We start from the raw sequence: 44,455 nt of genomic DNA, 5'->3' as shown, positions 1-44,455 counted from the left end.
AAGGCAACACCACTCGTGCCGCTGATGGCACCTTGAAGGCGATCTAATCATGGCAAGAGCAGCAATCAACGTACTCGGGGCCACCGGCGCGACCTATGACTTTGTTACAAACGGTGCGGGCGTGATCGAGTCATCGCGCGAGTCGGTTGGCGTTTATCACATCGCCGGGTGCCAGGGCATGGTGCCGTTTCCACCGGTAGACGAGGGTTGGGGCTACACAGTCAACCAGGTGGACTCGCGGGCCGACGTGGACATTCAGTTCACCGATGGCGTGCTGGTGGTGACGGTGACCAAGGACGACAAGCCGTATGACCTGAAGCACATGATCACTTTGCACATCCTGGTGCCTGACGCCCCACCGGTAGAGATGCCGCAGGTAACTCAACTTGAGGAAGATCCCGTCGCTCCTGAATCCTGACCGAAGCCCGAACAACACGGCCGCCATTGAGCGGTTTTTTTTCGCCTGGAGAAAAGCATGCCGATCACCGAAACCCGCGGGGTGCGCAACCGCAACCCCGGCAACATCGACTACAACCCAGCCAACCAGTGGCAAGGCCAGCTCAAGCCAGATCCGCAGATCGAGAAGCGGTTCGCCCGGTTCGATACGCCCGAGAACGGCATCCGCGCCCTGGGCAAGGTGCTGCTGACCTATCAGCGAAAGCATGGCTTGAAGACGGTAAAGGCGATCATCAGTCGCTGGGCGCCGGCTGTAGAGAACGACACCGCAGCCTACGTGCGTGCCGTCGAGGCGAACACCGGCACCCGCCCTGGCGCCGAGGTTGACCTAACGCAGCCGGTGGTGATGTCCGGCTTCGTCAAGGCGATCATCCACCACGAAAATGCCGGGTTTGCCTATCCGGATGCGGTACTGGCGGAAGGCGTGCGGCGGGCGCTGGCATGACGCCGGTGCAGAAACTGGCGAGTCTGGTGCTGCTGATCCTGGTGTTGATGGCCGGCGCCGTGGGCGTGACCTGGCAGGTGCAGGACTGGCGAATGGGAGAGAAGCTTGCCGAGCAGGCTGGCCTGCACAAGGATGATTTGGCCGCGATCAGCAATGCCGCAGCGGCCCAGGCCCGCGCCGAACAGGACAAGCGCCTGGCCATCGAAAAAGAACTCGCGGCCCAAGACCAACAACACACTCGAGAACTATCCGATGCTCAACGCAACCAGGCTCTTTTGCGCGACCGCCTTGCCACTGCTGATGTGCGGCTGTCAGTCCTCCTTGCCGACGATCCAGCCAGTGGCTGCAACGTGCCTGCCGCCGCCGGCGCCGTCAGCGTGGTTCATGCAGCCCGTCGAGCCCAACTTGACCCAGCGCATGCGCAACGAATTATCGCCATCACCGACGCTGGGGATAACGGACTGATCGCCCTGCGCGCGGGTCAGGCATATCTCAGGGCGATAGCCGATTAAATTAAATGGCAGGGCTTACGGTAGGTTTGGTATTTAAATTCTGAAACGACCGACCATCTGATTAAGTGATATTGCAAGTCTCGAAAGCTCGTTACTTGCTAGAAGGGTCTGATGGGTTCCTTCGCTACTCTGAACGCTGAGTTCTCGAATGCTTATGAGGGCTCTATCTACCTCTCTTGCTACATGAGCCTGCTCTTCCGATGCGGTCGCGATCTGCTGATTCCGATCATCGATCAGCTGAACAGCTGATGTGATAGCTTTGAGCGACTGGCCAGCCTCATCAGCCGTTTGCCTAGTGCTATGCGCCTCATGGGTGCTACTAATCATCGATTCTACAGCTTGCGCACTACCTGCCTGAATGCTTGAAATCATTTGTTCGATTTCCTGAGTTGCAGTTTGGGTTCGATGAGCAAGAGCTCTAACTTCATCCGCAACCACTGCGAATCCTCTTCCTTGTTCACCTGCTCTAGCAGCTTCAATAGCGGCGTTTAGCGCTAGGAGATTGGTTTGCTCCGCGATTGCTCGAATTACACTTAAAACTGTACTTATTTCTTGCGTTTGTCCAGCTAGCAGTTGTACTTGTTCGGACGTGATCTCAATCCTGTCCGTTAAGCTGCGCATTGCTTTGAGTGTTTCACCAACTTTATTGTTTCCTGCCGCTGCAGCTTTGTTGGATTCACGAGCTGATTCTGATGTGGAAATAGCGTTGCGAGCAACCTCATCAACCGCGGCACTCATCTCGGTCACCGCAGTTGCAGCCTGTTCGATTTCACTATTTTGCTGCTGAAGGGTAAAGCTTGCGCCTTCTGTTATCGAGCTCATCTCAACTGCGGCAGTGCTAAGCTGCGTGGCAGCCTCAGATATCTCGCTGATGGTATCACGCAAGGTTCCTTGCATTGTATTGAGCGCTCGCATTAACCTTGCGGACTCATCATTTCCGGTTACCTCAAGAGCAAGCCTAAGGTCGCCTGCTGCGATCTCTTCTGCCATCTTTACAGAGGAGTTCATAGGGCGAACTATACTTCGGGTAAGTGCAATTGCGAGAAATATGGTAAGAACTAATGATGCACCAATCACCGAGTCGACGATTGTAATGCTGTGTGAGTACACAGCCGTCGCTGTAGTCCCTGCTGTAGCTGCTCCTTTGACGTTGTGATCTCTCAATGCTGTAAGCTTAGTCTGGTAGTCGTTGGCGCGCTCACGCTGTTCAGTATTTGCAAATTGAACTGCTTTCTCATGCTGCGTGCCATCTAATTCGAGTATGGTTTTGAGCCCGTCTATATATTTCTCCATCGTCGTAGCGGCTTCATTGAATTTCGCTCGTTCGTCTTCATCGGATATTAAATTGTTTCGATAATATTCGGTTTGCTTATTAAGTGTATTCTGCGCGTCCTGGAGGTGCTCTGAAGCTGTCGCTTTTTCTTCTAGGCTCGAAGTGGCTAGTAAGCGAATGCTCTCTAAACGCGCGCCCAAAAGTGCAATCTGTATATCGTCAGCAGTCTGTATACTTGCGAGCCAATTATTTTCAATGTCCTGCTCTGTTCCTCTCAATTTTCCGAGCTGTATGTACGAAAAGGCTCCAAGTGCAATTACAAGCATAGTGATAAGGCCGAAGCAGAGAGCGGATCTGGGAGCGATATTAATGGAACGTAGATTCATGGTGACTCCATAGGGAAAAAACCAGCGACGCTGCCAGTTATTTATCTATCGGCCTTAACCTCGGACGGATCAATCAAAAATTTCTATCGAAGGTCCCATTATGTCTGCAGTTGAGCGTGCTTGGAGTCTAAGGGGCTCTCAAAACGCCAATTTTAGGGCAGATGGGTTGCGAAAAGTGAATGGGGGAAATCCGCGAGGGCCTCAAGTGACGGTGCGGTAGAACGTTCCAGTGTAGTACAGGGGGCTATTTCAGAAAATTGGTGAGGGCTTACGAAGCCTTGACCCACTAATACTAGTCAACCTTAGTCTCTGGTATCCAAGTTCTATTGCATGGATTGGTAGTTGTGGAGATTATTCACTTCACCTGTCAACGAGTGTGCATATTCTTTCAGGGCCCATCAGTGCATGCGTCAATTGCCAGCAGCATCGGTTGGCGCCCCTCGGCGTCGGCTTTGGCCCACACAATCTACGCCACCGATACTATCACCAGTCACGCTGCGGCATTACAAGTCGGTGTTTATGGTGTGGCCATCAGCGATTTAATCTGTGCTACCTTCTGGCGGACAGGCCGAAGCGGCGTGGGCTCTATGCATCGCTGAGGCCTATCGCGTTAGTCGCTGCAATCATCTATGTTAAAGGTAGGGCTTTGATAGCTGAATGGAAAGTCGGCCTCAGGCAGGATACCCGCTACCCCCGCAGTAGCTCTTCGTAAGTCCATCGATCACGTAAAAAGGAATTACGCCGTGTCACTTACTTTCGATCCCGAAACTCAACAAGCACTTGAGCGACTGCTATTAACCGCTCAGAAGGACACCAGGCAGGGCCGTACGGTAGCCAGTTTTCTGTTCACCTTGTGGAACGCCGGAAGACATGTTCGCTCCGCCGTTGCCGATGTGTGGGGACTTGATCCAGAGATCGTCCGAGCATGTGGCCAGGTCTTTGCGTGGCTGAACGATAACAAAGTCTTCCCCGAAAAATTTGGTTGCCCGAATACGAATGGCAACGCTGTCCAGCGCATGGCGAGGTGGAGTATGACCCTAAATCGAGATCTTCCGCCGGCAGTGGCCGACACAACGACGGCCGATTTTGCACTCGGACTGTGGAATGATAAATGGCTTATGAGTGACGAAGCCGTGCGCTGCAGCTACTGCCTTGCCACACAATTGCCCAGCAATGCTCAAATTCCGATGGTCCATTCCGATGGCTGTGAAATTGGCAACATGCAATATCCGTTGCGGGATTTAGCAAAGATTCTGAGGGCTGTGTCGGAGGATTCACCATGAATGGCATTCTCCAAGTTAGGCGTTACCAATAATCCACTTATAAAAAGGGGCTGCACGTCTTGACTTGACGGGGACGTTTTTTATCGGCGCAGGCAGCCAGGCAGCCCTAGACTGCGTTACCAGTTTCGCCATAACTGCTTCGACGTGCAGTCCATCTACAAAGGCACCAATAATTATGTACGCGCCGCTCACTCATCCACTGGCCATCGATAACGCCCAGCAATTTTTCAACGACCTCATGACCCTGGCAGACCCCGAGTACATCTTATTTAGAGTGCGTCACCACGTAGAGGCGTTCCGTATCCAGTCCTTGACTGAGCGGGCGCCGCCCAGTCTGTATAACCAGTTGATCGGTTTTTTGGACGGTTTGATCGCGGGCGAGGTCTTATCCCCAGAGCAGGGGCGGGAATTCCAGCACCGTCTTATTAAAGGGTTCGAATCCGCATGGATGAATACATAAAGGTTCAGTGTCCTGCTTCTAGCCCGCTGTCGCCCGACGTGTGTACTGATTTTGCTTTAGGCCTGTGGAATGAGCGATGGATCATGAGCGAAGAAGCGGTACGCTGCCGTTTATGCCTGGCCCCGCAATGGCCGAGTAATGCTGATGACCCGGTGCGACACTGCGCAGGCAGCGAGCTGATTCAAGCTCAGTACCCGTTGCGCGAATTGGCCACAATATTAGCCGAAGTGCATGGAGTGGCGGGATGAACGTCAGCCAGCAGTTGGACGCGATAAGCCTACCGGCTGGGCTGCGCACCAAGATGCAAAACCACCTGTCATGCCAGGCGCGTGCCGGGGATTTGCACGCCCTGGAGCTGGCCCTGGCGCGCGCTAAAGGTTTTGTAGAAGGCGTGGATGCAGCCCATGCGCTGACCACGGCGACCATCGAGGCGCTGTTTATTGCGGTCGAGGACGCAGCTGCGGCGCGGCGCCGGGAGCTGACCGCTTGATCGAGGAGGCTTCAACCCGACACGCTAAAGCTTTAGTCATTGAACACGTGATACGTGAGGTGGTGGTTGGCAGCACTGCCGGCAAAGATAGTAAGCGGACGCTTTCGATTCGTCTGGGCGATACCTGGGCGCGGCTTGTGCCGATGCGCTCGATACGAGAACCATTGCGCACCTGATCAAGCCGCACTGCAGTGGTCCTTTGCGCCAGTCATAGGGATTTAAGGCGTCAAGTGTAAAACTGGCGTCGCCGGAAGCTTTAGCGCCAGCTGTAGCACGCCCACCGCGTCCGGCCCATCCTCGTTAATCCATTCCCCATGATGCTAGAGGAGCATGTTGCCGGTTGATTGTCCCATCCGTTCGGCGATCCATTCAGGGTGCCTGTGGCGTGGTCGAACTGGGCCGCCGGCGCTGTCCCTGATCAGACGGAAAGCGCCGGGGGCGTGGTAGTAGCGTCTGTGCAGTCGGCCATCGCGACAAGCGCAGCCGCTATCAATGGGTGTGATTGCCCGGTGCGGACAGATCGCACGAAAGAACCGTCCATGGGCTACTTTCTCGATGCGCGCATTGATCGGTGCGGCCCTTTCCTTGGCCCAGTTTGGCCGCCATCCCCAGCGCACCATGTCGGCGTGCAGCAGATGGCCCTGCAGGTGGTGCAGGGCGACCTGGGTTGTCGGTGCTATGTTGTATCGCTCGACGGGCAAATCACCGACAGAGTTCACCAAGGCATTAGGCATGTTCAACCCTGCCACAAAGTCATGCCTCCCCCCCCCGGTACTGAGCAAGTCTCCCGCACATGATGCTCTCCGCTTGTCGGACCTGCTGAACAGCTGGGCGCTGGCCAATCTCTACACTGTAGACACTGACCTCGAGTATTCGTCATGACGATCAACATTGAGCAAGTCAACGCGATGGAGGCGTGGTTCGCCTTGCGCACTGATCCTGAATTCATCTCAGCCACTCCAGAGGATCGCTACGAAACGCGGCTCTCACTGGCTGATGATCTGCAACAGAAAGGCCTTATCGACAGCGGCGAGTGGCGTGAGCTGGTAGAGCAAGCGCAGGCCGCGTATGTAGACGAGCTGGGCTGACGCGCCTGCTGCCAGATATTTCTCAGAGGATTTGATATGGATGGTGTAATTCTGAGCGCCAGGATCGAACGAGGCGCGGATAAGCTGTTGGCACAGATTGCAATGGCGGGCTCAATGATTGTGGCGGCCAAAGCAGGCGCTCGGGCCGACGGGTTCGTATTGGGTTTGGAGTCGGCGCGCGCGGTGGCAGACGAAACTATTGAACAGCTTTACGTCATCTTCGACAACGCAACTGAGGAGCGCCTCAAAGTGCTTTCAAAGTAGCGTCCCGAACCGGGCGCTCTTGAGGCGCCCTCAGTTCCGCCAGCAAACGCTGATTCTCCCTCAGCAAATAGTCGCGCTGTTCGGTGACCAGCTTGATGCCGAGGATAGAGGGCTCTGAGCATCGTTCTTTGAGATCATCAATTTCGATGCGGGCAACGTTGAGGTATGCCAGTGCTTCAGCTAAACGCGTGGCAAGTCCATCGCTCATCTGAACCAGCCCAGCAATATTCCGACGAGCGCCACTTAACCGCTTTAAGGTTTCGTTCAGCTCGTCCTCGAGCAGGGCGCACTGATGCTTGTACATTTCCAGGGGCGTAGGGCAGCCGAGCCACGTTGAGGTGTCTTCGTCGATAGAGTGCATGGTGAGTAAATCCGAATGCTGTATGTTCATACAGTAATCGAGATCTAAGCACGACGCGATTTCAGGCGACGAGAGGCGTTCAATCCGGAGCCAGGAGGACTGCTAAGGTTATTTTTATGAAGTCTTGGTTGTGATCGAGGGTGTCTAGGGCGCCGCGGACATTCTCAGCCACTTCGGTGGAGCCGCGCTGTTCCACCCAGTTCGATAGCTCCGAGATAGAAGCCTCAAGAGCGAGTTGGTTTTCATAGAGTTTCGAGAGCAGGGAAGGGATCAAATCTGAATTTGGCATTAGTGTTTCTCCGTGAGGCGAACGTCGTAAAGGGGGGGGGGCATCGGTGCGCTGCTGAATGTTGGCTCAAGACGTTGCAAAGAAATTGAACACACCCCGCAAGCGCTGGGCGCGCCTGATTCTACTTGCCGAGCTTTTTACGAACGTCCGCAATCATCGGGCCTACAGCTTTCACTGCATCTTTGAGCTGTTGCTCCGTGACGCCTAACTCCTTCGTCCAGTGCTTTAGCTCCCAAGCTTCTGATGTGTTCACCTGAGCACGATCTTGAGACCCACGGTTCTTCAGATCATCAGACATATTCCACTCCCTGAGGTTGGCCTGGAGGGCCCAGGCGACTCCCGATAGAGCATGGGAAAGTATGGGTAGTTCGATTGACATTACAAGAGGAGGAGTTTTCGTTCGGCAGGACGCCGGAGGAAGGATTATGCATTTTCGGCATGGGCTGAAATTACCCCCGCTGGGACCAATCGTGGAACCAGCGGGTGTGATTCGGTGCGTTATCGCTGATTACTCATGACGATTTCGCCCAGTAAACACTGATCAGCAGTAATCACTGGGCTGCATTTTATACTGCATGGTGATGTTAGCTGTGGAGATCAATTACTTTACCTATCAATGGGTTGCGAGCGTGGCGGCAGGAGCCTTCAGGCATGCGTCAACAGCGACATCAAGGCGCGAAACCCGGTCGCTGAGCAGAAAATTTTGGATGTGTGTTGGAATTTGGCGCGCATTGTCGCATATGTCAGGCGACAGTTGTAATGCGCGCGAGCGATGGTTTCGCCAATGTCTCCGGCATCGCCAGCCATAACAATGCCAGCGCTGCCGCCGCAACCCCCGCCAGCGTCAGGAAGGCCGCGTTGTAACCGGCCTGTTGCACCACGAAACCGGCCAGGCTGCTGCTCAGCGCCGCGCCCAGGCCAAACACGGTGGACAGCGCGCCAAGGCTGACGTTGAAACGACCCGTGCCCTGGGTCAGGTCCTTGACGATCACCGGGAACAGCGCGCCGAAAATCCCTGCGCCGATGCCGTCGAGCATCTGCACGGCCACCAGCCAGTACGGGTCGCTGGACAGGGTATATAGCACGCCACGCAGCGGCAAAATCAGGAAACCGGCCAGCAACAACGGTTTACGCCCCCACACGTCAGCTTTTATGCCCACCAGCCAGGCCATCGGCACCATGACCAACTGCGCGGCGACGATGCAGGCCGAAGTCAGCGGCGTGGCCATTTGCAGGTTGATCTGCGACAGCTTCTGGCTGACCAGCGGCAGCATCGCGGCATTCGCCAGGTGAAACAGCGCGCAGCAGATGGCAAACAGCAGCAGCGGGCGATTGCTTAGCAGCACCTTCACGCCGGAGGGTTGTTCATGATCGCTGCGGTGCGCAGGATCAAAGCCCCGGGCGACTTCGTGGTCAATCGCCGACGCCGAGACACAGCTGACCGCCACGACACTGGCCACGGCCATAAAGGCCATCAAGTAAAACACCACCACCGGGCCGAACCGATACGCCAGACCGCCCGCCAGCAGGGCCGCCACGGCATTGCCGGCGTGGTTGAAGGTTTCATTGCGCCCGGTGCGGCGGGTAAAGGCACGCGGCCCGGTAATGCCCAAGGAAATCGCCGAAATCGCCGGCGCGAACACGGAGGCGGCTACGGCACTGGCCGCCTGAGTCAATGCCACCCAGCTGAACGCGCTGACGAACGGCAGCAGCAGGCAGCTGCCCGTGACAAGGAGGGCGGCCACAGCGATCACCGCGCGCTTGCTGCGGGTCCGGTCGATCAGTGCACCCGCCGGACCCTGGGTGATCAAAGCCGCAATGCCCGCCAGGGTCATGACCACGCCGATGCTGGCGGGCTCCCATTTGTGCACCGCCAGCAAGTAAATCGCCAGGTAAGGCCCGAGCCCGTCACGGACATCGGCCAGAAAGAAATTCAGGCTATCCAGGGACAGGGTATTACGCAGGTCGGAGTGATTGGCCACGGCGCTGTCTTCGCTAAGAGTGTTCAGGGGCTGGAGACTCATTGGGCTAGTGACCTACGGGCTCTAATAGAAGTTTCGCCGCCTCAGAGGGTTTCATCTGACAGGCAATTGGCTTAGTTTCCGAAGCCCGTTGTAGTAACGATCTGGAGAAGCACATGGACATGCCCTCAGCCCAACAGGCGATTGCTCATAACAAGGACGCCTGGGACGCCTCCGCCAGGCTGCACAAAGACACCGCCACTTGGAAGACGCTGCTGGAATCGGTCGCCCAGGCGGATTTTTCGTGCCTGGATCCAACGATCACTGCGTTGCTGCAAGACGTCGGCGTTGCCGGCAAAGACGTGGTGCAGCTGGGCTGCAACAACGGGCGTGAAAGCCTGTCGCTGCTCGGCCTGGGTGCCCGCCGTGTGGTGGGCGTCGATCAATCCCGGGCGTTTCTTCAACAAGCGCGGGAATTGGCCGAAGTGTCGCCGCATAACCCCGAGTTCATTGAAGCCGATATCCATCACCTGCCCGAACCTCTGCTGGGGCGCTTCGACGTCGCCCTGGTGACCATTGGCGTACTCAACTGGATGCCCGATGTGGCGCTGTTCATGCGCCATGTGGCAAGTGCCCTCAAACCCGGCGGCACGCTGGTGGTCTACGAAACTCATCCCTTCCTGGAGGTATTTGACCCGAGGGCTGCCAACCCTTTGCTGCCGGCGAGTTCATATTTTCAGCGCGATCCGTTCGTGCTGCAGCAGTCGATTGTCTACGAAGGGCAGGGCGAGGTTGCCGGTCCGACGTCCTATTGGTACGTGCATACCCTGGGAAGCGTGGTGAGTGGCGCAATTGCCGCGCAACTGCAGATCGAGCACCTGCAGGAATACCCGCATTGCAACCGCGAAGAACTTTACGAGCAGTACGCGCATCAGCCGGCCCAATTGCCGCTGTGTTTCACCTTGACCGCCACCAAGCGTTGCGCCTGAGCGGTTTTCCCACGCGCAAAAAAAGGCCCGCGAGGAGAGGCGGGCCAAGTGATTCACTGGAGTAGGTAGGCCTCACCCTATAGGCCGGAAAGTGAAGGCCGTGTGAAAACCATGTCGCAAGTTCGGATGGGGGCGGATCAACCTTTGCGCACAAAAGTGCGCATGGTTTGCCCGGGTCCCGTGCTGAATACCGTTGGCCTTGGCATGCCCGCATCGGCGGCGATAAACACAAAGTCATTACCCTCCAGGCGATAGCTGGCGGGCAGTGGCTTGCCGGCATCTTCGCCGATGGCATCCACCCAGGTGATGCTTTTGGGCGCCGTGCTGCTGTCCAGCGTAAACCGGCCTGCGAGCAGTACTTCGCCCTGGGTCGTTTTCACCTCGAACGTGTCCCCGGCAATGGTCGTGATTGCCCCCGGCGCGCTATGCGCGTCGGCAGGGTTGAGTACGCCACTGTCTTCGAGGGCGGTCTGCTCCCAAGCGCCTTGAAGAAATTGATAGTCCGGATCTGAGAAAGAGTGCATGCACATTCCTTGTTGCAGGGGCTGGATTGAGGGTGAGCACCTGAGTGCCGAAAATTGAACAGGGCAAATTGTAACCGCGTGCTGGCCAAAATGTACCGAAAAGGGCTTTATGCGTTATCGAGCAGAGATTCACTGAACTATTGACTACGCTTATGACATTCTCGGACATACATTCACGATGGCCCTGCGTCGTCATCGACATGAAATAGAAACAATCTCTAATTGCGTCGGATTTTTCGCATTAGCGTGTGGTCTGAGTGCCGTTGGTCACTGTGCCAAGGCGTTGTCCCTGGTCTCTTCGTCATTAGAGCCTGTGCTCGAGTTCGAATGGGGCGGTGGCTTTTTAATGTCATATTAAGGTGTTCTCATTTTGAATCGAACTTCTCCGCTCAATTCACCTGCAACGCCAGATGAAATTGATCTGTTTGAATTGTTCCAAGCCATCTGGCGGCAAAAAAAACTGATAGTGGGTTGTACGATTCTTGCGGGGATACTGGGGACGGGTTACGCACTGCTTGCTCCCAAGACATATGAGGTCAGCAGTGTGCTGCGCCCGGCGGCCATCAATGAACTGGATGCGTTGAATCGCTCCGAGGTTTATAAGTTGCCGCCCGCCGATGCGCTGGAAAAAGTCGGCGCCCAGCTGGATTCCTATGGGGCTCGCCTGGGTTTTTTCAAAAGCCACGAAGAACTGTTCAAGGCCTTTCAGAAGCCAGGGCGAAGCCTTGAGCAGAGCTTTGAAGACTTCAACCGCAACTCGATCAACCTGATTCTGCCAGACCCGAAGAAGTCCGATTCGTTGAGCAGTTATGTGCGTCTGGAGATGCAATACCCAGCGGATGTAGACGGCGTGGCGATCCTCAACGGGTTTGTCGACTATGCCGTCGCGGCGGAGCGTGAGCAGGTCGGCGCCGACCTCAAGGTCATCGTCAATAACCGTTTGACCGAGCTCAGGGGCAAGATTGACGCGGCCCGCGCCAACTACGATACCGAGAAGGAATCGAAGATCGCCACGCTGCTTGAAGCTGACCGGGTCAAGCGCGCCCGCTTGCAGGATGAACTCAGCGGGCTGCGCCTGCAGATGAAAATGGAGCGCACCGACCGCTTGGCAGAATTGGCCGAAGCGATCTCGATTGCCAAATCCATGGGCATCAAAAAGCCTACGACGCCATCGTCCATGGCCGACACCACACGGGCCGGTTCCAACCAGGTGGTACGCACCGAGATCAGCAACCAGAAGATTCCTTTGTATTTCCTCGGCACCGAGGCGCTGGAAGCCGAGCGAACCGCATTGCAACAGCGCACCAGCGATGACTTCACCAATAGCCGCATCGCCGAGATTGGCAAAGAACTGCAATTGCTTGAAACCAACCGTGAGGTTGAAGTTTTGCAAAAGCGTGGGAATGAGGACATCTTCCTGCAAGACGTTGAGCCGCTGCGAGCCGAAATCGCGCGCTTGAAAGGCCTCAATATCGACATGAGCAACCTGAAGCTGGTGTCCATCGACCGTCGCGCTCAGGAGCCGCTGACCTCGATCAAGCCGAAAAAGCTGCTGATTGTCGCGGTGAGCCTGGTCGTCGGCTTGTTCCTGGGCGTATTGGCTGCATTGATCCGTCACTTCGTGCTGACGCATCGCAAGGCTGAGCTGTATGCGACCCAAGAGGCCGCTCGCCGCCCACGCCGTGAGCCTACGGACGATCAGCCGCTGCCGTAAGCGCGACTGTCAATGGGCCAGCGTCAATGCTGGCCCACGATGGCTCCGAGCCGGTCTGTGGACAGCTTTTCACAATTCTTAGTTAACCTTTGGTTACAAACTGTGGCTAAATAACGGCCAATGGCCTTGGTCCGGATTGTAACCAACCCGTCCAGTCGCCTATGTGTAATCGTGATTTCAGGTGCTGCTTATATATCCTCGGCCGTTGTGGGCACGCAGGAGCAGCCTGTTCTCTTCTGACGTGTGACGAATCCCTTGAAACTCATCATTGTTGCTCTCTACGTTGCCTCCATTGCGTATGTTCACCTGCGTGGCCGGGTGCGACACAAGCTGGGCCGCCAGCTTAGCGATCACTCGACGTTCCTTGCGCCGATCAACTGCTTCCTTTACCTGTTTTCCAAGCAGCCAAGCCGTCCCTTTTTGTCGCCCGGCGATTTTCCCGACCTGAGCCCGTTGCAAGAGCATTGGCAAGAAATCCGCCAGGAAGGCCAGAACCTGATGCGCATGGGCGAGATCAAGCGTTCCGAGCAGTACAACGATGTGGGTTTCAACTCGTTCTTCAAGTCGGGCTGGAAGCGTTTCTACCTCAAGTGGTACGGCGACAGCCACCCGTCGGCGATGAAGCTGTGCCCGCGCACCACCGAGCTGGTGCAGAGCATTGGCTCGATCAAGGCGGCAATGTTCGCCGAGCTGCCACCAGGCTCCAAGCTGGTGCGCCACCGCGACCCGTACGCCGGCTCCTACCGCTATCACTTGGGCCTGGACACGCCCAACGATCCTGGCTGCTACATCAATGTGGACGGCGAGAGCTATTACTGGCGCGACGGCGAGCCGGTGATGTTTGATGAGACCTACATTCATTACGCGGAAAACACCACGCAGCAGAACCGCATCATCTTGTTCTGCGACATTGAGCGGCCAATGAAATACCGCTGGGCAGCGGCGTTCAACCGCTGGTTCAGCCGTAACGTGATGGCAGCCGCCGGTTCACCCAATGATGAAGGCGACAAGACCGGCGGCCTGAACCGCGCGTTCACCCGCCTGTACAAGATCCGCCTGCGCGGCAAAGAGCTGAAAAAGCGCAATCGCGCGCGCTACTACTTGGAAAAGTGGGCGATCTTCGCGGGTTTGGCGCTGATCTTTATCCTTATCTGACACCCACACAGGCGCGCATCACGCGGGTGGTTTCGCGCCCAGTTTGTCCCACATCTTCTTGGTGATCTTCTGCCGATTGGCGTAGCCGGCCCACGGGTCGGCTTTGAGTTTATCCAACCGTTCATGCAGGTTTGCCACCGTCCACTGCTGGGCGCCGCGCAAACCGTTCAACTCCTCTCGACTCACCGGTACCGATACCGGCAGGCCGGGCCGTGCGCGCACCGAATAGGCGGCCACCGTACTTGCGCCGCGCGCATTGCGCAGGTAGTCGATAAAGATCTTGCCGATGCGGTTTTTCGGCCCTGACGTCGCGGTAAACCGTTCTGGCAACTGCGCGGACATGAACTGCGCGATGGCCTTGGCGAAGGCTTTGACGCTGTCCCAGCCATCCCGGCGCGCCAGCGGCACCACCAGGTGCAAGCCTTTACCGCCGCTGGTTTTGACAAACGCTTGCAGCCCAATCTCATCAAGAACCGACAACGTGAGTTGCGCCGCCTCCAGCATGGCTTTCCACGGCAGCGCCGGGTCCGGGTCAAGGTCGAGCACAAACAGGTCAGGGGTCTCGATTTTGTCGACAGTCGCGCCCCAGGTGTGCAACTCGACGGTGCCCATCTGCACGGCGCCGATCAGGGCGTCGGTGGTGTCGATCTCCAGCAGGCGCGCATGACCGGGGTCCAGTGCCGGGTCCAACTGCTTGATGTTTGGAATGGCCAGGCGCTCGGAATGCTTCTGGAAGAACTGCTCGCCCTCTATCCCTTCGGGCGCGCGCAGCAGCGACACCGGTCGGTGCTGCAGAAACGGCAGAATCCATGCGCTGATGCCTTGATAGAAGTCGGCCAATTGCTGTTTTTGCGTACCACTCTGCTTGTCGATCACCCGGTCAGGGTGCGTGATGTTCACGCCGCTGCTGACCTTTTTTGCCTTCGGGGCCGCCTTGGTGACGGATGTGGCCTTGCGCGGCAACTCGTGAATGATCTGCGCCACCGGCTTGTCGGTGCGCAACGCAACAAATGATGCCTGGCGCACCACGCCTTCGCGGGTCCACTCGGCGAAATTCACCTCGCCAACCAACTGAGGTTCCACCCAATGCACGCCGCGCGCCTGGGCGCTGGTCAGCGGTTTGTGCAGCGGCGAGGTCTTGCGTTCCAGGGGCGTGAGCTGCGCATAGATGGCTTTCAACGATGCCTGATCAAACCCGGTACCGACGCGCCCGGCATAGACCAGCCCGGAATCGTCATTGACAGCCAGCAACAGCGCGCCAAAGCCGCTGCGCGAGCCCTGAGGCCGCGTGTAGCCAATGATCACGAACTCCTGGCGCAAGCGACATTTGAGTTTGATCCAGTCGGCATTGCGGCTCGACACGTATGGGCTGCCGACGCGCTTGCCGATCACGCCCTCGAGCGCCAGGTCGCAGGCGCTCTCGAAAATGTCGCGCTGGTTGGCGGCGAAAGCTTCGGAGAACCGCAGCAGTTTGCTGCGGCTCGCGGACAGCGCGGATTTGAGCGCAGCGCGGCGCTCTTGCACCGGTGCGCTGCGCTGATCCTGGCCGTCGAGAAATGGCGCGTCGAACAAGTAATACACGATGTCCAGGCTGCGGCCGATGTCGAAGGCATTCTGCAGCGCCTGGAAGTCCGGCAACCCCTCGCCATTGAGGCTGACCACTTCACCGTCGAGCCAGCTGTCCTTGAGTTTGAGGGTTTGCAGGGCTTTGACCTGACGTGGCAGGCGGTCGGTCCAGTCATTGCCGTTACGGGTGAACAGGCGCACGTCACCGTCACGAATGCGCGCCAGCATGCGGTAGCCGTCGAACTTGATTTCGTATTGCCAGTCACCTTCGGGCGCGCGATCGACCAGGGTCGCCAGCTGCGGGGCCAATTGCTCGGGCAGGGCGTCAGCGCGTTTGGCGACGGGTGCTTTTTTGGCGGCCGCGGCCTTTTGGCGTTTGGCCGGCGCTTTGGGTTTGCCGACCGAGGCGTCGCTGAGCACGCTTTTAGGCTCGGCCTCGACGATGTCGTAGTCATCGGAAGGGCGCGCCTGCTGGTCCTTTTCCTTGATCAGCAGCCACTGTTCCTTGTCGCCGCTGCCTTTGAGACGGGTGCGCACCAAGGCCCAGTCGCCGGAGAGTTTTTCACCGACCAAGGTGAACTTGAGTTTGCCGGCCGCGTAGGCCTTGTGCGGGTCTTCATGGGGCTGCCAGACACCGCGATCCCACACGATCACATCGCCCGCGCCATATTGCCCCGCCGGGATGCTGCCCTCGAAATTGCCATAGCTGAGCGGGTGATCTTCAACGTGGACCGCCAGGCGTTTCTGGGTGGGATCCAGGCTGGGGCCCTTGGGCACCGCCCAGCTTTTGAGCACGCCGTCGAGCTCCAGGCGAAAGTCATAATGCAGGTTTCGCGCGTCGTGTTTTTGAATCACGAACGACAGCGCCGAGGCTTTGCGTTTGCCCGCGGGCGCACTGCCGGCGGGCTCGGCGGTGATCCCGAAATCACGTTTGCGGTTGTATTCGCTCAGGGGCTTTGCCATGTCGTTCTCCAGCAAATGGCGGGCTCAAGAGGCCTTTTTGGCGGATTTCTTCGCGGCAGGCTTTTTCGTCGCGCGCTTGGCGGCGGGCTTGCCGGCCAGGCTGCGCTTGAGCAATTCGGTGAGGTCAATGACATCCGCCGATTTGCGCTCTTCGCTGCCTTCCTGGCTTTCCACATCTTCGATCTTGCCGGCCTTGGCCTTCTTGGCCACCAACGCCATGATTTTGTCCTGGAAGCTGTCGCGGTATTCGTCGGGCTGCCAGTCGGCGCTCATGTCCTCCACCAGGCGTTTGGCCATGTCCAGCTCACCTTTGGCCAGACTCGGCTGGGTGACGTCGCTGCCCAATTCCAGTTCGTCCAGGCTGCGCACTTCGGCAGGCCAGCGCAGCATCACCAGCACCAGCGCCGACTCCAGCGGCATTAACGCCGCCAGGTGCTGCTTGGTGTGCAGCACCACATTGGCCAGGGCCACCTTGCCGGTTTTTTTCAGGGTTTCGCGCAGCAGTGCGTAGACCTTGCCGCCGCGTTTATCCGGGGCCAGGAAGTAGGGCGTGTCGATGTTTTGCAGCGGGATCTGGTCGCTGGCGACAAAGGCGATGATTTCGATGGTCTGGGTCGACTTGGGGTGCGCCGAGCGAATTTCGTCCTCGCTGAGCACCACGTAGCGGCCTTTCTCGAACGCTACGCCCTTTACGATGTTCTCTTTGGTGACTTCCTTGCCGGTGGTCTTGTTGATGCGCTTGTAGCCGACCGGGTCCATGCTGCGTTTGTCCAGCCAGTCAAAATCAACGCCTTGGGAAGACGTGGCTGAGACCAGTGATACCGGGATGTGGACCAAGCCGAAGCTGATCGCGCCTTTCCAGATTGCCCTTGGCATGCCTGCAATTCCTTGAGAAGAGACTGTGTTCTGGTGACTCACAGGCGCCGGGAAAAGTTTCGGCGAGCAGATGCGCGGACAGATTGTGTTACACCTCATGAGAAACAATTTAGTGTCGAAAGCCGAACCCAAGGCGTAGCGTGTTATCGAAAGCACGTACCACTCGCCCAAGAGAGGCTTTGTCATGAACAGCTGTGTGCGTCACCTTGCAGTATTGGCGTTGGGCCTGGCGCTCGCGCCATTGGCCCAGGCGCAAAACCTGCCTGGCAGCTACGACTCCAACAACAGCCCTATTCATCGGGCCAACCCCAACAGCATGCAGGGCACCCAGCCGAATGCGCCGGCAACACGGGGAATTCAGACCGGGCCGACCAGCCCCGCACCCACCGTGGAAAACGGCGGCATTGGCAATCGCTATCCCAAACGTGAGGCCGCCCCGAGCCGTCCCACAACCGAAACCAAAGCTCCCACCTATGATGCCAACGGCAATCGCCGGTAAGGACTCCGTCTTATGTTGCTACGCAAAACCCTTCTAGCCGCTATTTGCGCAACCACGCTGCTGCCACTGGCAGCGGTTTACGCCGCCGATGCCCAGCAATTCCCGAGCGAACAAGGCAGCATCACCGCGACCCCAATCGTCAAAGGCCTCGACCATCCCTGGGCAGTGGCGTTTCTGCCGGACAAGCAAGGCTTTCTGGTGACCGAACGCCCAGGTCATCTGCGTTTTGTCGGCCCCGACGGCAAGCTTTCTGCACCGTTGACCGGCGTGCCCCAAGTGTGGGCCAAAGGGCAGGGCGGTTTGCTGGATGTGGTGCTGTCGCCGGACTTCAAGCAGGACCGCATGGTCTACCTGTCGTACGCCGAAGGCGGCGGCGAGGGTGGCAAGGCCGGCACTGCCGTCGGACGCGGGCGCTTGGCGGATGACCTGAGCGGCCTGAAGGATTTCAAAGTGATCCTGCGCCAGGAGCCCAAGCTGTCCACCGGCAATCACTTTGGCTCGCGGTTGGCCTTCGACCGCGATGGCTACCTGTTCGTGACCCTGGGTGAAAACAATGATCGCCCGACCGCCCAGGACCTGGACAAGTTGCAAGGCAAGGTGGTGCGGATCTTCCCGGACGGCCGCGTGCCAGAGGACAACCCTTTCGTTGGCCAACAGGGTGTACGCCCCGAGATCTGGTCCTACGGCCAGCGTAACCCGCAAGGCCTGGCGTTGAACCCCTGGAGTGGCACCATCTGGGAAAACGAACACGGCCCACGCGGTGGTGATGAAATCAACATCATCGAGCGCGGCAAGAATTACGGTTGGCCACTGGCGACCCACGGCATCAATTATTCGCTGACACCGATTCCCGAGGCCAAGGGCAAGACAGTGGAAGGCACCGTGGCGCCTCATCACGTCTGGGAGAAATCACCGGCGATCAGTGGCATGGCATTTTATGACGCCGACCGCTTCAAGGCGTGGCAGCACAACCTGTTCATTGGCGCACTGGCCAGCCAGGAGTTGATCCGCTTGCAGTTCGACGGCGACAAGGTGATCCATGAAGAGCGTTTGCTCGCAGGTTTGAAAGCGCGCATCCGCGATGTACGGCAGGGGCCGGATGGGTTTCTGTATGTGCTGACTGATGAGGATAATGGTGTGCTGTATCGGGTCGGTCTGAATCAGGACTAAATGCTGGAGCGGGCGTGCCCGCTCCCACATTTCGCGTCGCAACCGGCTAAAGCCCGAGGTCGGACAACCCCGGGTGATCATCCGGGCGCCGACCCAGCGGCCAGTGAAACTTGCGGTCGCTCGCCTTGATCGGCAAATCATTGATGCAGGCAAAGCGGTTGGCCATCAGACCGTTTTCGTCGAATTCCCAGTTTTCATTGCCGTAGGAGCGGAACCAGTTACCGGAATCGTCGTGCCATTCGTAGGCATAGCGCACGGCGATACGGTTACCGGTGAAGGCCCACAATTCCTTGATCAGCCGATAGTCCAGCTCTTTAGCCCACTTGCGGGTCAGAAAACCCTTGGCCTCTTCGCGGTTGTGCGCAAATTCAGCGCGATTGCGCCATTGCGTGTCCAGTGTGTAGGCCAGCGATACGCGGTGCGGGTCGCGGGAATTCCAACCGTCTTCGGCCAGGCGAACCTTTTCGATGGCCGACTCGCGGGTGAACGGTGGCAGCGGCGGGCGAACGTCTGCGTCGGATGACGGTGCCTTGGATGACATGGGCAGCTCCTGAAAACAATTAGGTGTATCGAAAGTTGCTCAGTTGATGCGTTCAAAGTTGCAATAACGTTCGCGCCATGCAGCGCGCATTATCAGCAGCTGTTGAATCACCCATCACCAGGGCAACGGTAATGGCGCCGTCGATCAAGATCAGCAGTTGCGCGGCCTGCTGTTCAGGGTCGGGGGTGCCATGTGCTTTGCACAGTTGCAGTGCGTAATCGAACAGTTTTTGTTTATGCGCCTTGGCCAGCAGGCGTACCGGGTCGTGCGGGTCGCCGGTTTCACCGCTGGTGTTGATGAAGGCGCACCCGCGAAAGTCTGCCGAGCCAAACCATGTCTTGAGGGCGTCGAACAGCGCCAGCAGGCGTTCTCCACTGCCTTCACTGCGTTCGACTTCGCTGCGCAGCCATTGCATCCAGCGCTCATCGCGGCGGTGCAGGGCGGCAATCACCAATTCATCTTTATTGGCGAAGTACCGGTAAATACTTTTGCGCGAGACGCCTGCGGTTTTCACCAGCAAGTCCATGCCAGTGGCAGCGATGCCATGGCGATAGATCAACTTCTCGGTGACATCGAGGATAATATCGCGGGTATCGTTGCTGATTAATTCATTCATGCTGCGCACAGTAGAACGATCGTTCTCCATGGTCAATTAACTTTTTTCCATCGCGGGCGACGAGACCTGAGCTGCCCCATGGTGTAAGCTCGGGGCCTCTTCGGATTCGACCCATTGCGAGCCTTATGCCGTCGTTCTTCAAACGCTCCCTGTTGCCAAAACTGCGTGGTTTCCCACTGTCTCCCGAGTCGATCGACGTGCTGTCCGGCGCCGATGCGTTTCGCCGTTGCCTGCTGGAGAAAATCCCCCAGGCCACGCGGCGCATCTACATCGTTGCGCTCTACTTGCAGCAGGATGAAGCCGGCCAGGAGATCTACGATGCCTTGCACGCCGCCAAGGCTGCACGGCCAGCGCTGGACATCGTCGTGGTGGTTGACTCGCTGCGCGCCCAGCGCGGCCTGATTGGCGCAGGCAAGCAACCCGGCAACAGTGCCTGGTACCAGGCCATGACCCAACGCCACGCCAGCGAAGTGCCGGTGTACGGCGTGCCGGTGCAGACCCGCGAACTGTTCGGCGTGTTGCACCTCAAGGGCTTTGTGATCGACGACAGCGTGCTGTACAGCGGCGCCAGCTTGAATAACGTGTACCTGCACAAGTTCGACAAGTACCGTTTTGACCGCTACCACCTGATCCACAGCCAGGCGCTGGCCGACTCGATGCAGCATTTACTGGAGCACGGCTTGATTGCCTCCAAGGCCGTGCATCGCCTGGACCTGCCGAACCCGCCTACCACCCGCAGCCTGCGCAACGATATCGGCGATTTGCGCAGCCGCCTCAAGCATGCGGCGTATGACACCACTGCGGGGCTGTTGCCCAACGGCCACCTGTTGGTAAGCCCACTGCTCGGCGTCGGCAAGAACAACCCTCTGAACCGCGTGATCCTTGAGTTGATCGCCAGTGCCCAGCATCAGCTGACGGTCTGCACGCCGTATTTCAACCTGCCACTGCCGGTGACCCGTGAAATCAATCGCGCCCTGGCGCGTGGGGTCAAGATCGACATCATTGTTGGCGACAAAACCGCCAACGACTTTTACATCCCGCCCAGCGAGCCGTTCAAGGTGATCGCGGCGTTGCCTTATTTGTATGAAATCAGCCTGCGCCGTTTCGCCAAGCGCCATCAGCCGATGATCGACAGCGGCCAGTTGAACCTGCACCTGTGGCGCGACGGCGACAACACCTATCACCTCAAGGGCATGTGGGTTGACCAGCGCTACACCTTGCTCACCGGCAACAATCTGAACCCACGAGCGTTCCGACTCGACCTGGAAAACGCTTTGCTCATCGATGACCCGCGCGGCCAATGGCTGGAGCCGCGGCGTACCGAACTGGCGCAGATTTTCCAGCACACCACGCGCATCGAAGGGTATCAGCAGCTGCAGACCCTGGTGGACTATCCGCCGGCTGTCGGCAAGTTCCTGCGACGGGTCAGCCGGGTGCGCATCGAGCGGCTGCTTTACCGCATCTTGTAAGCCCTCATGGCACAAAGCAGCAGCCGGGCCTGATTCAAGTCCGGCTGCTCGCCCGCCAGGCTAGGTTCAGCGACAGATTGAGAACTCTCCTACACCTGGCCTTCGGGTTCTCTCGTAGTCTTTTTGTCGACGGTTCTTAAGGACTAGAACTCTTGCGGTCAAACGTGAAGAGAGCTTGAAATGTTGACCATTTCCTTGATTCGTACGCCCACGCCTTCATTTGTCCCATCAGGCCTACACGGTGCAACTGAACCGCGTGCTTCCCCGGCCGCGCCCACCCCTCAGGACAGTTCCCGCAACGCTGAACATGCGTCATTGGCAGGCGCGCCACGCCGGTTGGACGGGCAACTGACACAAGCCAGGTTTGAACAGGCCGCACTGCGCTACAAGCGCGAAAACTCATCGGCAAGTACTGGCCACTCGGCCGAAGCTGAGCGTGCAGGCAGAAGCTTTCCGCAGGACGTCGACGCACGCAGGGCGGATGAAAAACTGCAACAAACCCTCATTCACTGGTTGATGACTGGCGACATCAAAGACCAGCCCTTTGCGCGTAACGCCTCGATCCGGCCATTTATTGACGCGCTCAGCAATGCCGCATGGGCGCCACAGGTGCAGGCCTGGTTCAAGGCCAATGGCGTGGACGTGGCCACGGTGCGTGTTTTCAGTGATGGCGTGGAAGGCACCCTGTCGGTCAACGGTGTAAAGGTCAGGCGCAGGTTTACCGCTGCAGACGGATCAGGCTGGGGCGAGGTCGGGGCGAAAGTGACCGAGGCGGCCGACAAGTTGTCGCCTGACCCTTTCGGGGTATTGCTGCCCGGCAGGAAAAAAGCGTCGTTCCGTGATTTGGACGCGGTTTTTCATTTCTACGGCGTAGAACCCCCCCATTCCGACAAAGAAAGACAGCCGTTGGGCGAGCTGCTCAAGAGCGCGGGCTGGCCCGCGATAACCGACGAAAAACGCCTGTTCTGGCGCCAGCAGTTCGGTGAACTTCAGCAAAAAAACGCTGACATTGACGCACGGGTGAACCTGGCGTCTCAACTGCAGAACCTGATCAGGGACGCGAAGGAGGAGGGCACACTCAACCTGGGCGACCAGCCTGCAATGGTTCAGCCTGAGTCGACATTGGCGCAAAACAGCCGGCTGCCTCGCGAACGCTTTATCGCATGGCTGGCGTCGCCAGCGTTCAAGACATTTATCGAGAAGATCGGCTTTGGCGGCGGCGATAACATCTACCGGGTTTTTGAGGGCGACCTGGAGATACGCCAGCGTGATACTCAATGGTTTTCGTTGGGCCGTATGCTGCAGGATGAGATCAGCAAGGTCGTCGCAGGCGGCAGCCCGGCCGAAAAAGCCGCTATCCGTGCCCTTGAGGGCGACTTCAAGCAACTCGTCGAGATGACCGGGCCGATTGGCAACACCCTGTACTCGCAGCCTGTTTATGATGCGCGTCAGTTCCTGGCGTTTTCCGGGCTGGGGTCACCCAGTACGCTTGCGCACATTTACTCGGCCATCACCGGCCTGAGCAACAACCTGCCACCATCGCCTCCCCACTGGACTCTGCCTTCCTCACGCCCCGAAAACCCGGACCGTGTGTCTGTTGACGCCGCGTTTGGTAACGACCTGCTCAGCTCGATGCACACGGGTTATTCCATTGTCGAGGTCCCGCAGGGGACGTCCATGGCGGCGGCGTTGGACGTTTACCGGCACGTCCTGGCCCAGCCGGAGCTGCAGTCCTGGTTCAAAAGCAAGGGGTTGGAAACCCAGGGGCTCAGGCTGCACAAGGACAGTATCAGCGGTTTCATCAACCGCGACGGCGTGCGCACCGCGGTTACATTCAGCACCGCGGACGATTCCGGATGGTGGCAAGTCAGCGCGAAGCTGCGCTTGATCAGGGAGGTGCTGGACCCGGCCGACAAGCGTATTTATTACTTGGCGGAGGGTGAGTCGTGGGTGCCCACTTCCGTTGTCCTGCAGGCTTACGGTTTGCCCGAGCCGGTCTGGACTGGGGACCGGGAGCGGTTGATGACGCAGCTGCAGACCACCGGGCTGGTGATGCCCGCCGACCAGTATCGGCTCATCAGCACGCGCGTGGAGGGCGTGCGACAAGCGATCGGTGACCTGGATGAACGTGCCTACCTGGCCGACTATCTGGAAAACCAGGTCAAGAACGCGCCTGACGATACGCCGTGGGACTGGTCAGAAGAGCCGGTGCTACCGTCGGCGAGCTCACCGATGGTGATGGGCGATCATGCGGCGCGGGCGAGCCTGCAGAGGTTCACCGAGTTGCCTGCCGTGCGCACGCCTCTGCAACGCCAGGGCCTGTTTTGGCCAGGGCAGCCGTTCCGGGTTTCCGAAGGCAAATTCGAACACCGGCTCCCGCAGGGGAAGTGGATAGACCTGAGCAGCCGCCTCACTGGCGAGCGCGGCATCGACCTTGAACTGCGCCACTTGGTCAACATGAGCCAGTCGCGTGGAAACGCCCTGTACTCGGTGCCTTATTACGACATCCGCCAGATGCTGGACCACAAGGGATTGGGCTCACCCCGGACCGCTGGCGAGACGCGCAACATGGTGCGGTGGCTGCGCAGCGCCTTGCCGCCCGCGCCGGCGCTCGGTGATTACTCCGGGCTTTTGCAGGCCCCGTGGTGCCCCGGCCAATTGACCCCGAGCGACAAAGCCATCCTTAAGGCCCAGGCTGGCGAGCGTCTGAGTGGCTCGGCCGTGAGCCGTTTCAATTACCTTGGTCAGACCACTCTTGAGGCGCTGCAACAGCATCCGGCTGAACACCTGGAAAAATTTCTCGGCAGCTCCGATGCGCTGAACTTTGGTGATGACCTGGCTTATGTTCTGAAGTGGCGGGAATCGCCAACGCCCCAGACGGTTCGCCAACAGTTGGCCGTGGCCGCGCTCACCTTGCACGCAGAGCCGGATGGCCCTGCAGCGCCGGGCTACATTGGCGGCTATAGCCTTTACCAACCGGGCAATATGGGCCGCACGTTGACTGCGGTACGTCGGGACCTGGAGAAACACCTGCAGCTTGAACGAGGGCTTGAGCCAAAACTTGCGGTGTTGGCGGCCCAGATCCGTCTGGCTCGGGTGGCGCCCGAGTTTCTCGTCCAGGAGGTGCCCAAGGAAATACGGATCGGCACGCCTGCCTGGATGGAACTGCGCCTGGGGTGCGAGATGGCGGAGCTCAAGGCGCCAGGGACCAGCCGCATGATGAACGAGGCACACATCAGCGATCTGGCTGCGCTGGCCCCTACCAGCGAAGCACAGGCCACCTTGATGCAATTGGGCGCCATGAAGATTTTGCTGGATTGGGCGGTGCTCAATGGTGTGATTCCCGCAGCCGCTGGAGGAGAACACCCGCGGTCGGCGATCAACAAAGCCAGCCAGGCGTTCTTCAGACAGCGCCAGGAGGTCAACGATGCAATGAACGCCGTGGCAGAGGTACCGGCGCGCAAGGCGATTGCACTCCGGGAGTTGCTCAAGGTGTTTGCGCCAAGCACGCCCAGCCAGCTGGAGGGCATGAAGGTATTGATTGCCGGTGTCAGCGCCCGACGCAACCTGCCCATTTCCGAACCGCGTACACGCTCGCTTGTAGAAACGTACATGACCGGCGACCTGATACCTGGCAAGTGGGTACTCAGAAGCGACATGCCGCAAAGGTTGGTCCGGCCCCGATCCAGCCCCTATCAACTCAACCTGGACGTCGAGGCGCCCGCCGACAAACGCGCCGAACTTGATGAACGAATTCGCAGGCTGCCCGATTTGAAGGCCCTGCTGAAAACCGCAGTCGATGCGCACACCGCGACGCTCAAAAAAGCTTACGCAACCCAGCTCAAACTCATGTTTGCCAAGCTCCCGCTGCCCGATCGTCAGCTTCTGAACAACCCCGAAAGCGTGGTCAGGTTGTTCACCGTGCGAGGGGAGACGGGGCTGCCTCCGGTCAAGCAGACCGATGCGGATAAAGAGGCGGTCCGGGGGCGGCAAGGGACATTGATGAGGGTCGAACTGGGCAAGGCGGTGTGTTACTTCGAAGTGTTTGCCAATGGCAGGATCACCAAGCGCACCGACCTCCCCAATAACCTGCGGCTGGGCGATGTGCTTGCCGGCAAGCCCAATCCCTTGGGATTGAGCGGGATCTACACGACCGCCTTCACCGCAGGTTTCGAGCTGAATGTGGACTTTGACGCCTACTTGAAAGGCACCGTGCCCCGGCCGAATGTCTCATCCAGAGTCATCGTTGAAAGCATCGGCAATCCGATTGTCGGCGACACGCCCGCGGCCGGTGGTGCAGTGGGAAGTGTCATCACGGACACCTTTGCATCGGCGAAGACGCAACGCATCGTGACGCTGATTGCCGAGCGTAATTTATATGAAAGCGACGACGCGCTGCTGCAACGGGCCGAGGGCACACTGCCGCTGGAAAAGAAGCGGGAAGTCCTGGGTCGTGACAAGGCCATCTTGAAGGGGCTTGTGCCGTTCGTGGGGGCTTATCAGGAGTTTGCGGACGGGAATATCGGCAAGGGCCTGTTTGCCTTGTCGTTGGACGTGGGCGGGCTGGTTATCGGCGCGGGAGGCCAGGCCCGCTCATTGCTGCGCACGGCCAAGACGCTCACGCCCAACCCGGTAGGCGGTCTGGTTCGCCGGCTGGGCAGCACTGTGGCGCCGGCCAGGCCCAAAATTGCCTGGACAAAGCCGGTGGCGAGCTTTGGCGACAGGGCCTTCAATTTCGTCAAGGAATCGGCGTTGTTCTCCAGTGCGGTGATGAATCCGGCGGACGGGTATGCGCAATTGGTAAATGCCGCTATCAAGGGCCTGTTCAAACTGTCGCATCTGGCTCCCAGTGCTTCGATGCTGGGCAAGGCCGCGCCACACTTGCTCACCGTTGAGGAGAAGTTGAGGGCTTACTGGTTGGCGGGCGGGTGGGATCCTGCACCCGCGCCTGCGCCGACGGGCGTGGCTGGAACCAGCCAGGGCGTCGCCGTGGTCGCGTCCAGGGTCAATGGCTTCTGGTATGCGATCAATCCAAAAACGGGGAGGGCGGATGCCACGCCGCTGCCAGACTTCAAATCGACAACCCCATTGGCCGTCTAAGAGGGCAAACCCGACGCTACGCTGAATAGGCCCCAGGCCCTGCACTGGCTCAAGTGCAGGGCCTGGGGTTTTTTATCAGTTCAGGCCGAGCTTGCCGCGCAGGGTCGACAGGTCTTCAGCCAAGGTGTTGACCGGGCCTACCAGGGCCTTGCGGTCGTTTTCCTTCACTTTGTCGTAGGTTTCAAAGCCGCCATCCTTGGTTTTGTACTTGGCCAGGATTTTGTCTACGGCAGCGAAGTTCTTGTCGACTTTGGTCAGGAAGACCTTGTCTTGCTTCTCGAGCTGACCACGGAACAGGTCGACGATTTTCTTCGCGCCGTCGATGTTGCCCTGGAAGTCATACAGGTCAGTGTGGCTGTAACGGTCTTCCTCACCGGAGATCTTGGTGGCAGCCACTTCTTCCAGCAGGGCAGCAGCACCGCCGACCACTTTCTCAGGTGGGAAGGTCAGGCCGTCAACCCGGGTTTTCAGGTCGTTGACGTCAGTGTTGAGTTTGGCGGTCAGCGCTTCGAGGCCTTTGGTGCTCTTCTCGGAGAACAGCACGTACTCGATGCGGTGGAAGCCGGTGAAGTCTTCGGCGGTCACGCCTTTTTCGTGGTCGTCAACGCGCGAGTCAATCGAGGCGTCGAGGTCGCTGAACAGCTCGGCGATCGGCTCGATGGACTCGTAGTGAACACGGGTCGGGGCGTAGAGCTTCTGGGCGGTGGCCAGGTCGCCTTTATTGATAGCGTCAGTGAACGCCTTGGTCTGGGTGACCAGCTCACCGATTTCTTCGGTGACGTAGATCTTGTAGTCCGACACCGGGCCTACCAGGTCCAGAGGCGCGGTAGCGGCGAATGCTGCCAGCGGCGAGAGGGTCATTAACAACGACAACGCGATAGTCGACTTCTTCATGGGACGTTTTTCCGCTCTGGTTTGTTTTAGGTGTTGGCAGTGGTTTGAGGGTGCGTTGCAGCGAGCAGCGTGCGCCCGATGAAATCCGCAGGCCCGGTGACCCCTGGCAAGGTGAAGAAATACCCGCCGCCGACTGGCTTGAGGTACTCCTCCAGAGGCTCGCCGTTGAGCCGGGTTTGCACGCTGATAAAGCCTTTCTCCAGGTCAGCCTGGTAGCAGATGAACAACAGCCCCATGTCCAGATGACCGTTTTTATTGACGCCGTTGGAGTAGTTGAACGGCCGACGCAGGATCAGGTTGGCCTGAGTCTGCGGGGTGCGCGGGTTGGCCAGGCGGATGTGAGCATCGAGCTTGGTCAGCTTGCCTTCCGGGTCCTTGCTGTAGTCGGGAACCTGGGTTTCCTTGTCGCCATCCATGGGCGCGCCGGTGGGTTTGATGCGCCCGATAATGCTTTCCTGCTCTTGCAGCGGGGTACGGTCCCAGCGCTCGACGAAATTGCGGATGATGCGCACGGCCTGGTAGCTGCCGTTGGCGGCCCAGGCGGGTTCGTCGCTGCCGGGCTGCACCCAGACAATCTGGTCCATGGCCTTGTCGTCGTTGGAGTTCGGGTTGGCCGAACCGTCACGGAAACCGAGAAAATTGCGCGCGCTCTGCGCAGGCTCGCCGGGTTTGGCTGGCGCCTGCGGCGGCACGCTGCCTTCCTGTTTCCAGCGCACCAGCAACAGGTCCGGCAGGTTTTTGACGATGTCGCGCAGGGCGTGGATATTGGTGTCCGGGGTGTTTGAGCTGAACTGCAGGCTCAGGTCGCCGTGGCACTGCGCCGGCTCCAATGCGTCGTTGGGGAAGCCGACCATGCGGCTCAGGCGCTTGGGTTTGACGGCGGTGAGGCCGAAGCGCTCATCGAACAGCGACTCGCCGACGGACACGGTGATGGTCAGGTTATCCGGCGTGACCACCGGGCCCAGAATGCCGGAATCGGTAGGCGGCAGTTTCGGGTCGACCTGCGGCACGGTGCCGCCAGTCATCAGGAAGCTGATGCGCTCGTTCAAGGTGCGAAACAGACGCTCCAGGTCTTCGCGATCAGTGGCCAGTACGTCGAATGCCACCAGCATGCCGCACGCCGGGCGTGGGGTGACGATGCCGCTCTGGTGCTTGCCGAAAAAATCGTGGTGGTCCTGCGTCTTGTCACTGCGCGGTGCCGTGGTGACTTGCTCGGCCGCCGCAGCCGCCATGGCCGGGCAGCTCAAGCTGCTGCCGGCAATCGCGGCGCCGGTGGCCGCCATGCCCAACAGGACACGGCGACGTTGCGCGGAAAACTGTTCTGAATCACTCATGTAGTAGGTCGTCTTCACTGCAGGCCGGAAAGGCCAAGGGCGGGGTCGATTCCATCGAGTGCAACGGCCAGAGCCTTGGCCTTGTCGGCGATCTGCTTGCGCTGATCGGCGGTGACGCTGTCGTAGCGGCTGTACTGGCCGTCGACTTTCAACGCATTGAGCTCGGTATCGAAGGCGGCGAGGGCGCCGTCGATTGTCGGCAGCAGGTCAGCTGCGGATTTGGTCAGCAGCGGGCGCATCAGCTCGACCACCTTGTGGGCGGCCTCCAGGTTGGCGGCAAAGCCATTCAGGTCGATGTGGCTGTAGCGTTCCTCTTCACCGCTGGCGGCGCGTACATCCGCCAGGCTGTTGAGGTTGCGCACCACAATGCTCACCAGTTGTTCCGGCGGCAGCGATTGGGCCAGCAGTTGTTGCTTGAGCGTGGTGACGTCGGCGACCAGGCGTTGCGCGATCGGGGCCAGGCCCTCCAGGCTGTGCTGCTGGAACAGGCTGTATTCGAGGCGATGGAAGCCGCTGAACGCCGGGTCTTGCTCGCGTTTTTCAAAGTAGTCGGCGCGTGCGTTGATGGCGTTATCCAGCTCGGCCAGGCGTTGCGAAGCCGGCGCCAGGCGCTGGTAGGCCTCACGGGCCGGCACGTAGAGCGCCTGCGCCTGAGCCAGGTCGCCGGCTTCAATGGCCTGCGACAGCGCCGTAACGGCCTTGACCAGCGCACTGCCCTGGCCGCTCAGGTACACGCGGAACTCCGACAGCGGGCCGATAAACGCCACCATCGACGGCTTGGCCTTGGCCTGGGCGTCGGACTCAGCCGTCGGCGTCACGTGCAACGTGCCGCGCGGGTTGCTCAACAGCCCGCAGGTGATTGCATAGTCGCCGGGCAGCAGGTTGGCGTTGATCACCTGGCTCAGGCCGGGGGCGATATTTTCGCGCTCCTCGATCACCAGCACGCCGTCGAGGATTTCCCACTCCACCGCGCGGTCGGAGCGGTTGATGATGCGAAAGCTCGCGTGCCCGGCGGGCACAGTCAACGCGTTGGGTTCGCAGGCGTGACCATGGATGGTCACTGCGATTTCATTGTGGTTGGTCTGACGTTTGGCGGCGGCCAATTGCGAGGCGTAATAGAACAGCGCACCGGCGCCGATCATCACGACCACCGAGCCGGCCACCGCCCAGCGCAGGGCGCGGGAAGGCAGAGCCGGTTGAGGGGTTGGGTTGGACAAGAGACGGTCCTTACTGGCTGGAAACGGAAGAGGTGTTAGCGACAGGCTTGGGTGGGGCGGATGGCAGGAAGAACATCACCAGCGCCACCACCAGGTAAATCAGATACGCGCCCAGGGTGCTGATGGTCGGTGCATCCTGATAGCCGAACATCCCGGCCAGCACCGAGCCCAATGGGCCATCCATCGGCAGTGTCGCGCTGAAATCGAACAAGACGGTTTGCAGGTGGTTCCACACCCCGGCTTCGTGCAGGGCTTGTACCGAGTTGGCGAGGATGCCGGCGGCAACCACCAGGATGAACAAGCCGGTCCAGCGAAAGAACGCACCCAGGTTCAAGCGCATGCTGCCGGTGTAGATCAGGAAACCGACGACGATCGCCAGGATCAGGCCGAGCAGGGCGCCAATCGGCGCGCCCGGGCCTTCGCTCTGCTGGAACACCGCGAGCAGGAAGAACACCGTCTCCAGGCCTTCACGGGCCACGGCGAAAAACACCATGGCGATCAGCGCGATCACCTGATGCTTGGAGCCGGCCAGCGCGTTGTCCAGGGATTCATGCAGGGAATGCTTGATGGAGCGCGCTACTTTGCGCATCCAGAACACCATCGAGCTGAGAATGCCGACGGCCACCAGGCCGACCACACCTTCGAACAATTCCTGTTGTTTTTGCGGGAATTCGGCGCTGACCAGCTCCAGACCGCCGCCTACCAGCAGGGCCAGGGCAGCGGCGAGGAACACGCCGATCCATACTGCGGGCATCCACTGGCCGCGGCCGGTTTGTTGCAGGTAACTGGCTATGATGCCAACGATCAATGCTGCTTCAATGCCTTCGCGCAGCATGATTAGAAAGGGAACGAGCATTCGGCACCGCATCATGACTGGATAGGATGCTAATTTGTAACATAATGATACTCATTACTAAACAGGGAATGTTGCGCTTTGCTGAACTGCGGCTGAACGGTGGTGGCGAATCGCAACCGCCCTTATGATGCACCCCATCTTCATGTACAGCCGATAAGCCCATTTCCCATGTCGGAAAAAGACAGCATTTCCATCCACCTCGTGCGCGAAGCCCTGTTGCAGAGCTGCGCGCCGGGGGCGGCGACGGTTGAAGCGTTGAGCAAGGTCGGGATTGATCCGGCCTGGCTCGAGCAGCCCGGTGCCCGCGTGCCGGCCACCGCTTACGCGCGCTTGTGGCGGTTGCTGGCGCGGCGCACGGATGATGAATTTTTTGGGATGGACCCGCGCAAGCTCAAGTCCGGCAGCCTGGCGTTCCTGTGCCACGCCGCCATGGCGCAACCCAATCTGGGCGCGGCCCTGCAAACCGGCCTGGGGTTTCTGTCCCTGATGCTTGAGCAAATGCCCGCGCAGTTGGTGCACCAACAGAGCCTGGCGGAAATCGTGTTGGCGGAACCTGCGCCCAAACGCGCGTTTACCTACTTCACCTATTGGATGATTGTGCACGGCGTCGCCTGTTGGCTGGCCGGCCGGCGCATCCCGATCCTTGCGATTGAGCTGCGCTGTGCGCAGCCGGACTTTTACGACGATTACCGGGTGATGTTCTCTGACAACCTGCGTTTTGATCGGCCGCGCACGCGCATGATCTTTTCTGCAGACTGCCTGGACCTGCCGATCAAGCGCAGCCCGGAAGAACTCAAGCGCTTTCTTGCCCATGCGCCGGCCAACATATTGGTCAAGTACCGCGACCCGGATAGCCTGGCCACGCGGATCAAGCACGATCTACGCCAGATGCCCGCCGATACCTGGCCGGAAACCGAGGGCTTGGCGGCCAACTTGTGTATTTCGGCGTCGACCCTGCGTCGCCGCCTGGCGGATGAAGGCCAGACCTATCAGGGGCTCAAAGACAGCGTGCGCAAGGAGCTGGCAATTGTCTGGCTGGCAGAGCCACAGGTCAGCTTCGCCGAAATCGCCGGGCGCTTGGGGTTCGCCGACACCAGTTCGTTCTACAAGGCGTTTCGCAAGTGGTCCGGGTCCAACCCCGGGCATTACCGCAGCTTGATATTGAACGAAGCGGTGAGCCAATAGGTCATTGGAACGCTGCGTGGCCTGTGCAAGCCGTTACCCGCAGCTTCAATGACCCAGGTCACTTTCCGTCGCTCGCGTTTGTGTGATAGTCGGCGCAACCGTTCCATCGCTTGTCTCCTGACGCAGCCTGATCGGCACTTGTCGCGATCAACGTCTACGCCATTTCCCTCATTCAAGAGCAGGATTTCATGGCACTTCACAAAACCGTAGAAACCCAAGACCAAGCCATCGAAGACGTGTATTCGAGCGGTTCGTCCCAGCACACCTTGCCCAAGTACCGTTTGCCGAACCACTCGACCACGCCGTCGGCAGCCTACAACCTGGTGCGTGATGAGCTGTTGCTGGACGGTAACTCGCGCCAGAACCTGGCGACCTTCTGCACCACGTGGGTCGAGCCCGAAGTGAAGCAGTTGATGGCCGACGCCCTCGACAAAAACATGATCGACAAGGACGAGTACCCGCAAACCGCCGAGATTGAAAACCGCTGTGTGCACATCATTGCCGACCTCTGGCACGCGCCCAAATCCTGGCAAACCGTGGGCTGTTCGACCACAGGGTCCAGCGAAGCAGCCATGCTTGGCGGCCTGGCCCTGAAGTGGAGCTGGAAAAAACGCCGCGAAGCCGCGGGCCTGCCGACTGACAAACCGAACTTTGTGTGCGGGCCGGTGCAGATCTGCTGGAAAAAATTCGCCCGCTATTTCGACGTGGAAATTCGTGAAGTGCCCTTGCGCGGTGATGCCTTGGGCCTGCTGCCGGCCGACCTGCGGGAATATTGCGACGAGAACACCATCGGCGTGGTTGCGACCTTGGGCGTGACTTTCACCGGTATCTATGAACCCGTGGCCGCGCTGGCCGCCGAGCTGGACGCGATGCAGCGCGACCTCGGCCTGGACATTCCGATACATGTTGATGCGGCCAGTGGCGGGTTTATCGCCCCGTTCATCCAGCAAACGCTGCAATGGGATTTTGTGATCGAACGGGTCAAGTCGATCAACGCCTCGGGCCACAAATACGGGCTGGCGCCGCTTGGCGTGGGCTGGGTGATTTGGCGCTCGACCGAAGATCTGCCGGAAGAATTGATCTTCTACGTGGACTATCTGGGCGGCAACATGGCTACCTTCGCGCTGAATTTCAGCCGGCCGGGCGGTGAGATCATTGCCCAGTACTACAACTTCCTGCGGCTGGGGCGCGACGGCTACACGCGTATTCAACAAGCCTGCTCCGACACGGCGCAGTGGCTGGCCGCGCAAATCGGCAAGTTTGCCCCGCTGGAATTGGTGTATGACGGCAAAGACGGGCTGCCGGCGGTCTGCTACAAGCTCAAGGACGGCATCGACCATGGCTTCAGCCTGTATGACCTGTCCGAGCGCGTGCGCATGCGCGGGTGGCAGATCGCGTCCTACCCACTGCCTTCAGACCGCCAGAACATCGTGGTGCAACGCATTCTGGTCCGCCATGGCGTGAGCCGCGACCTGGTGGCGCTGTTGCTTGATGACTTGCGCAAGGCTATCGAGTATCTGCAGAAAAACCCGGTGGCCAATTCCGACGCCGGGCCGAGTTTCAGCCACGGCGCAATCGCCGACCCCGTGATCCCGGCAGACACCCCTAACCTGGCCTGACACACCTCACGCTCACCGGGCCTTGAGGCCCGGTGCCTTAAGTGTTTGCCTTGCCGGGTGCGAATCATCGTGACTGCCATTTTCAGTTTTCTGCACGACAACCCCTATATTCTGCTGTTCCTGGTGGTCGGCCTGTCCGTCTGGGTCGGGCGCGGCACCATCAAGGGGTATGGCTTGGGGGCGGTGGCCGGGGCCATCGTCATCGGTTGCGCCATTGCGACCTGGGCGTCTTACTACGGCGTGCATTTCGAACTCGATAACTTCACCAAAAGCCTGTTTTATTACCTGTTCATGTACGGCGTCGGGCTGCGCGTGGGGCCCTCGTTTATTAATAGCCTCAAGGGCGATGGGCTGAAATTCACCTTTCTGGCGATACTGTCGTCGTTCCTCGGCTTGGGCATCGTGGTGCTGGGTGTGAAGCTCTTGTCACTGCCGGTGGGCGCCGCTGGCGGTATTCTTGCTGGTTCACAGACCATGTCCGCGGCCATCGGCTCGGCGGAGCAAGCCCTCACCTCCGGCGTCGTCCCGCTGCCGCCGGGCACTACGGTTGCCGCCGCGACGGCCATGATCGCGTTGTCCTATGGCATCACCTACATCTGGGGCACGGTCGGCATCATCCTGATCTGCAAATACCTGCCGCGCTGGTGGGGGGTGGATGCACGCACGGCAGCCAAGGCGTATGAAGTCGAACACGGCGTGCCCAATGTCGATGACGCCGGGCTCAGTGGCTATCGGCCTTTCGACTTGCGTGCGTACCGATTGGTGAACAGTGAATGGGTGGGGCAGACCATCGCGCAGTTCCGCCAGCAATTTGCGCTGTACCAGATTGAGAATGTCGAGCGCGGCGATCAGTTGCTTGGCGCCGACCCCGCACTGGTGCTGCAGCTGGGCGATATCATTGCCCTGGGGGGCAGCCTCGATGCGCTGACCGATCACATGGGCCTGATCGGGCCGGAAGTGCCGGACGCCCGGGCGCTCAACATCCCGTTGGATGAGGCGGTGATTCTGGTGACCCACCGTGATGCGATCGGCAAGCAGCTCAAGCAGTTCAGCCAGTCATCGATTGCCGGACAGGTGCAGCTGGTGGGCATCGAACGCGGCGGCGCGCCCATTCCCCTGGGGCTGGAAACACGCCTGCAACGCCTGGATGTGATGCACCTGATCGGCTTGCGTACCGCCATCGACAAAGCCACGGCGTTACTCGGCAAGGCAGGGCGGCCAAGTACCGCGACCGATTTGCTGACGCTGTCACTGGGCATGGTGTTGGGGTTGCTGATCGGTCTGATCCAAGTGCCGGCGTTCGGTGCGGCGGTGGGTCTGGGTAACGCGGGCGGCTTGTTGGTGTCGGGGATTATCGTCTCGTCGCTGGTGTCGCGCGTGCGCTTTTTTGGTAATACACCCAACGCCGCCCGCAACATTCTTGAAGACATGGGGCTGATTTTCTTTGTCGCCATTGTGGGAGTGAACGCTGGCGCCAACCTGGTTTCACAAATCAGCCCGATCATCGCGTTGAAGATCTTTGTACTCGGCTTTGTCGCCTGCACCGTTCCGCCGTTTATCGTCTGGGCGGTGGGGTTTCATGTGTTCAAGATCAACCCGGCAATCCTCATGGGCGGCGTGGCGGGCGCGCGCAGCCACTCCGGGCCGGCACGTGAGGCCGCCAAGGAAATCGACAGCAGCGTGCCCTGGATCGGTTTTCCTGTGGCGTATGCGGTGTCGGGCATTTTGCTCACGGTGTTTGGGTATTTTGCCATGGTGCTTGCGCGGTAGTGGTTTGAGGGGGCATATCCGTTATTTAGGTAACGGCGGCTTATGGTTCCGCTCTTACAGCGGGTCACTTTTTTACAAACGCCTAAAAAAGTAACCAAAAAACGCTTTGCCCCACCACTCGGTGCCTCGCCTAGGCTCGGCATGCCCGCACTCCGGCACGCTTGCGCGGGTCGCCGCGACGGGCCATCCATGGCCCGGCGCGGCTAAATCGGCATCCTTGCCGATTTACCCGCTCCACCGTGCCTACTTGCGGCCATCGTGGTTGACGGGGCCCGCAGATCAAGATCAAAAGCACGCAGCCTCGCTGGCGCTCGACAGCTGCTACGGGTGGGGTGGCTCTGCTTTTCTGTGGGAGCTGGCTTGCCTGCGATGCAGACAACTCGGTCTTCCAGATACACCGAAGCGATGCTACCGCCGGCAAGCCAGCTCCTACAGTGGACCGTGCCCGCTTTGGCTTTTGATTTTGCTCTTCAACACTCAAGCCGGCCGGTAGGCCGCTGTGCTCTTGCTTTTGATCTTGATCTTAGGCGCCCCGTTAAACCACGCTGGTCCAAAGCCTGCGTGAGGGCACACCGAGCCTAGGCGAGGTGCCGAGTGGTGGGGCAAGAGCGTTTTGCTTACTTTTGCGCTTTTCAAAAGTGAGCCGCTGTCAGAGCGGAACCAATAGCAGCCCTGAGCGAAATAACGGATATGCACACACCACAAGCGAGCAAAAAAAAGCCCCGCGACCGAATGACGGCACGGGGCTAAAAATTGGCTGGATGCGACCAACCAAAGGAGCTCTTTAAGTCAAATCACTTGGCACTGGCAATCGTGGTACTCGGCTGCCACCCACCGCCCAGCGCCTTGTAGATCGCGACAATCCCGCGATACAAGTCCACTTCGGCCTGGGCCTGGGAGTCTTCAGCGGCCAGACGCTCACGTTGCGCGTCAAGCAGCACCAGGAAATCCACCGTGCCTTCGCGGTAGCGGATCGCCGCAAGGTCGGCCGCGGCGCGACTTGATTCACTCTGACGGATCAGCGAGACCAGGCGCTGCTGGCGTTTGCCGTAATCACTGAAAGCATTTTCCGATTCTTCCAACGCCAGCAGCACTTGTTGCTCATAGGTTGCCAGGGCGCCATCGGCCTCGGCGTTGGCACCACGCAACCGCGCTCGCACGCTGCCCAGGTCAAACGCCGCCCAGGTGATGCTTGGGCCGAGGGACCAGGCATTCGCTGCGGCAGACCCGATCTGCGAACCGCGTCCGGCCGTAAAGCCGAGGAAGCCGCTGAGGCTGACCCGTGGGAACAGGTCGGCCTTGGCCACGCCGATACGCGCGGTGGCGGCCGCCAGTTTGCGTTCGGCACTGAGGATGTCCGGACGACGCTGCAGCAGCTGCCCCGGGTCGCCAATGGGCAACGCCTTGGCAATCGCCGGCAGGTCTTTGGGGCTCAGGTCCACAGTCAGCTTGTCGGGGCGCTGGCCGAGGAGGGTGGCGATGCGGTTACGCTCGCGCACTTGCTCGGCCTGCAGTTGCGGCACGCTGGCTTCAACCGCGGCCAGGCGTGCGTCGGCGCGTTCTACATCGAGCTGATCACCGACGCCGGCATCGCGCAGGCTGACGGTAATGGTGCGCGATTCCTGCTGGTTCTTCAGGTTGTCCAGGGCGATGCGTTCACGCAATTGCGCACCGCGCAGTTGACCGTAGGCGTCCACCAGCTCGGCAATCATGGTGACTTGCAGTTGGTACAGGTCGGCTTCGGCAACCTGTTGGTCAGCATCGCTGGCTTCCAGGTTGCGGCGGATGCGGCCGAACAAATCCACTTCCCAGGCCATGTCCAGGCCCAGGTCGTAGCGCTCGCTGTTGACGCGCTTGGTGGTCTGGCCCGGGATCTGGCCTTTGCCCACGTCGCTGCTGGCACGGCTGGTGACCACCGGCATGATGTCGTTGGCCGCGTCATCGCGAATTGCACGCGCCGCTCGCAGACGGGCAAAGGCTACGCGCAAGTCGCGGTTACCGTTCAACGACTGGGTCACCAGTTGGTAGAGGGTCGGGTCGTCGAACTGCTGCCACCAGATGCCTTCGTACTTGGCGTGGTCATAACTTTTGGTGTCGGCGGCGGCCGTGATGTTGGCCGCCTCCAGTTTCTCGGTTTTGTAATCCGGGCCCACGGCACAGGCGCTCAGCGCCAATACCAGCAAGCTCGGCAGGAATACTTTCACGCTCATTGCTGTGTCTCCAGCTTCAAGGCCTTGGCCGCTTTGCGCGCTTCCTGGCGCTCCACATAGCGACGGATCAGTACGTAGAACACTGGCGTCAGCAACAGACCGAAGAAGGTCACGCCGATCATCCCGGAGAACACCGCCACACCCATGGCATGACGCATCTCGGCACCGGCACCGCTGGACAACACCAGAGGCACCACGCCCATGATGAACGCGAACGAGGTCATCAGAATCGGGCGCAGACGCAAGCGGCAGGCTTCCAGTACCGCGGCCAGTGGGTCGAGCCCCTCGGCCTGTTTATCCTTGGCGAATTCGACGATCAGAATCGCGTTCTTGCACGCCAGGCCCACCAGTACGATCAAGCCGATCTGGGTGAAGATGTTGTTGTCGCCGCCCGAGATGATTACCCCGGTAATGGCCGACAGCAGCGTCATCGGTACGATCAGGATCACCGCCAGTGGCAGGCTCCAGCTTTCGTATTGGGCGGCCAGTACCAGGAACGCCAGCAGTACGCAGAGCGGGAACACGAACAGCGCGGTGTTGCCCGAGAGGATTTGCTGATAAGTCAGGTCAGTCCACTCGTAGGTCATGCCGTTGGGCAGTTCCTCTTTCAGCAGCTTCTCAATCGCGGCCTGGGCCTGGCCGGAGCTGTAGCCCGGTGCGGCGTTGCCGTTGATTTCAGCGGTGATAAAGCCGTTGTAGTGCATCACGCGGTCCGGGCCCGAGGTGTCGCTGACCTTGATAAAGGTCGCCAGCGGGATCATCTCGCCCTTGTTGTTACGCACTTTCAGCTGGCCGATCTGGTCTTCATCCTGGCGGAACTGTTGCTCGGCCTGCACGTTGACCTGATAGGTACGCCCGAAGCGGTTGAAGTCGTTGGCATACAACGAACCCAGGTAGATCTGCAGGGTGTCGAAGATGTCGCTGACGGCCACGCCGTGGGTCTTGGCTTTTTCACGGTCGATGGCCGCATCAACCTGCGGCACGTTGACCGTGTAGCTGGTGAACAGGCCGAACAATTCAGGCACGCCACGGCTTTTGGTGATGACGTTCTGCACTTCTTTGTACAGCTCGTCGTAACCCAGGTTGCCACGGTCCTCGATCTGCAGGCGGAACCCGCCAATCGTGCCCAGGCCCTGTACCGGCGGCGGTGGGAAGATCGCCATGTAGGCTTCTTCGATGCTGCTGTACTTGCCGTTCAGTGCACCGGCAATCGCGCCGGCCGACAGGCTCGGGTCTTTACGTTCATCGAACGGCTTCAAGGTCACGAACACGATGCCGTTGTTCGGGCTGTTGGTAAAACCGTTGATCGACAGGCCGGGGAAGGCGATCGCGCTTTCCACGCCCGGCTGCTTCATGGCGATGTCCGACATGCGCTTGATCACATCTTCGGTGCGGTCCAGGCTCGCGGCGTCCGGCAATTGCGCGAAGGCCACCAGGTACTGCTTGTCCTGGGCCGGTACGAAACCGGTGGGGGTATGGGCGAAACCCAACCAGGTCAGCACCATCAGCCCGGCGTACAGGAACAGCGCGATGCCGCTGCCGCGAATCACCCGGCGTACGGTGCCGACGTAACCATGGCTGGCCTTCTCGAAGAATCGGTTGAACGGACGGAACAACCAGCCGCCGAACACCTTGTCGAGTGCCTTGGAAAAACGGTCCTTGGGGGCGTTATGACCCTTGAGCAAGACGGCAGCCAGGGCCGGGGACAAGGTCAGCGAGTTGAACGCCGAGATCACCGTCGAAATCGCAATGGTCAAGGCGAACTGCTTGTAGAACTGCCCGGTCAAGCCGCTGATAAACGCTGCCGGAATGAACACCGCACACAGCACCAACGCAGTGGCGATGATCGGGCCGGTCACTTCGCTCATGGCTTTTTCAGTGGCCGGGAACGGTTCCAGTCCCAACTCGATGTTACGTTCGACGTTCTCCACCACCACGATGGCGTCGTCCACCACGATACCAATCGCCAACACCAGTCCGAACAGCGACAGCGCATTGAGCGAGAAGCCAAACAGGTGCATCACCGCAAAGGTACCGATCAACGAAACCGGCACTGCCACCAGCGGAATGATCGACGCGCGCCAGGTCTGCAGGAACAGGATCACCACCAGCACTACCAGGATCAGTGCTTCAAACAGGGTATGAACCACGGCTTCGATGGAACCGCGCACGAAGACCGTCGGGTCATAGGCGATGCGGTAATCCATGCCTTCCGGGAAGCTCTGTTTCAGCTCCGCCATCTTGGCGCGCACTTCATTGGAGATGTCGATGGCGTTGGAGCCGGGGCGCTGGAAGATCGGGATCGCCACAGCCGGCTGGTTGTCGATCAACGAACGCAGGGCGTACTGGCTGGAACCCAGCTCAACCCGCGCGATGTCTTTCAACCGCGTGATTTCGCCGTTAGCACCGGCACGAATCACGATATTTTCGAACTCTTCCTCAGTGACCAGGCGGCCCTGAGTGTTGACCGACAGTTGGAAGCTGGTGTCATTGGGTGCAGGTTGCGCGCCCAATGCACCGGCCGCCACCTGGCGGTTCTGCTCGCGAATGGCCGTAACCACATCCGTAGCGGTCAGGTTGCGCGAGGCGGTCTTGTTCGGGTCCAGCCACACACGCAGGGAGTAGTCGCCCATGCCGAACAACTGCACGTCGCCCACGCCGCCCAGCCGCGCCAACTCATCCTTGATGTTGAGGATCGCGTAGTTGGACAGGTAGAGCATGTTGTAGCGCTGATCCGGGGAGGTGATGTGCACCACCATGGTCAGGTCGGGAGACGCCTTGTCTACGGTGATACCGATGCGCGTCACTTCCTCAGGCAGTTTTGGCTGAGTCCGTGTCACACGGTTCTGCACCTGTACCTGCGCGTTGTCCAGGTCGGTGCCCAGGGCGAAGGTGATGGTCAGGGTCAGTTTGCCGTCGGCGGTCGACTGCGAGGACATGTACAGCATGTTCTCGACGCCGGTGATGGCTTGCTCCAGCGGAGCGGCCACGGTTTCACCGATGACTTTAGGGTTGGCGCCCGGGAAGTTGGCGCGTACCACGACGGTCGGCGGTACCACTTCCGGGTATTCGCTGATCGGCAGCTGGAACAGCGAGATCGCGCCGGCAATCAGGATCAACAGCGACAGCACCGCTGCGAAGATCGGCCGCGAAATGAAGAACTTGGAAAAATTCATCTTGAGTTGTATCCCTTAACCGCGTGGAGTCGCGACGCTGGCAACTTTGGGCGCGGCTTTATCCGGCGCCACTTGCTCCAGGTTGCTGGCTTCAAGCGCTTGTCGTTGTTGTGCCAAGGCGGCGAGGGTTTCCTTGCTGGCCATCGGGATCGTTTCCGGCGCAACCGGCGAGCCCGGGCGAATACGCTGCAAGCCCTTCACGACGATGGTGTCGTCCTTGTTCAAACCGCTGCGCACGATGCGCAGGCCTTCGATCTTCGGCCCCAGTTCCACCGAGCGATACGCAGGCTTGTCGCCGTCCATCACCAGCACGAACTTCTTGCCAAGGTCAGTGCCGACGGCTTCGTCGTTGATCAGCACGGCGGAGTAAGTGCCGCTGCCGACCAGCTTCAAGCGTGCATACAGGCCCGGGGTGTATTCGCCCTTGCTGTTATCGAACACGGCGCGACCACGGATGGTGCCGGTGGCCGGGTTGACCTGGTTGTCGACGAAGTTCATCTGGCCCAGGTGCGGGTTGCCGGTTTCGTTGGACAGGCCCAGGTACACCGGAGTGGTTGCACCACGACGGCCTTCGCGCGCCAGCTGGGTGTACTTGAGGTACACGCGCTCATCGGCGTCGAAGTAGGCGTAGACCTTGTCGGTGGAGACCACGCTGGTCAGCGCGGTGACGTCGGCGGTCACCAGGTTGCCGGCGGTGATTTCGGCACGGCTGACACGGCCGCTGATCGGTGCGGTCACGCGGGTAAAGCTCAGGTTCAACTTGGCCAGGTCCAGCTGCGCCTGAATCCCGGCCACTGCGGCGCGGGCTTCCTGGGCGGCGGTGGTGCGCGAGTCGGCCAGTTCGGCGGAGATCGCGTTGCTCTGACGCAGGCGGTCGCCGCGTTGCGCTTCGTTATCGCTACGGGTGGCGGCGGCTTTGGTTTGGGCAAGCTGGGCTTCGAGGCGGCGCACTTCAGCCTGGAACGGACGCGGGTCGATCTGGAACAGCAAGTCGCCCTTTTTCACCAGGGCGCCTTCGGTGAAGGCCACCTGGTCGATCTGGCCGGACACGCGCGGACGAATCTGCACGGTTTCCGGAGCTTCCAGGCGACCGGTGAATTCGTCCCACTCGTTGACCGGTTGTTCGAGCACCTTGGCCACACTGACTTTCGCAGGAGGCATGGCGGCCGCTTGTTCCGGGGTCTTGCCGCATGCGCTCATCACCACCACGGCCAAAATCGCCAAGGGGAAGCGCAAATGTTTGAGTGACTGTTCCATGAAGTGCATCCGCCAATGTATTGAGATGGGCGGATCATGCGCGGCGAGGTGCTATGTCACGAATCGAATGAAGCAAAGGTAACTATCATTCGGAATGATATAAGCGCGAGATTAGCCCTCTAGGATGCGGGTTTCGTTAGGGAGCTATCAATAGGAGTGATGACAAAAGACTGTTGCGCGGGCTGCAAGGAACGCCCGCGCGGTTTTTCAGTCCAGCAGGCGGCTGACTTCGCGCAAACGCACCTCGCTCAGGTTGCCGGTGGAGGCCAGCAGGTTCAATTGGGCCAGCAAGATGCTGTAGCGCTGCTGGGCCAAACGCTGCTGGGTGTCGGTGACTTTCTGCTGCGCATCCAGCACGTCGGTGTTGATGCGTGAGCCGGCTTCAAAGCCGTGGGTGACCGACGCCAGGTTAACCTGGCTGGACTTGAGCGCCTGCTTGAGCGCCTGGTATTGGCTCATGCCGCTGGTGACTTGCAGGTACGCCTGGCGCGCCATCAACCCGGCGGTGCGGCGCGCGTCTTCAACCTCATCCAGGGCCTTGCTTTGCAGCGCATGGGCTTCGCGCACGCGGCTGCTGGTGCGGCCACCGCCGTAAAGCGGCACGCTCAACTTGACCCCGACCACGGTCTGGTTATAGCGGTTTTCCGGCAGCGTGACGTCGTACACATCGCCACCCACCGAGGCAAAGCGGCCGTGGGCGGCGATCAGGTCGAGGGTCGGCAAGTGGCCGGCCTGTTCCTTGTCGATGTCCATTTCGGCCAGGCGCTGGGTGATCTGCGCGCGCTGCACGGCCAGGTTGCCTTGTTGCGCGGTGCTTGCCCATTCGCCGATGGCCGCAGGCACCGGGGCGCTGAATTGCGGCTCCTTGCCCGACCACGGCCGCGCCTGAGCGGCGGTCAATTGGGTCAGCGTTTCGGTGGCGATGTCCAGCGCGCCGCGTGCGGCAATCTGCTCGGCGAAGGCCTGGTCGTACTTGGCCTGCACCTGTTCGAGCGCATTGGCGGTAGCGGCGCCGTCGGCCAGTAAACGCCGTGTGCGGTGCTGGCTCTCCTGCAAGGTTTGCAGTTGTTGTGTGCGGGTGTTCAACAGCTCCTGGTTGAGCAATACCTCAAAATAGGCGCGGGCCACGCGCAGCATCAGGTCCTGGCGCGCCTGTTCGGTCTGCACTTCGCTGGCGCTGATCAGCAATTTGCTTTGGTCGTGGGCGATCACGTTCTGCCAGCGCAACAGCGGCTGAGTGAGCACCACCGCGTAAGCATTGGTGTTGTTGCGGTTACGGTGGTAATCGTTGGAATCCTCGGCATCGACCCAGGCGGCGCCGCCCGTGACGGACAGGTCCGGCAGCAGGTTGGCGCGGCTTTGCGGTTCTTTTTCCGCCGTGGCCAGTTGCTGGGCCTGGGCGGCGGCGAACTTCATGTCGTGGCTCAGCGCTTTTTGATACAGCTGGTACAAGTCCTCTGCCGACGCGTAGGTCGGGCAGCAGGCGAGGGCAAGCCCGCCCAGGCAGGTGAGCAGGGTGAGGTGTTTTAGATGCAGCCCTGGAATACGCAAGGGTAGGTGCTCCACAAAAAAATTATCGGCTGAGGGTGCTTCTGCGCATCATCAGCACCATGGGAATGCCAATGGCCATAACGGCGCCCAAGGTGCCGAACAGCATGCTGAAGGCCAGCATTTGCGCTTGTTCACGCGCTTGCAGGTAGGGCATCAAGGCCAGGGCTTGTTGATGGCTGGCAAGGCTGAGCGAGAGGAACAGCGGGTTGGATTCCACGCCGCCCCAACCATTGGCGATCAGGCTGGACTCGGTCACGTGCTCGGAGAGCAGCCGATAGCGCTCCCACGAAAACCGTGTGAGCAGCGTTGCAGCGATGGCGATGCCGACGCTGCCGCCCAGTTGGCGCATCAGGTTCAATACGCCCGAGGCACCGGAGATCAACGTCAACGGAAGGCGCCGCATGGCCAGGTTGGTCAGCGGCACGAAGATCATGCCCAGGCCCAGCCCGCGGATCACCAGCGGCCAGTACAGCGTGTCCGGGTTGCTGTCGAGGGTGAACTGGGTGTGCAGGAACATCGCGTAGCAGTACATGACGATGCCCAAGGTCACGAACACGCGTTCGTCGATCTTGTTTTCCTGGGACAGCTTGCCGATCACCAAGGTACTGATGGCGCTGGCCACCGCCCCGGGGAAAATCACCAGCCCGCTCTGGTACGCGCTTTGCGCCAGCAACGTCTGCAAAAACAGCGGCACCATGAACAAGGTGCTGTACAGCCCGAAGCCCACGCAAAATGCGCAGATGCAGCCCATCAGGAACTCGCGGTTCTGAAACAGCGCGACGTTGACGATCGGGTTGGCCGCGCGCCGTTCCCACCAGAAAAACCCCACCAGGCTAAAGCTGCTGAGCAACAGGCAGGCCACGGTCCAGTTGGACTCCAGCCAGTCCCAATGCTCGCCGCGCTCGAGCAGGATCTGCAAACTGCCGACCCCCAGCG

General features: G+C 59.7%; 37 protein-coding genes and 2 pseudogenes (1 of these 39 running past the window's edge). 19 read left to right on the top strand and 20 right to left on the bottom strand.

Translation table 11 applies throughout. The annotated features are described in order from the left end of the window. Positions 1-49 precede the first annotated feature (49 nt). Genes AACV02_RS15060 through AACV02_RS15050 form a run of 3 tightly spaced genes read left to right on the top strand, consistent with a single transcriptional unit; the run spans position 50 to position 1,413 of the window. Positions 50-418, top strand: a complete 369-nt coding sequence (locus AACV02_RS15060; protein ID WP_119740701.1) for a phage tail protein — start codon at positions 50-52, stop codon at positions 416-418. Positions 419-475: 57 nt separating this feature from the next. Beyond that, the gene (locus tag AACV02_RS15055) at positions 476-901 is read left to right on the top strand and encodes a structural protein (RefSeq protein WP_119740699.1); all 426 of its coding nucleotides are present in this window, start codon (positions 476-478) and stop codon (positions 899-901) included. Beyond that, a complete protein-coding gene (locus AACV02_RS15050) occupies positions 898-1,413 on the top strand; it encodes a lysis system i-spanin subunit Rz (protein ID WP_119740697.1) in 516 nt (171 codons plus the stop codon). The genes AACV02_RS15055 and AACV02_RS15050 overlap by 4 nt, the downstream gene beginning before the upstream one ends. A 33-nt stretch (positions 1,414-1,446) precedes the next feature. Here the strand turns inward: AACV02_RS15050 and AACV02_RS15045 are convergent, their stop codons facing one another. Further along, complete coding sequence (locus tag AACV02_RS15045) at positions 1,447-3,072, bottom strand: methyl-accepting chemotaxis protein (RefSeq protein WP_119740695.1); 1,626 nt, start codon at positions 3,070-3,072, stop codon at positions 1,447-1,449. Positions 3,073-3,815: 743 nt separating this feature from the next. Between AACV02_RS15045 and AACV02_RS15040 the strand changes: the two genes are divergently transcribed. The 4 genes and pseudogenes from AACV02_RS15040 to AACV02_RS15025 all read left to right on the top strand — a co-directional run. Next, complete coding sequence (locus tag AACV02_RS15040; RefSeq protein ID WP_119740693.1) at positions 3,816-4,355, top strand: DUF7673 family protein; 540 nt, start codon at positions 3,816-3,818, stop codon at positions 4,353-4,355. A 175-nt stretch (positions 4,356-4,530) separates the two neighbouring features. After that, a complete protein-coding gene (locus tag AACV02_RS15035; protein ID WP_119740691.1) occupies positions 4,531-4,815 on the top strand; it encodes a hypothetical protein in 285 nt (94 codons plus the stop codon). Between the two features lie 244 nt (positions 4,816-5,059). Next, complete coding sequence (locus AACV02_RS15030) at positions 5,060-5,305, top strand: hypothetical protein (RefSeq protein ID WP_119740689.1); 246 nt, start codon at positions 5,060-5,062, stop codon at positions 5,303-5,305. A 374-nt stretch (positions 5,306-5,679) separates the two neighbouring features. Beyond that, positions 5,680-5,793 (top strand): annotated as a pseudogene (locus AACV02_RS15025) (MFS transporter); the annotation flags it as partial. Here AACV02_RS15025 and AACV02_RS15020 read toward each other — a convergent pair. Then, positions 5,791-6,100 (bottom strand): annotated as a pseudogene (locus AACV02_RS15020) (SOS response-associated peptidase family protein); the annotation flags it as partial. The pseudogenes AACV02_RS15025 and AACV02_RS15020 overlap by 3 nt on opposite strands. A gap of 83 nt (positions 6,101-6,183) precedes the next feature. Between AACV02_RS15020 and AACV02_RS15015 the strand changes: the two are divergent. Then, positions 6,184-6,393 (top strand): hypothetical protein, encoded by a 210-nt coding sequence (locus AACV02_RS15015; RefSeq protein ID WP_106578053.1) that lies wholly within the window; start codon positions 6,184-6,186, stop codon positions 6,391-6,393. 36 nt (positions 6,394-6,429) lie between these two features. Beyond that, positions 6,430-6,657, top strand: coding sequence for a hypothetical protein (locus AACV02_RS15010; protein WP_119740687.1), 228 nt, complete (start codon positions 6,430-6,432; stop codon positions 6,655-6,657). Here the strand turns inward: AACV02_RS15010 and AACV02_RS15005 are convergent. The 4 genes from AACV02_RS15005 to AACV02_RS14990 all read right to left on the bottom strand — a co-directional run bounded on the left by AACV02_RS15005 (position 6,638) and on the right by AACV02_RS14990 (position 9,289). Next, positions 6,638-7,018, bottom strand: coding sequence for a hypothetical protein (locus AACV02_RS15005; protein ID WP_106578158.1), 381 nt, complete (start codon positions 7,016-7,018; stop codon positions 6,638-6,640). The two genes, AACV02_RS15010 and AACV02_RS15005, sit on opposite strands and share 20 nt — an antisense overlap. 79 nt (positions 7,019-7,097) lie before the next feature. Further along, positions 7,098-7,307: a hypothetical protein gene (locus AACV02_RS15000; RefSeq protein WP_106578055.1), complete on the bottom strand. Its 210-nt coding sequence runs from the start codon at positions 7,305-7,307 to the stop codon at positions 7,098-7,100. 121 nt (positions 7,308-7,428) lie between these two features. Then, the gene (locus tag AACV02_RS14995; protein ID WP_106578159.1) at positions 7,429-7,605 is read right to left on the bottom strand and encodes a DUF3606 domain-containing protein; all 177 of its coding nucleotides are present in this window, start codon (positions 7,603-7,605) and stop codon (positions 7,429-7,431) included. Between the two features lie 445 nt (positions 7,606-8,050). After that, complete coding sequence (locus AACV02_RS14990; RefSeq protein WP_119740848.1) at positions 8,051-9,289, bottom strand: MFS transporter; 1,239 nt, start codon at positions 9,287-9,289, stop codon at positions 8,051-8,053. A gap of 155 nt (positions 9,290-9,444) precedes the next feature. Between AACV02_RS14990 and AACV02_RS14985 the strand changes: the two genes are divergently transcribed. After that, positions 9,445-10,257, top strand: coding sequence for a class I SAM-dependent methyltransferase (locus AACV02_RS14985; RefSeq protein WP_119740685.1), 813 nt, complete (start codon positions 9,445-9,447; stop codon positions 10,255-10,257). Positions 10,258-10,394: 137 nt separating this feature from the next. Here AACV02_RS14985 and AACV02_RS14980 read toward each other — a convergent pair whose 3' ends face one another. Continuing rightward, complete coding sequence (locus tag AACV02_RS14980; RefSeq protein ID WP_106578057.1) at positions 10,395-10,781, bottom strand: TIGR03067 domain-containing protein; 387 nt, start codon at positions 10,779-10,781, stop codon at positions 10,395-10,397. Positions 10,782-11,151: 370 nt separating this feature from the next. Here AACV02_RS14980 and AACV02_RS14975 point away from each other — a divergent pair, with 370 nt between their 5' ends. Beyond that, a complete protein-coding gene (locus AACV02_RS14975; protein WP_119740682.1) occupies positions 11,152-12,495 on the top strand; it encodes an LPS O-antigen chain length determinant protein WzzB in 1,344 nt (447 codons plus the stop codon). Between the two features lie 255 nt (positions 12,496-12,750). Then, positions 12,751-13,650 carry a lipid A hydroxylase LpxO gene (gene lpxO / locus AACV02_RS14970; RefSeq protein WP_106578059.1) on the top strand — a complete coding sequence of 300 codons (900 nt, stop codon included), beginning with the start codon at positions 12,751-12,753 and terminating at the stop codon, positions 13,648-13,650. An 18-nt stretch (positions 13,651-13,668) separates the two neighbouring features. On the opposite strand, the gene ligD is transcribed toward lpxO, so the two are convergent. Next, complete coding sequence (gene ligD / locus AACV02_RS14965) at positions 13,669-16,179, bottom strand: DNA ligase D (protein ID WP_119740679.1); 2,511 nt, start codon at positions 16,177-16,179, stop codon at positions 13,669-13,671. A gap of 24 nt (positions 16,180-16,203) precedes the next feature. Then, complete coding sequence (gene ku / locus AACV02_RS14960) at positions 16,204-17,055, bottom strand: non-homologous end joining protein Ku (protein ID WP_119740677.1); 852 nt, start codon at positions 17,053-17,055, stop codon at positions 16,204-16,206. A gap of 184 nt (positions 17,056-17,239) precedes the next feature. On the opposite strand from ku, the gene AACV02_RS14955 reads away from it, so the two are divergent. Beyond that, a complete protein-coding gene (locus tag AACV02_RS14955) occupies positions 17,240-17,554 on the top strand; it encodes a hypothetical protein (protein ID WP_119740675.1) in 315 nt (104 codons plus the stop codon). 12 nt (positions 17,555-17,566) lie between these two features. Then, positions 17,567-18,724, top strand: coding sequence for a PQQ-dependent sugar dehydrogenase (locus tag AACV02_RS14950; RefSeq protein WP_119740673.1), 1,158 nt, complete (start codon positions 17,567-17,569; stop codon positions 18,722-18,724). Between the two features lie 46 nt (positions 18,725-18,770). Here AACV02_RS14950 and AACV02_RS14945 read toward each other — a convergent pair whose 3' ends face one another. Both AACV02_RS14945 and AACV02_RS14940 read right to left on the bottom strand, forming a co-directional pair. Further along, entirely contained in the window at positions 18,771-19,265 is a 495-nt protein-coding gene (locus AACV02_RS14945) for a nuclear transport factor 2 family protein (RefSeq protein ID WP_106578064.1), read from the bottom strand. A gap of 52 nt (positions 19,266-19,317) precedes the next feature. Then, the gene (locus tag AACV02_RS14940) at positions 19,318-19,881 is read right to left on the bottom strand and encodes a TetR/AcrR family transcriptional regulator (protein WP_119740671.1); all 564 of its coding nucleotides are present in this window, start codon (positions 19,879-19,881) and stop codon (positions 19,318-19,320) included. A 125-nt stretch (positions 19,882-20,006) separates the two neighbouring features. Between AACV02_RS14940 and pssA the strand changes: the two genes are divergently transcribed. Beyond that, positions 20,007-21,350 carry a CDP-diacylglycerol--serine O-phosphatidyltransferase gene (gene pssA, locus AACV02_RS14935; protein ID WP_106578066.1) on the top strand — a complete coding sequence of 448 codons (1,344 nt, stop codon included), beginning with the start codon at positions 20,007-20,009 and terminating at the stop codon, positions 21,348-21,350. Between the two features lie 180 nt (positions 21,351-21,530). Continuing rightward, a complete protein-coding gene (locus tag AACV02_RS14930) occupies positions 21,531-26,450 on the top strand; it encodes a hypothetical protein (protein WP_157986842.1) in 4,920 nt (1,639 codons plus the stop codon). Positions 26,451-26,525: 75 nt separating this feature from the next. On the opposite strand, the gene efeO (AACV02_RS14925) is transcribed toward AACV02_RS14930, so the two are convergent. Genes efeO (AACV02_RS14925) through efeU form a run of 4 tightly spaced genes read right to left on the bottom strand, consistent with a single transcriptional unit; the run spans position 26,526 to position 30,751 of the window. After that, on the bottom strand, positions 26,526-27,344 hold the full coding sequence (gene efeO, locus AACV02_RS14925; protein ID WP_119740667.1) for an iron uptake system protein EfeO: 819 nt from the start codon (positions 27,342-27,344) through the stop codon (positions 26,526-26,528). A 26-nt stretch (positions 27,345-27,370) separates the two neighbouring features. Further along, on the bottom strand, positions 27,371-28,678 hold the full coding sequence (gene efeB / locus AACV02_RS14920) for an iron uptake transporter deferrochelatase/peroxidase subunit (protein ID WP_119740846.1): 1,308 nt from the start codon (positions 28,676-28,678) through the stop codon (positions 27,371-27,373). Between the two features lie 14 nt (positions 28,679-28,692). After that, a complete protein-coding gene (gene efeO / locus AACV02_RS14915) occupies positions 28,693-29,895 on the bottom strand; it encodes an iron uptake system protein EfeO (RefSeq protein ID WP_119740665.1) in 1,203 nt (400 codons plus the stop codon). A 10-nt stretch (positions 29,896-29,905) separates the two neighbouring features. After that, positions 29,906-30,751, bottom strand: coding sequence for an iron uptake transporter permease EfeU (efeU, locus tag AACV02_RS14910; RefSeq protein ID WP_119740663.1), 846 nt, complete (start codon positions 30,749-30,751; stop codon positions 29,906-29,908). Between the two features lie 168 nt (positions 30,752-30,919). Here efeU and AACV02_RS14905 point away from each other — a divergent pair, with 168 nt between their 5' ends. The 3 genes from AACV02_RS14905 (at position 30,920) to AACV02_RS14895 (ending at position 35,325) form a co-directional block, all read left to right on the top strand. After that, positions 30,920-31,936, top strand: a complete 1,017-nt coding sequence (locus AACV02_RS14905; protein ID WP_119740660.1) for an AraC family transcriptional regulator — start codon at positions 30,920-30,922, stop codon at positions 31,934-31,936. Between the two features lie 188 nt (positions 31,937-32,124). Then, entirely contained in the window at positions 32,125-33,555 is a 1,431-nt protein-coding gene (locus AACV02_RS14900) for a glutamate decarboxylase (RefSeq protein ID WP_106578072.1), read from the top strand. A 69-nt stretch (positions 33,556-33,624) separates the two neighbouring features. Beyond that, entirely contained in the window at positions 33,625-35,325 is a 1,701-nt protein-coding gene (locus tag AACV02_RS14895) for an aspartate:alanine exchanger family transporter (RefSeq protein ID WP_119740844.1), read from the top strand. 794 nt (positions 35,326-36,119) lie between these two features. On the opposite strand, the gene AACV02_RS14890 is transcribed toward AACV02_RS14895, so the two are convergent. The 5 genes from AACV02_RS14890 to AACV02_RS14870 all read right to left on the bottom strand — a co-directional run. After that, positions 36,120-37,535, bottom strand: coding sequence for an efflux transporter outer membrane subunit (locus AACV02_RS14890; RefSeq protein WP_119740657.1), 1,416 nt, complete (start codon positions 37,533-37,535; stop codon positions 36,120-36,122). After that, on the bottom strand, positions 37,532-40,711 hold the full coding sequence (locus AACV02_RS14885; RefSeq protein WP_106578074.1) for an efflux RND transporter permease subunit: 3,180 nt from the start codon (positions 40,709-40,711) through the stop codon (positions 37,532-37,534). Before AACV02_RS14885 ends, AACV02_RS14890 begins: the two co-directional genes overlap by 4 nt. Before the next feature lie 15 nt (positions 40,712-40,726). Then, on the bottom strand, positions 40,727-41,968 hold the full coding sequence (gene mexE, locus AACV02_RS14880; protein WP_106578163.1) for a multidrug efflux RND transporter periplasmic adaptor subunit MexE: 1,242 nt from the start codon (positions 41,966-41,968) through the stop codon (positions 40,727-40,729). 207 nt (positions 41,969-42,175) lie between these two features. Further along, positions 42,176-43,519, bottom strand: a complete 1,344-nt coding sequence (locus AACV02_RS14875; protein ID WP_119740655.1) for a TolC family outer membrane protein — start codon at positions 43,517-43,519, stop codon at positions 42,176-42,178. A 22-nt stretch (positions 43,520-43,541) separates the two neighbouring features. Then, positions 43,542-44,455 carry the 3' portion of a DHA2 family efflux MFS transporter permease subunit gene (locus AACV02_RS14870; RefSeq protein ID WP_119740653.1) on the bottom strand. It continues 604 nt past the right edge of the window, so 914 of the gene's 1,518 nt are visible here — the last part of the coding sequence; the start codon falls outside the window, past its right edge; it ends in the stop codon at positions 43,542-43,544.

It is taken from the genome of Pseudomonas sp. Larv2_ips (genome assembly GCF_963879675.1).
In the GTDB taxonomy this organism is placed as follows: Bacteria; Pseudomonadota; Gammaproteobacteria; order Pseudomonadales; family Pseudomonadaceae; genus Aquipseudomonas.
This window is presented reverse-complemented; position numbering and strand designations above follow the sequence as displayed.

What these genes read in the sequence shown, in the direction of transcription:
- ku (WP_119740677.1), bottom strand. Translation starts at nt 17,055, where the DNA reads ATGCCAAGGGCAATCTGGAAAGGCGCGATCAGCTTCGGCTTGGTCCAC.
- efeB (WP_119740846.1), bottom strand. Translation starts at nt 28,678, where the DNA reads ATGAGTGATTCAGAACAGTTTTCCGCGCAACGTCGCCGTGTCCTGTTG.
- AACV02_RS14945 (WP_106578064.1), bottom strand. Translation starts at nt 19,265, where the DNA reads ATGTCATCCAAGGCACCGTCATCCGACGCAGACGTTCGCCCGCCGCTG.
- AACV02_RS14955 (WP_119740675.1), top strand. Translation starts at nt 17,240, where the DNA reads ATGAACAGCTGTGTGCGTCACCTTGCAGTATTGGCGTTGGGCCTGGCG.
- AACV02_RS15050 (WP_119740697.1), top strand. Translation starts at nt 898, where the DNA reads ATGACGCCGGTGCAGAAACTGGCGAGTCTGGTGCTGCTGATCCTGGTG.
- AACV02_RS15000 (WP_106578055.1), bottom strand. Translation starts at nt 7,307, where the DNA reads ATGCCAAATTCAGATTTGATCCCTTCCCTGCTCTCGAAACTCTATGAA.
- AACV02_RS15045 (WP_119740695.1), bottom strand. Translation starts at nt 3,072, where the DNA reads ATGAATCTACGTTCCATTAATATCGCTCCCAGATCCGCTCTCTGCTTC.
- AACV02_RS14985 (WP_119740685.1), top strand. Translation starts at nt 9,445, where the DNA reads ATGGACATGCCCTCAGCCCAACAGGCGATTGCTCATAACAAGGACGCC.
- mexE (WP_106578163.1), bottom strand. Translation starts at nt 41,968, where the DNA reads ATGGAACAGTCACTCAAACATTTGCGCTTCCCCTTGGCGATTTTGGCC.
- AACV02_RS15060 (WP_119740701.1), top strand. Translation starts at nt 50, where the DNA reads ATGGCAAGAGCAGCAATCAACGTACTCGGGGCCACCGGCGCGACCTAT.
- efeO (WP_119740667.1), bottom strand. Translation starts at nt 27,344, where the DNA reads ATGAAGAAGTCGACTATCGCGTTGTCGTTGTTAATGACCCTCTCGCCG.
- ligD (WP_119740679.1), bottom strand. Translation starts at nt 16,179, where the DNA reads ATGGCAAAGCCCCTGAGCGAATACAACCGCAAACGTGATTTCGGGATC.
- AACV02_RS15015 (WP_106578053.1), top strand. Translation starts at nt 6,184, where the DNA reads ATGACGATCAACATTGAGCAAGTCAACGCGATGGAGGCGTGGTTCGCC.
- AACV02_RS15055 (WP_119740699.1), top strand. Translation starts at nt 476, where the DNA reads ATGCCGATCACCGAAACCCGCGGGGTGCGCAACCGCAACCCCGGCAAC.
- AACV02_RS14950 (WP_119740673.1), top strand. Translation starts at nt 17,567, where the DNA reads ATGTTGCTACGCAAAACCCTTCTAGCCGCTATTTGCGCAACCACGCTG.
- AACV02_RS14995 (WP_106578159.1), bottom strand. Translation starts at nt 7,605, where the DNA reads ATGTCTGATGATCTGAAGAACCGTGGGTCTCAAGATCGTGCTCAGGTG.
- AACV02_RS14940 (WP_119740671.1), bottom strand. Translation starts at nt 19,881, where the DNA reads ATGAATGAATTAATCAGCAACGATACCCGCGATATTATCCTCGATGTC.
- pssA (WP_106578066.1), top strand. Translation starts at nt 20,007, where the DNA reads ATGCCGTCGTTCTTCAAACGCTCCCTGTTGCCAAAACTGCGTGGTTTC.
- AACV02_RS14900 (WP_106578072.1), top strand. Translation starts at nt 32,125, where the DNA reads ATGGCACTTCACAAAACCGTAGAAACCCAAGACCAAGCCATCGAAGAC.
- AACV02_RS15030 (WP_119740689.1), top strand. Translation starts at nt 5,060, where the DNA reads ATGAACGTCAGCCAGCAGTTGGACGCGATAAGCCTACCGGCTGGGCTG.
- AACV02_RS15010 (WP_119740687.1), top strand. Translation starts at nt 6,430, where the DNA reads ATGGATGGTGTAATTCTGAGCGCCAGGATCGAACGAGGCGCGGATAAG.
- AACV02_RS14930 (WP_157986842.1), top strand. Translation starts at nt 21,531, where the DNA reads ATGTTGACCATTTCCTTGATTCGTACGCCCACGCCTTCATTTGTCCCA.
- AACV02_RS14890 (WP_119740657.1), bottom strand. Translation starts at nt 37,535, where the DNA reads ATGAGCGTGAAAGTATTCCTGCCGAGCTTGCTGGTATTGGCGCTGAGC.
- AACV02_RS14885 (WP_106578074.1), bottom strand. Translation starts at nt 40,711, where the DNA reads ATGAATTTTTCCAAGTTCTTCATTTCGCGGCCGATCTTCGCAGCGGTG.
- efeU (WP_119740663.1), bottom strand. Translation starts at nt 30,751, where the DNA reads ATGCTCGTTCCCTTTCTAATCATGCTGCGCGAAGGCATTGAAGCAGCA.
- AACV02_RS15035 (WP_119740691.1), top strand. Translation starts at nt 4,531, where the DNA reads ATGTACGCGCCGCTCACTCATCCACTGGCCATCGATAACGCCCAGCAA.
- AACV02_RS14980 (WP_106578057.1), bottom strand. Translation starts at nt 10,781, where the DNA reads ATGCACTCTTTCTCAGATCCGGACTATCAATTTCTTCAAGGCGCTTGG.
- AACV02_RS15005 (WP_106578158.1), bottom strand. Translation starts at nt 7,018, where the DNA reads ATGCACTCTATCGACGAAGACACCTCAACGTGGCTCGGCTGCCCTACG.
- AACV02_RS14905 (WP_119740660.1), top strand. Translation starts at nt 30,920, where the DNA reads ATGTCGGAAAAAGACAGCATTTCCATCCACCTCGTGCGCGAAGCCCTG.